Origin of the sequence: Oerskovia gallyi, assembly GCF_014836745.1 — a bacterium.
Taxonomy (GTDB): Bacteria; Actinomycetota; Actinomycetes; order Actinomycetales; family Cellulomonadaceae; genus Oerskovia; species Oerskovia paurometabola.
Window position 1 is genome coordinate 220701 of the sequence record NZ_JACSQE010000007.1, and the last position, 43319, is coordinate 264019.

Here is a 43319-nt window from a genome sequence, read left to right on the forward strand (position 1 = left end):
CGCCCCCCCGGGGCCCGTGTGGGCGGCGCCGTCGCCCGCCCAGGGGCGGGCACGAGCCGCTCACCGGGTGCTCAGGAGCGCATGTCCATGACGACGCGCCCGTCGATCTTGCCCTGCTCCATCTCGCTGAAGATGTCGTTGACGTCGCTCAGCGGCCGGACGGTGTAGGTCGGGGTGACCTTGCCGCGGGCGAAGAAGTCCAGGGCCTCGGCCATGTCCTTGCGGGTCCCGACGATCGAGCCGCGGACCGTGAGACCGAACAGCACGGTCGTGAAGATGTCGAGCGGGAACTTCTCCGGGGGCAGCCCCACGAGGGACACGGTGCCGCCGCGGCGCAGCGCTCCGACGGCCTGGGGGAACGCGTGCGCGTTGACAGCCGTCACGAGCGCCCCGTGCACGCCGCCCCCGGTCTTCTCCTGGATCTCGGCCGCGGCGTCGGCCGACGTGGCGGCGTTGACCGTGACCTCGGCGCCGTGCTTGCGGGCCAGGGCGAGCTTGTCGTCGTCGACGTCGACCGCGGCGACGCGGCGGCCCATCGCGACCGCGTACTGGACGGCGATGTGGCCCAGGCCGCCGATGCCGGAGACCAGGACCCACTCGCCGGGCTGGGTGTCGGTCTGCTTGAGGCCCTTGTAGACCGTGACGCCCGCGCACAGGATGGGGCCCACCGCGGAGTCGTCGACGCCGTCGGGGATGATCGGGGCGTAGCGGGAGTCCACGAGCATGTACTGACCGAACGAGCCGTCGACCGAGTAGCCGCCGTTCTTCTGGTTCGGGCAGAGGGTCTCCCAGCCGGTCTCGCAGTACTCGCACTCGCCGCACGCGCTCCAGAGCCAGGCGTTGCCGACCTTGTCGCCGACCTTCACACGTGTGACCTGGTCGCCGACGGCCACGACCGTGCCGACGCCCTCGTGGCCGGGGACGAACGGCGGGGACGGCTTGACCGGCCAGTCGCCGTGGGCGGCGTGCAGGTCGGTGTGACACACGCCGGTGTAGTCGACCTTGACGAGCGCTTCGAGGGGTCCGGGGGTGGGGACCTCGACGTCGTCGATCGTCAGGGGTGCGGCGAACGTGTGGACGACGGCTGCCTTCATGGTGCTCATGGCTCTCCTCCAGGAGCGGACACCGGGGGGTCGAGCCGTCGACTGGCGCGTCAGGCGCGACGGGACGCGCTGCGCGTCCCATGATGTCCGGCTCCTCGACCGTATCCGAGCGGGTCGGCGGGTGCGCGGTGAGTGCCGGTGAGCACGGACCGGAGGCTTGTGAAGATCATCACAAGCGATGTTCGTGCAGTTCAGGGGCCCCTCCGCGACCGCCCCGACGCCCGGCGACGTTCGACCACGAGCGCCAGCAGCGCACCGACGAGCGCGACCCACTCGGCCACCGCGGCCGTGACCTGCTGGACCCCGCCGACCGTCTCGTTCACGCTGAAGAAGCCGACGGTCGTCGACAGGTAGAACGCGCCCAGCGTCGCGACGGAGAACCCGATCGCCCCCAGCAGCGGCAACCAGTGGCGCCACACCAGGACCGCGAGCCCGAGCGCGAACCCGGCGACCGCGTTGAGCAGGAACAGCGGCCCGACGACCTCGATGTCCTGGTAGCCCTGGACGTACAGGAACAGGTGGACGTCGGCCGACAGCAGCAGCCCCGCGGCCGTCACGCCGCGCAGCAGCCACGCGCCGCGCGGCAGCGGCGGGGGAGTGGGAGGCGTGCCCGACGCCGGGGAGCGCCCGGGCGTCGAGCCGTCGGTGGGAGGTGGGCCGGACGCGTCCATGGGGTGCTCCGAGTGCTCTGGTGCAGGTGCGCTGAGCGCTCCGGCGCGCGCAGGATGCGCGCCCCGGGCGGGCCGCTCCGCGCTCGCGCGCGGCACGGGACCCGATGCTTCAATTGAAGGACCGATCGACCCGCGACGCACGGCGGAGGGTGACCATGAGGACCTCGACCACGCAGGTGACCTCGGCGCAGCCGATGCCCCACGGACAGGCGGTGGCGCCCGTGCAGGAGCCTGCGCACTCGCACGACCTCCTCACCCGACGCTCGCTCCTCGTGTCCGCAGGTACGGGCGCGGGGGCGCTGGTCCTCGCTGCCTGCTCGGGCGGCGGTGGCGGGAGCAGTGCCACCGGGACCACGGGCGAGGGCGGGGGGACGAGCGGGACTGCCGCGGCGCCGTCGGGCACCGTGGTCACCGCCACGGGCGACGTGCCCGTGGGCGGCGCGGTGTCCGTCCAGGTCGACGGCGCGCCCTACCTCGTGACCCAGCCCGAGGAGGGGACGTTCGAGGCCTTCAGCGCGATCTGCACGCACCAGGGCTGCACGGTCGCGCCGGGCGACGGCGAGCTCGACTGCCCGTGCCACGGGTCCCGCTTCGACCTGAGCACGGGCGACGTGCTCGCCGGCCCGGCGCCCTCGCCGCTCCCACGGCTCGCCGTCACGGTCAGCGGGACGGACGTCGTCACGACCTGACGCACGGCCGACGGGACGCGCGTCGCACACAGGCTCACCGACCGCCTGCCGGACGTCCACCGCTCCCGCACGAACGGCTTCGTAGACTGTCCTGGTGACCACTCCACTCCTCGAGTCCCCGGACGGCGCACCCCAGGCGGGTGCCTCCCTCTCGCAGCCCCGCGCGCACGCCGCGTCCGAGGTGCACCTGCCGGTGCGGACCGAGCACGCGGGGATCGAGCCGTACGGGGCGCCGCAGCTCGACGTCCCCGTCCTGCTCAACGTCAACGAGAACCCCTACGCGCCCTCGGCCGAGGTCGTCGCGACCATCGCCGCCGACGTCGCCGCTGCCGCCGCGACCCTCAACCGCTACCCGGACCGCGACTTCCTGGGACTGCGCCAGGACCTCGCGGACTACCTCGCGGGGGAGTCGGGCGTGCGCGTGGCCCCCGAGCAGGTGTGGGCGGCCAACGGGTCGAACGAGATCATGCTGCACCTGCTCCAGGCCTTCGGCGGCCCGGGGCGCACCGCGCTGTCCTTCGCGCCCACCTACTCGATGTACCCCGAGTACGCGCGCGACACCTCCACGGCCTGGGTCACCGGCCGCCGCGAGGAGGACTTCACGCTCGACGCCGACGCCGCTCGTGCGGCGATCGCCGAGCACGCGCCGTCCGTGATCCTCCTGGCGAGCCCCAACAACCCGACGGGCACGGCCCTGTCGCGCGAGGTCGTCGAGGCCGTGTGCGAGGCGGCGCTCGCGGTCACGCCGCGCGGCGCCGAGCCGGGCACGTCCGCGGTCGTCGTGGTCGACGAGGCGTACGGCGAGTTCCGTCGCGCCGGGGTCCCCTCGGCCCTCGAGCTCCTCGAGCGCTACCCGAACCTCGCGGTCACCCGCACCATGTCCAAGGCGTTCGCGCTGGCCGGGGCCCGTGTGGGCTACCTCGCTGCGGCGCGCCCGCTCGTGGACGCGCTGCGCGTGGTCCGCCTGCCGTACCACCTGTCGGCCGTGACGCAGGCCGTCGCCCGCGCGGCGCTCAAGCACTCGGCGTCCCTCCTGGCCCAGGTCGACGACCTGCGGGCCGAGCGCGACGCCACCGTCGCCTGGCTGCGCGCGCAGCGTCCGGCCGTCCTGGACGGCGAGCCCTTGCAGGTCGCGGACTCCGACGCGAACTTCGTCCTGTTCGGCACGTTCCCGGACCGCCACGCGATCTGGCAGGGCCTGTTGGATCGAGGCGTCCTCATCCGGGAGACTGGACCGGACGGATGGCTGCGGGTGTCGATCGGCACGCCGCAGGAGATGACGGCGTTCAAGGACGCCCTGGTGGAGGTGGCAGGACTGTGAAGCGCACCGCGCGCATCGAGCGGGCGACGTCGGAGTCGAGCGTGCTCGTCGAGCTGGACCTCGACGGGACCGGGAAGACGGACATCTCGACGACCGTCCCGTTCTACGACCACATGCTGACGGCCCTCGGCAAGCACTCGCTCATCGACCTCACGGTCAAGGCCACGGGTGACACGCACATCGACGCGCACCACACGGTCGAGGACGTCGCGATCACGATCGGCGAGGCGCTGCGGATCGCGCTGGGCGACAAGGCCGGGATCTCACGGTTCGGCGACGCCATGGTCCCGCTCGACGAGGCGCTCGCGCTCGCGGTCGTGGACGTGTCGGGTCGCCCGTACCTCGTGCACGAGGGTGAGCCCGCGGGGCAGGAGTACCACCTGATCGGTGGCCACTTCACGGGGTCGCTCACCCGCCACGTGCTTGAGTCGATCGCGCACCACGCGGCCATCTGCATCCACGTGCGCGTGCTCTCGGGCCGCGACCCCCACCACATCGTGGAGGCGCAGTTCAAGGCGCTCGCCCGCGCGCTGCGGTTCGCCGTGGCGCCCGACGCCCGGGTCGACGGCATCCCGTCGACCAAGGGCGCCCTGTGACCTCCGAGCCGACCACCCCCGCTCAGCCCGACGGGCCTGAGCACGGCGATCACCCCCGCGACCCGCGGACGACCGAGACGGACGACATGACCACCCCGCAGAACCCCGCCGACGAGCCCGAGCTGGACCTGGAGATCCCGGACGACATCTCGAGCCTGCTCACCCCGTCCGCCGACCCCGACGTCGCTGTCCTCGTGACGCAGATCGCGGGCGCCGAGCCGCTCGCGGCGGCGTGCTCCATCGCGCAGATCGAGGTCGACGCCGTGCCCACCGGCATCGGTGCGCTCGCCGTCCTGCGCGACCTGTCGGGCGACGCCCCGCAGCGGGCGGCGGCCGCGATCTCGACGCTCGTCAAGGGCGTGCCCCTGATCCTCCTCACGCGTCGTGGCGAGCAGCTCACGGCGACCCGCTGGGAGGACGGGGTCGAGGGCGACACCCTCGCCCCCGGCCTCGTGCTCGGCGGCGCCCCCGAGGAGCTCGAGGACCTCGTGACGGGGCACGCGACCGTCACGGACCTCCCGGGCGTCGTCCCCAGCTCGGGCATCTCACGCTGGAAGGCCATGCGTCTGCTCACCGCCTCCGCCCGCAAGGCGCGCAAGAAGTGAGCGAGGGCCCCTCGGTCGTCGTCCTCGACTACGGTTTCGGCAACGTCCGCTCCGCGGTCCGCGCGCTCGAGCGGGTCGGCGCGCGCGTCGAGCTGACCGCGGACCGGGCGCGCGCGTCGGAGGCAGAGGGCCTGGTCGTGCCCGGCGTCGGCGCGTTCGCCGCGGTCATGGCGGGGCTCAAGGCCGTGCGCGGCGACCAGATCGTCGAGCGCCGCCTCGCGGGCGGTCGTCCCGTGCTCGGGATCTGCGTCGGCATGCAGGTCATGTTCGACGAGGGCGACGAGCACGGCACCCTCACCGAGGGGCTCGGCGAGTGGCCCGGCATCGTCGACCGCCTCGAGGCGCCCGTCGTCCCGCACATGGGCTGGGACACCGTCGAGGTGCCCGAGGGCTCGGTGCTGTTCGACGGGATCGCCGACGAGCGGTTCTACTTCGTGCACTCCTACGCGGCGCGCCACTTCTCGCTGGGCGTCGACGAGCCCGTGGGTGCGGCGTTCCGCGCCCCGCTCGTCACGTGGTCCGACCACGGCGGCCGGTTCGTCGCGGCCGTCGAGAACGGTCCGCTCTCCGCGACGCAGTTCCACCCGGAGAAGTCCGGCGACGCCGGTGCCCGGCTCCTGGAGAACTGGGTCCGTTCGCTCTGATACCCGTCCGGGAGGGGCTCAGGCCCCGCCCCTCGCTCGACCGTTCATCGTGTCACCCGGCGCCTGCGCCCCGCGCTCGCGCCCACCCCCTCGTGAATCCTCGGAAGGACCACCTCATGACCGATCGTCTCGTCCTGCTGCCCGCCGTCGACGTCGCCGCCGGGCAGGCGGTGCGCCTCGTCCAGGGGGAGGCGGGCTCGGAGACCTCGTACGGCGACCCGCTGTCGGCGGCCCTCGACTGGCAGGCCGGCGGCGCCGAGTGGGTGCACCTCGTCGACCTCGACGCGGCCTTCGGTCGCGGCTCCAACGCCGAGCTCCTGGCCGACGTCGTCGCGCGCCTCGACGTCAAGGTCGAGCTCTCCGGTGGCATCCGGGACGACGAGTCCCTGGCCCGTGCGCTCGCGACGGGCTGCTCGCGGGTCAACCTCGGCACCGCGGCCCTCGAGAACCCCGAGTGGACGGCCAAGGTCATCGCCGAGCACGGCGACGCGATCGCGGTCGGGCTCGACGTGCGTGGCACGACCCTCGCGGCCCGCGGCTGGACGCAGGAGGGCGGGGACCTGTGGGAGGTCCTCGAGCGCCTCGACGCGGCAGGCTGCTCGCGCTACGTCGTGACCGACGTGACCAAGGACGGGACGCTGCGCGGCCCCAACATCGACCTGCTGCGCGAGGTCGCCTCGCGCACCGACGCCCCGGTCGTCGCGTCGGGCGGCATCTCGAGCCTCGCGGACCTCGAGGCGCTGCGCGCGCTCGTGGGCGAGGGCGTCGAGGGGGCCATCGTCGGCAAGGCCCTGTACGCGGGCGCCTTCACGCTGCCCCAGGCCCTCGACGTGGCAGGCCGTCCGTGACCTCGCCCTTCTCCGACCGCTCCGCCGGTTCCGACCCTTCGGCCGCCTCGGCTCCTCCGGTCATCGGTGATCCGCACGCGGGGCACGCGCACGGCGCGTCGCCGTTCTCGAAGGGCCCGGCGGGCGAGGGGACGGGCAAGGCGCTGCCTCCGTCCTCGGGCTTCGCGGACGACGACGGCTCGGCCGACCCGGCGCTCACGAGCGTCCTCGCGGACTTCTCGGCGGGGACGGCGAGCCTCACGGAGGTCGTCGCGCAGCTCGGCCGCACGCGACTGCTGATCCCCATCCTGGCCGAGCTCGAGAAGTCGGGCGTCGGGGAGCACGGGCAGAAGGTCGACAAGGAGGCCTCGGCGGGCGTCGTCGCGCTCGAGGCGCCCGACGGACGCCGTGCGCTCCCGGTGTTCTCGAGCGTCGCGAGCATGGCCGCCTGGCGTCCCGACGCGCGCCCGGTCCCGGTCGACGCCCCGCGCGCCGCCCTGTCCGCCGTGAGCGAGGACTGGTCGCTCCTGGTCCTCGACCCCTCAGGACCGGTCACGGTCCTGGTCCCGCGCCCTGCGGTGTGGGCGCTCGCGCAGGGCAAGCAGTGGGCGCCCGCGGTCGCGGACGGCGTGGTCGCGGCAGACGTCTCTGCGGAGATCGCGGGCGCGGTCTCGGGGATCGAGCACGTCGCGGCGGTCCGCGCCGAGACCGGTCGGAGCGCCGAGGTCGCGGTCGTGCTCTCGATCGACTCGGGGCTCGACCGGCGCGGCCTGGACGCGGTGCTGGCGCAGGTCAACGCGGCCCTCGCGGGCAGCGACGTGGTCTCGGAGCGGGTCGACTCGCTCGAGCTGCGCATCGGGCGCGCCGACTGACCTGCGGACGCGACGTCGTCGGGCGCCTGGCGGGGACCGTGCGGTGCCCGGAGGATGCCCGACGACGCCACCCGGCTCGCGCTGCGCGGTAGGCGAACGCAGGGGTTCAGCGGCGACGGCGCCCCAGGACCCAGCCGCCCACGAGCGCGACCACCATGGCCACGACCTGGCCTCCCAGGATGACCCGGTTGAGGTCGAGGGCGGGGTGCCACCGGGTGCCGTCGGGGCCCACGGCGTAGACGCCGACGGGACGCACGTGCACGCCGAAACCCCCGCCGCCCCCGGCTCCCTCGCCCGGACCCTCGCCCTGCCCGGTGTCGTCCGCCGAGGAGGCCGTCGACCCGTCGAGCGCGCCGACGCCGTACCCGTAGCCCGTCCCGCTGCCGCCCCACACCTTGGCGACGGGAATCACCAGGGTCCCGTCGCGCTCGTAGGCCTCGCCGAAGACCTTGCGCACCGAGAAGGCGTCGCTCGCGGCGCGTGTGATGAAGGAGGGGTCCGGTCGGCCCGTCGCGTCCTTGCTGCTGTCGCTGCTCATGCTTGGCAGCCTACGAGCAGGGCGGCAGGGTCGCGAAGGCTGACGAGTCGTCGAGCATCGCGCGCAGCGTCGAGACGGGCACGAGGAGCGACGCGTCGGTCGACTTCGCGTAGACCACGCCGATCACCTCGCCGGCCTCGTTGAGCGCGGCCGACCCCGAGCTGCCGGGTTCGACCTGCGCGTCGGTCACGAGCACCTGGCCCAGGTTCTCGTGCAGGGGGTCCGTGGCGGTGCCCACGACCTTGCCCTGCGTGACCGTGAGCTGGCCGCCCTCGGGGTAGCCGACGACCGTCACGGTGTCGCCCTGGGCCGGGTCGGCGGCCGCGAGCGTCGGGGCCGAGGGGAGGTCGTCGCTCGTGCGCACGATCGCGAGGTCCGCGAGCCCCGCCGCGCTCGCTGTCTCGACCTGGATGTCGCGGCCGTCGTAGGTCAGGACCTGGAGGGACTTCGACCCCTCGACCACGTGCTTGTTGGTGATGAGCGTGCGGTCGTCGAGCGCGAAGCCCGAGCCCGTCGAGAGCGACGAGCACCCGACGTTGCGGATGCGGACCGCCATGCGCTTGACCGCGTCGAAGCCGTCCGGGGAGAGGTTCTCCGAGCCGACGGGATCGGCCTGGGGCGCCACGCTGGGCACGACCGAGGTGGGCATGGGCTCGGGGAGCCCGGGCAGGACCCCGCACCCCGCGGCCAGGGCCGCGAGGAGCGTCGCGGTGACGGCGGCGGTCACCGGGCGGGCGGGCGACCGGGGACCGGAGCGCCGTGCCCGACTCACTTCTCGAGCTCCTTCTGGAGCTCGGTGTTGGCGGCCGTCGCGGCGTTGCACAGGTCGTCGACCTGGGTCGCGAAGCGCGCGAGGTCGTCGGGGTTGTAGGCGTCGCGGTTGTTGAGGTAGCCGATGAGCTCGTCCTGGGCGGTGGTGCACTGGCCGAGGGCCGCGGCGACGGTGCCGGCGGCCTCGGAGATGCGGGCCTGGTAGTCGAGGTACTGCTGCGAGGCCACGTTCTCGTCGCCGAGCTGGGCCTTCTCGTTCGCGAGCGCGGTGATGCGCTCCTGGGCCGTCGTGAGCTGGGAGCGCGCGGACTCGAGCTCGGCGTTCGCGCCGTCGAGGTCGGCGTCGAGCTGGGCGACCTGGCGACCGAGCTCGCGGGACTCCTTCTCCCACTGCGCGCTGCGGTCCTGCCAGCTCAGCGTCGTGACCAGGAGGTACGCCGCGAGCCCCAGCGCGACGACGAGCGCTGCGGAGAGCACGAGGATCGCGACGGTCTTCCCGCGCCCCGACCCGCCACGCGCGGGTCCGGTCTCCGGTCCCGTCCGGTCCGCGGCGGACAGGTAGGCCTGGGTCTGCGGGGCGGCCCCCGGGAGCGGGGTCGAGCTGCCCGGGACGAACGCCGGGGGAGCGGGCGGCGGACCAGGGGTCCCACCGGGCGGGGGCACGACGCCGTCGCCCCCGTGCGCGCTGGACGGCGGGGGAGGCGTCGGCTGCCCGCCCGGCGGGGTGCTCAACTGACCGCGCCCGTGTACTTCTCGCCGGGGCCCTCGCCCAGGGCGTCGGGGTAGACCGAGGCCTCGCGGAACGCGAGCTGGAGCGAGCGCAGGCCGTCGCGGAGCGACCGGGCGTGCTGGTTGCCGATGTCGGGGGCCGAGGCCGTCACGAGCGCGGCGAGGGCGTTGATGAGCTTGCGCGCCTCGTCGAGGTCCAGGTGCTCCTTCTCGGCGGCGTCCTCGGCGAGGCCGCACTTGACGGCGGCGGCGCTCATGAGGTGGACGGCGGCGGAGGTGATGACCTCGACGGCTGCGACGTCGGCGATGTCCCGGGTGGCGTCCTGGGCGATGGGGTCGTTCTCGGTAGTCATGTGCTCATCCTTCCAGAGGGAACGAGCGCTCGGGACCCGTCCGGGGTGCCCGAGCGGGCCCGACCGCGGGGCGCGGTGGACGGCAGAGGTGCGCGGCGCCGTCGGGCACCTCGCTCGGCCCAAATAGTGTGCCAAGCGACCGAGTCCGGCTCCGCCTCGCCCGGCAGCCGCGCGGAGGCGGCGAAGAGCCCGGAGGCCGGGCCCGCGGGGAGCGGACCCGGCCTCCGGGCGTGACGTACGCCCTGCCCGACGACGGTGCGTCGGGCAGCGGCGCGGCGTCAGGAGTGCGCGGGCTCCGACGTGACGCCGGGCTCGTCGGCCGCGAGCGGGGCGACCTCGAGAGCGCTGCGCAGGGCGGCGCCCAGGGCTGCGTCCACGTTCGTCCAGTACTGGATCGCGCGCTCGCGGATCGCGATGCTCTGCACCCCGCCGACGGCGTTCGTGATGGTCTCGAGGAAGCGCGCCTTGGCCGCGTCGTCGAAGACCTCGCGGTAGAGCGTGCCGGCCTGGCCGAAGTCGTCGTCCTGCGCGTGCAGCGTCGCCGCGGAACGCGTCAGCTCACCGTCCGACTCCCAGGACCCGACGCCCGCACGTGCCTCGTCGGCCACGGGGCCGCCCAGGCTGTTGGGGGCGTAGACCGGCGTCGTGGGCGCGTTGAACCCGTGACGCTGGGCGCCGTCCTGCGAGTAGTTGTGCACCGGCGCGGCGTGCGGCGCGTTGACCGGGATCTGGTTGTAGTTGGTGCCCACGCGGTAGCGCTGCGCGTCCGGGTAGGAGAACACGCGGGCCATGAGCATCTTGTCGGGGCTGATGTCGATGCCCGGGACCGTGTTCGCGGGGGAGAACGCCGCCTGCTCGATCTCCGCGAAGAAGTTCTGCGGGTTGCGGTTGAGCGTGTGCGTCCCGACCTTGATGAGCGGGTAGTCCGCGTGCGGCCAGACCTTCGTCAGGTCGAACGGGTTGAAGCGGTACGTCTTGGCGTCCTCGTACGGCATGACCTGGACGTGCACGTCCCAGGAGGGGAAGTTGCCGGCCTCGATCGCCTCGTACAGGTCGCGGCGGTAGTAGTCCGCGTCGGCGCCTGCGATGAGCTCGGCCTCCGAGCCCTCCATCTCGACGTTGCCCTGGTTCGAGGTGAAGTGGTACTTGACCCAGAAGCGCTCGCCGGCGGCGTTGATCCACTGGTAGGTGTGCGAGCCGAAGCCCGGCATCTCGCGCCACGAGCGCGGCAGGCCGCGGTCGCCCATGAGGTACGTGACCTGGTGCGCCGACTCGGGGGACAGGGTCCAGAAGTCCCACTGCATGTCGGCGTCGCGCAGGCCCGAGCCCGGCAGGCGCTTCTGCGAGTGGATGAAGTCGGGGAACTTGATGCCGTCGCGGATGAAGAAGACCGGGGTGTTGTTGCCGACGATGTCGTAGTTGCCCTCGGTCGTGTAGAACTTCACCGAGAACCCGCGCACGTCGCGCCAGGTGTCGGGGGAGCCCTGCTCGCCCGCGACGCTCGAGAAGCGCTGCAGCGTCTCGGTGCGCGCGCCCGGCTGGAAGACTGCCGCGCGGGTGTACGCCGAGACGTCCTCCGTGACGACGAACTCGCCGAACGCGCCACCGCCCTTGGCGTGCACGATGCGCTCCGGGATGCGCTCGCGGTTGAACTGCGCGAGCTTCTCGACCAGGTAGCGGTCGTGCAGCGCCGTCGCGCCGTCAGCGCCCGCGGTCAGCGAGTGGGCGTCGCTCGGGACGGGGGTGCCCGTCTGGGTCGTGGTGAAGGGGGTGTTCGTCATCGTCTTCTCCTTCAGGTGAGGCCGTCATGGGCCCAGGACCTGTGCGTGGGTAGGGGGCGGTAGGGACAGGTGCTCCGGGGGAGCGGTGAGGGGTCGTGGCTGTGCCCCGCAGGTAGGGGGCCGGTCAGGGGGTCGTGTGGTGGTGCCGGCGGGCGGTCAGTCGGCGCAGTCCGGACACAGACCCCAGTACGTGACCTCGGCGGTGTCGATCGTGAAGCCGTTGTTCCCGCTCGGGGTGAGGCACGGTGCATGACCGACGGCGCAGTCGATGTCCGCCACGGCCCCGCACGAGCGGCACACCACGTGGTGGTGGTTGTCGCCCAGGCGCCGCTCGTAGCGGGCCGGGTGGCCCGCAGGTTCGATGCGACGCAGGAGGCCGTGCTCGGTGAGCGCGTTCAGGACGTCGTAGACGGCCTGGACGGACACCGACCCGAGCACCTCGCGCGTCGCCCGCAGGACGTCGTCCGCGTCGGCGTGCTGCTGCCGGGTGACCACGTCGAGGACCGCGAGACGGGCAGCGGTCACCCGGAGCCCGCTGTCGCGGAGCTCGGTCTCGTGGTCCGCTGGGCGGATCGTCTTGTCGGTGGGCACGCCGCCACTCTACCCCCATTTTCTGGAAGAGTTCCATTGATGGAGGATGTCCAGTGCGTGGCGCGTCGGTGGACGAGGCGGCCCGGCGGGGTGCTTCGCCACGTCCGCCGGTGGGCGGCGTGCCGGGTCGAGCGGGGGCGGGGTGGGGTCCCCGGACATGCGTGCTAGTCTTGGTGGCTGACCGACCCGTACGTTCTCGTCGAGGCTCCAGCTGGTGCTTCGAAGAGTCGAGTACGGGTGCGCAAAGTGGATTCCATCCCACCTGAGCTTCAACTGCTGACGATCGTCACGACAGAGGCCGGGTCTCGGTCCGGAGCGTCGCCGTTCTTCACGGTGGCGCGACGGTGTGTTCGTCGCACCCGCGACGACCCGATCGATGGCCTCCTCCTGCGCTCTGGGACGGGGGCCTTTCCCGTTCCTGGTGGTCTACCGACGACTTCCTAGGAGCATCACATCAGCGAGCCTCGCATCAACGATCGGATCCGTGTCCCCGAGGTCCGACTCGTCGGCCCAGGTGGGGAGCAGGTCGGCGTCGTCCGCATTGAGGTCGCCCTGAGCCTTGCCCAGGACGCTGACCTCGACCTGGTGGAGGTCGCCCCCGACGCACGCCCGCCGGTGTGCAAGCTCATGGACTACGGCAAGTTCAAGTACGAGTCGGACATGAAGGCCCGTGAGGCTCGCCGGAACCAGGCGAACACGGTCCTCAAGGAGATCCGTTTCCGTCTGAAGATCGACCCGCACGACTACGGCACCAAGAAGGGCCACGTCGAGCGCTTCCTCGCTGCGGGCGACAAGGTCAAGGTCATGATCATGTTCCGTGGCCGTGAGCAGTCGCGCCCGGAGATGGGTGTCCGCCTCCTGCAGCGCCTCGCCGACGACGTCGCCGAGCTCGGTTTCATCGAGAGCATGCCCAAGCAGGACGGGCGCAACATGGTCATGGTGCTCGGCCCGGTCAAGAAGAAGGCCGAGGCCAAGAGCGAGCAGCGCAAGCGTGCTCAGGAGGCCGAGCCCCGCCCGACGAAGTCGGCCGCCAAGCCCGCTCCGGTCGAGGTCTCCGAGGAGCCCGCGGACGGCGACGACGTACCCTTCGAGGTGCAGGTCGCCGAGGCCGCCGAGCTCGTCGCGTCGGCCGAGGCCGCTGCCGCGGCCAAGGCTGCTGCCGCTCCTGAGCCGGCTCCCGCACCTGCCGCCGCGCCGGTGGCCGCACCCAAGGCTGCCCCCCGTGCAGCAGCGCCCAAGGCCGCAGCGCCCAAGGCCGCCGCGCCCAAGGCCGCCGCCCCGGCCGCCACGCCCAAGCCTGCGACGGCGCCCAAGCCCGTCGCGGTGCCGAAGCCGGCTGCCATGCCGAAGCCTCCGGCCCCGCGCCCGGCGCCCAAGCCGAGCTCGGCCTCCAAGCCGAAGCCCGGCGGCAAGCCCAGCTGACCAACTGACACCGAGCCAGGCCCACCGGCCACGGCCCGAACACGTCGGGTCCCTCCCGGGATCTCGACCAGACAAAGGAGAAACGGCAGCCATGCCGAAGAACAAGACGCACTCCGGCGCCAAGAAGCGGTTCCGCATCACCGGCAGCGGCAAGGTCATGCGCGAGCAGGCCAACAAGCGCCACCTGCTCGAGCACAAGTCGAGCACCCGCACGCGTCGCCTGTCTGCTGACCAGGTCGTCGCCCCCGCTGACGTCAAGAAGATCAAGAAGCTGCTCGGTAAGTGATCTGCCTGGTGGTCGCGCCCCTGGTGCTGACCACCGCTGAGTCCCTACCTGAGCCCCGAACTGCAAGGAGCATCACGTGGCACGCGTGAAGCGGGCGGTCAACGCCCAGAAGAAGCGCCGTACAACTCTCGAGCGCGCTGCGGGTTACCGCGGCCAGCGTTCGCGTCTCTACCGGAAGGCGAAGGAGCAGGTCACCCACTCCCTCGTCTACTCCTACCGCGACCGCAAGGCGCGCAAGGGCGACTTCCGTCGCCTGTGGATCCAGCGCATCAACGCTGCGTCCCGCGCGCAGGGCCTGACGTACAACCGCCTCATCCAGGGCCTCAAGGCCGCTGGCATCGAGGTCGACCGTCGCGTCCTCGCTGACCTCGCGGTCAACGACGTCACGGTCTTCAACGCGCTCGTCCAGGCTGCGAAGGACGCTCTGCCTGCCGACGTGAACGCCCCGAAGGCTGCTGCCTGATCATCGAGCAGCGACTCTTCTCACCGGACGCCCGCACAGTGAACGATCTGTCCTCAGGTCGCCCCGTACCGTTCTTCCGTCGCGTTCCCGAGGTCTCGAACCCTCGGAGCGACCGGGTCAAGGCGGTCCGGGCACTGTCCGGGCGTTCGGCGCGTTCGCGCCACCAGCAGTTCCTCGTCGAGGGACCGCAGGGGGTGCGTGAGGCCGTCCGGCACGGCGCGCGCCTCGTCCGCGACGTGTACGTGACGTCGTCGGCCGCAGACCGCTACGCGGAGATCGTCGACGACGCGCTCGCCGAGGGCCTGCACGTGCACCTCACGACGCCCGACGCGTTCGAGGCCATGAGCTCCGACGCCCAGGGCATCCTCGCGGTCGTCCGGACCCAGGACCTCACGCTCGACGACGCGGTCTCCGCCTCGCCGCGGCTCGTCGCGGTCCTCGCGACCGTCCGCGACCCCGGCAACGCGGGCACGGTGATCCGTGCCGCTGATGCTGCCGGCGCCGACCTGGTCGTCCTCGCGGGCGAGAGCGTCGACGTGCACAACCCCAAGGTCGTGCGCTCCACGGCGGGCTCGCTGTTCCACGTCCCCGTCGTGACGGGCGTGAGCCTCGCCGAGACGGTCGACGCGCTGCGCTCCGCCGGGCTGGTGGTCCTCGCCGCCGACGGCGCCGGGGACCACGACCTCGACGACCTGCTCGACGTCGCCGGTAGCGCCCCTGGCGAGACTCCCGACCTCTCGCGGCCGACCGCGTGGGTCTTCGGCAACGAGGCCTGGGGCCTGCCACCCGAGGATCGTGAGCTCGCCGACGCCGTCGTGAGCGTCCCGATCCGCGGGCAGGCCGAGTCGCTCAACCTCGCGACGGCCGCCACGGTGTGCCTGTACGCGTCGAGCCGGGCGCACCGCCCCCGTCGCGCAGGCGTGTCGGCCCCGGCCACCGCCCCTGCCGACGGCGCGGACGGAGCCGTGTGAGGGGAGGGTCGGCGCGACTGTTCGCGGCCCTGTATCCCTCGGACGAGGCCCTCGACCACCTGGGGCTCGCGCTCGCCGCTCTCGGTGCGGTCGCCCTCGACGACGGACGTCCCTCGCTGCGCTGGACCCCGCGCGACCTCATGCACCTCACGGTCGCGTTCTTCGGCGAGGTCGCCGAGGGCGCCGCGGACGACCTGGCCGGAGCCCTCGACGAGGTCGCACGCGACACGGAACCCTTGTCGTTGCACCTGCGCGGCGGCGGCACCTTCGAGGACCGCATCCTGTTCGCGGGAGTGGGCGGCGACGCGGAGGCCCTGCGACGGCTGAGCGCCGCGTCCGCGGAGGCGGCATCCGACGTCGGGCTGCGGCTCGATCGCAGGCCACGCCAGCGCGCACACCTGACGGTGGCGCGGGCCTCCGGGCCCCGCAGGACGTCCCGCCGGAAGACGGACCCCCGGCCCACGGGACCCGGGCCGGCCGAGCTCGCGCACGCCCTGGCCGTCTACGAGGGGCCGCAGTTCACCGCGGCCGAGCTCTGCCTCGTCGAGTCGACCCCGGGGGCGGGGCGCAGCGGGGGCCCGCTCTACGAGGTCGTGCGGTCGTTCGGTCTCGGCGAGCGTCGCTGACCGACGGCTCGACCCTCGGTGCGACCACGCGTCCCGCCGCCGGACCGGGCGGTCCGCCCCGGCACCTCCCACGCCCGCGAGGCAGCGATGTGGGACCATGAGGGCATGCAGCGCGATGATCGCCGATTTACGTGGCCCGCTCGAGGGCCGCGCGGCTGACGCTGCGCACGCCGACCACAGGACACCGTGCGGTGGCCTCGGATCGGCCGGTCGTGCCCCGGCGGGCGCTCTAGAATCTTCAGTTGGACGCGCGAGGTGACCTCTGCGCGTCCGATCCCGATCCCGCCAGGAAGGCACGCATGTCCACCCCTGATCCGGTCCAGCCCGCCGCGCCGTCGCCGCTCGACGGCCCCGCGCTCGAGGCCGTCCTCTTCGAGGCCCTCGCCGCCGTCGAGGCCGCCCGCGACCTCGACGAGCTCAAGACGGTGCGCCTCGAGCACACCGGCGACCGCAGCGCCCTCGCGCTCGCGAACCGCCAGATCGGCCAGCTCGCGCCCGCCGACAAGGCTGCCGCGGGCAAGCTCCTCGGCCCGATCCGCGGCCGCCTCAACCAGGCGCTCGCCGCACGTACCCAGGTCCTCGAGGCCGAGCGCGACGAGCGTGTCCTGGTCGAGGAGTCCGTCGACGTGACGCTCCCCGTCGACCGGGCTCCCGCCGGTGCCCGCCACCCGCTCGAGACGCTCCAGGAGCGCGCCGCCGACTTCTTCACGGCCATGGGCTGGGAGATCGCGGAGGGCCCGGAGATCGAGGCCGAGTGGTTCAACTTCGACGCCCTCAACTTCGGACCGGACCACCCGGCCCGTCAGATGCAGGACACGTTCTTCCTCCAGGCCCCCACGGGACCCGACGGCGAGCCCGGCGAGCCGTCGAACCTCGTGCTGCGCACGCACACGTCGCCCGTGCAGGCCCGCACGCTCCTCGAGCGCGAGCTGCCCGTGTACATCGCGTGCCCCGGCAAGGTGTTCCGCACCGACGAGCTCGACGCGACGCACACTCCCGTCTTCCACCAGGTCGAGGGTCTCGCGGTCGACAAGGGCCTGACCATGGCGCACCTGCTCGGCACGCTCGACCACTTCGCCAAGGCGATGTTCGGTCCCGAGGCTCGCACGCGCCTGCGCCCGTCGTTCTTCCCCTTCACCGAGCCCAGCGCCGAGATGGACCTGTGGTTCCCCCAGAAGAAGGGCGGAGCAGGCTGGATCGAGTGGGGAGGCTGCGGCATGGTCAACCCGAACGTCCTGCGCTCCGCGGGGATCGACCCCGAGGTGTACTCGGGCTTCGCGTTCGGCATGGGCATCGAGCGCACGCTCATGCTGCGCCACGCAATTGCTGACATGCACGACATGGTGGAGGGCGACGTCCGCTTCTCGACCCAGTTCGGAATGGGGATCTGATGCCGAACATCGTCATCGACTGGCTCGGCGAGCACGTCGAGCTGCCGACCGACCTGACGGCCGAGACGCTGGCCGCCGCGCTCGTGAAGGTCGGCCTGGAGGAGGAGGCGATCCACGGGTCGTCCGTCACCGGTCCGCTCGTCGTGGGCCAGGTCGTCTCGGTCCAGCCCGAGGAGCAGAAGAACGGCAAGGTCATCAACTGGTGCCAGGTCGACGTCGGGGCGCACAACGTCGACGGCGTCCCCGTCGCCGAGGGCGGGACCCCGCGCGGCATCATCTGCGGCGCGCACAACTTCGGCCCGGGCGACCGGGTCGTCGTCGCGCTGCCCGGCGCCGTGCTGCCCGGACCGTTCCCCATCGCGAGCCGCAAGACGTACGGCCACGTCTCGGACGGCATGATCTGCTCGGCCAAGGAGCTGGGGCTGGGGCAGGACCACGACGGCATCATCGTGCTGGACCGCTACGGGTACTCCCCGGAGACGGGCTACGACACGACGCCCGGCACGGACGCGCTCGAGCTCCTGGGCCTGGGCGACGAGGTCCTCGAGATCAACGTGACCCCGGACCGCGGGTACTGCTTCTCCTACCGCGGCGTGGCCCGCGAGTTCTCGCACTCGACGGGCGCGGCCTTCACGGACCGCGGGCTCCCGACGGGCGACCTGCCCCGCGTGACGCCCGACGGCTTCCCCGTCGAGGTCGCGGACGACGCCCCGATCCACGGCGTGACCGGTTGTGACCGCTTCGTCACGCGGATCGTGCGTGGCATCGACCCGCAGGCGCCGACCCCGGCATGGATGCAGCGCCGTCTGACCCAGGCGGGCATGCGCCCCATCTCGCTCGCGGTCGACATCACGAACTACGTCATGCTCGACCTCGGTCAGCCCCTGCACGCCTACGACCTCGCCAAGGTCGCAGGGCCGATCGTCGTGCGCCGCGCGGCGCCGGGGGAGCGGCTCACGACGCTCGACGCCGTCGAACGCCGCCTCGACGTCGAGGACCTGCTCATCACCGACTCGCCCGAGGGGGCGCGCGGCTCGCGCGTGCTCGGGATCGCGGGCGTCATGGGCGGGGCGTCGAGCGAGGTCGGCGAGACCACGACCGACGTCCTGGTCGAGGCAGCACACTTCGACCCGATCACCGTGGCCCGCTCCGCACGCCGTCACAAGCTGCCCTCCGAGGCGGCCAAGCGCTTCGAGCGCGGTGCGGACCCGGCACTGCCGCCCGTCGCCGCCCAGCGCGTCGTCGACCTGCTCGTCGAGCTCGGCGGCGGCACGGTGGACGACGCCGTGAGCGACCTCAACACGGTCCCGCCCGTCGCCCCGATCGTGTTCCCGATCCACGAGGCCGAGCGTCTCGTGGGCGTTCCGTACACCTCGGAGCAGGTGCGTGGCGTGCTCGCGGAGATCGGCTGCACGGTCCGTGACCTCGACGGCGGCACCACCCTCGAGGTCACGCCGCCGACGTGGCGTCCCGACCTGACCGGTGCCGCAGAGCTCGTCGAGGAGATCGCCCGACTCGTCGGCTACGACAAGATCCCGTCGATCCTGCCGCCCGCCCCGGCGGGTCGCGGGCTCACGACCTCGCAGCAGCTGCGTCGTTCGGTCGCGCGCGCCCTCGCGGAGGCCGGGTTCGTCGAGACGCTCAGCTACCCGTTCGTGAACCCGCAGTCGCACGACGACCTGCGCCTGCCCGCGGACGACGACCGTCGCCGAGCGCTGCGGCTCGTCAACCCGCTCGCGGACGACCACCCCGAGATGCGCACGAACCTGCTGACGACGCTGCTCGGCACGCTCAAGCGCAACGTGGGACGCGGCAACACGGACCTCGCGATCTTCGAGATCGGCCTCGTGACGCGCCCCGTGCCCGGTGCACCGGCAGCCCCGCAGCTCCCGGGCGGCGTCCGCCCGAGCGAGCAGGACCTCGAGACGCTGCAGGCCGCTGTGCCGCCGCAGCCTCGCCGGGTCGCGGGCGTCCTGACCGGCCAGCGTGTGGCCTCGGGCTGGTGGGGCGCGGGTCGTGCGGCCGACTGGACCGACGCGCTGGCCGCCGCCCGGCTCGTGGCCGAGCGCGTCGGGGCCCGCGTGAGCGTGGTCGCCGACCACGACCACGCGCCCTGGCACCCGGGCCGGACCGCGAGGCTCGAGCTGTCGGACGGGGCCGTCGTCGGGCACGCGGGCGAGCTGCACCCCAAGGTGCTCGAGACGCTCGGCCTGCCCGCGCGGACCGTGGCGTTCGAGGTCGACCTCGACGCGCTGATCGCCGCCGCCCCGGGCCAGCCCGTCCAGGCGGAGCCCGTCTCGTCGTTCCCGCTCGCCAAGGAGGACCTGGCGCTCGTCGTCGACGCCTCCGTGCCGGCCTCGGCCGTGCGTGCCGCGATCGAGGAAGGCGCGGGGGACCTGCTCGAGGAGCTCGCGCTGTTCGACGTCTACACCGGCCCCCAGGTCGGCGAGGGCAAGAAGTCGCTCGCGTTCTCGCTGCGCCTGCGCGGCACCGACCGCACGCTCACCGCGGAGGACTCCGCGGCCGTGCGTGCCGCGGCGGTCGCTGCGGCGCACGAGAAGGTCGGGGCCGAGCTCCGTGGCTGACGTCACCACCGTGGCCCCCGCGCGCACCGCCCTCGTCACGGGTGGTGCGCGCGGGATCGGCCGCGCGGTCGTGCTGGGTCTCGCCCGTGCGGGCCTCGACGTCGCGGTCCTGGGCCGGGACGCGTCCCGCGTGGACGACGTCGCCGCCCAGGTCCGCGCCCTGGGTCGCCGCTCCGTGGGTCTGGTCGCGGACGTGGGCGACCCCACCGCCGTGGACGCGGCCGTCGCGCGGGCCGAGGCGGAGCTGGGCGGGATCGACCTCCTGGTCAACAACGCCGGGCGCATCGACGCCGAGGTGCCGCTGTGGGAGGCCGACCCGGACGAGTGGTGGTCCGTCATGGAGACCAACGTGCGCGGGCCCTTCCTGCTCGCACGGGCGCTCGTCCCCGGGATGCTCGCGCGGGGTGGGGGACGCGTCGTCGACCTCAGCTCTGGTGCCGGCTCGCACGACATGGACGGCGCGACCGCCTACAACGCGAGCAAGACGGCGCTGCTGCGCATCGGGTCGAACCTGCACCTGTCGGGCCATGCCCGCGGGCTGCGGACGTTCGAGGTCTCGCCAGGCGTGGTGCAGACCGACCTGACCGCGTCGATGGACATGCACGTGGGGCGCACCGAGTGGACGCCCGTGGAGCGCACGGTCGAGATGATCGTCGCGATCGCGGCCGGCGAGCTCGACGCGTGGTCGGGGACCTTCGTGCGGGTCACGCACGACTCGCCCGCGTCGCTGCGAGCGGCTGCCGCTGCCGGCTCTCGCGGCGTGGAGGCCGTGCCCGGACCCGAGGCGCGTCGGTTGCGCGTGACGCGCTTCGGCGACGACGACCCCATGCCGGGAGCGCTTCCCGCGCGCTGATCTCGCGCCGTCCGACGGTCAGTGGTGGTGACCGTGCCGGCCGAGGGTCTCCACGGCGGTGGCCCCCGGCCGGGTCCACTGCGGCACGGGACGCGTGGTCTCGCTCCAGCCGGCGACGCCGTCCGCGTCCGAGCGCCAGAACCAGCCCGGGTCGCGCCCCTCGGGCCACCCGTCCGGCTGCGCCTCCCAGGCCTCGCTACGGCCGTGGGGCGTCATGTCGAGCAGGGCGAACGCCGGGTTGGTCGGCTCGGTGCCGCGACCTGTCGTCCGGTAGGTGAGGAACACGTCGTCGCCGTCGCGCAGGAAGCACGAGAGGTACCCCATCTCGCCGCCCACGGGCGCGTCCAGGTCGCGCACCGAGAACCAGGGCTGGGTGTAGCCCATGAACTCGACGAACGGGGCGACCTCGTCCCACGCCCCGGTCGTGACGATGGCGAACGAGACGCCGCGCGCGTTGAGGTAGACGGCGTCCTTCAGGTTCCAGGCCGTCCAGGTGCAGCCCTCGCACTGGCCCTGGTGCGGTGCGCCGTCGTGCCACATGTGCTGGTAGATCACGAGCTCGTCGCGCCCCTGGAACAGCTCCACGAACGGGACCGGCCCGTCGGGGCCGACGACCTTCACGGTGCCGTCGATCCTCGCCATGGGCAGTCGCCGTCGGGCAGCCGCGATGGCGTCTCCCTCGTGCGTGTGGGCCTTCTCGCGGTCCAGGAGCTCGTCCCGAGCGGCCTCCCAGGTAGCCAGGTCGACGACGGGCGGTCGGGCGGACCTCGGTGTGGTCGAGTCGTCGGGCGGGGTCGTCATGGTGTCCTCCGTGCGGGCTCGGGCAGGGGCGCACGGCGCGCTCCTGCGGTCACGAGGGCAGACTCGGGACCGGGCCGGAACTCATCGTCAGTGGTTGCGGCGACCCCGCGAGGCGCCGAACGGCCCGCCCACGAACAGCCCCAGCCCGAGCACGAAGCCGAAGTCGTACCAGTTGCCGTTGTTGTGGACCTCGTAGATGTTCACCGTGTCGGTGAACAGCGAGACCACGAACGTGACGGGGACGATGACGCCCTGCCACAGGCCGAGCCAGAACCCGGCCGGGCTGCCGTCCGCGGTGGGCGTGCCGACGTCGGGGTTGGGACCGGGAGCGCAGGCCGCGAGCGCGAGCGCCCCGACGACCAGCGCGGCGGCGAGGGCGATGCGCCGGGCTCGTGGTGACGTGAGCGTGGGGCGGGCGGTACGTGCGCTCTCGTGGGGCGAGACGTCGTGCGTCGGGTGCATGGCCGACCTCCTCGTGGCTGGACCGGACGGTCGCCCCCAGCATCCGCCGCCGCGCGCTCCGGCTCAACCGGAGGCTCGCGTCGAATGCTCGGTCACTCGGACGCGGGCAGCCGCCGGGTCCCGCCGATGACGAGCGTGACGTCGACGTCGACGTCCGCGAGCCCGGCCTCGTCGAGGGCCGTGCGCAGGGTGGCGGGGTCGGCCTCGGGGGCCGGGCCGATCGCCTCGATCCTCAGGACGGACCCGCTGAAGGAGATCCCGGTGACCGTCCACTGCTCCTGCTCGGCCCACTCGGCGGCGACGGGGGCGGCGGCGATCTTGTCGGCGTTCTGCCGCAGGACGTGCTGGCTGATCGCACTGAGGGGCACCGCCACGACGAGCAGCGCCGCCGCGACCGTGACGAGGCTCGCGCCGCGCAGCGGCCCCACGAACCTCTCGGCCTCGCCCGCGGCCGTGCGGACCTGGAACAGCAGGAAGACGAGCGTGCCGGTCGCGATGATCGCGGCGACGTTGGTCGCGAACAGCAGGAGAGCCCCCAGGGCCTGGTCCGGGGCGCCCGACTCGAGCGTGAGGCCGACGACCGCGAGCGGCGGGACGAGCGAGATCGCGATCGCGACGCCGGGCAGCGCGTCCGACACGTCGGCCCGCACCAGGGCGAAGGCCCCGACGGCTCCGGTCGCGAGCGCCGCGAGCAGGTCGATGAGCTGGGGCGTCACGCGGCCCGCGACCTGGCTGTTGGTCGCCGCGACGATCTCGATCGGGACGAACAGGCCGACGAGGTAGCCGGTCGCGACCACCCCGGCGGCGCCCGCGACGACCAGGAGCGCCGACGAGGTCAGGTTCCGGTGGTCGTTGAGGACGATCGCGAGCGCCGTCCCGACGATGGGCGTCATGAGGGGAGCGACGATCATGGCGCCGATCACGGTGGCCGTGCTGTCGGCCGCGACACCCGCCGACGCGATGACGGCCGCGAGGATCAGCAGGGTCCAGAAGGTGGCCTGCCGGGACCTCGCCGTCGGCCCCTCGGAGATGAACAACGCCGTGGTCATCCGCTGGATGTCGGCCGTCGTGACGCGCATGCTGCCTCCCACGGGTGCTGATCGTGCCCTCAGCATCACAGGGGGTCGTCGTGTGCGCTCGGTGTGCCCGCGCGGACGCGGCGCACGCGCTGTCAGGTCTTGAGGGCCTTGCGGGCCGCGCTCGCGACCGTGCTGCGGTTCGCGATGGCCGCCGTCTCCTCCGTGGGGTCTGCGGCCACCAGGAGCAGCCGCTCGTGGGCGAGGTCGCTCCCGGTGCTCCCGAGGGCACGGACCGCCCAGTACCGGGCGTCGACGTCCGGTACGGACGCGTGGGCGAGGAGCCAGACCGTCTGGTCGGGCTCGATCGTCCCCAGGGCGCTCGCGACGTACCCGAGGAGCGGGAACCGGTGCTCGACGAGCTCGCGCCGCAACGCGTCGACGGCGTCCGGGCCTCCGATGCCGGCCAGTGCGCGGGCCGCGGCCTCCCGCACGACGTGCTCCGGGTCGCCGAGCCGGGCGATGAGGTGCGGTACTGCCTCGTGCGCGTCCAGGTCACCGAGCACCTCGCAGCCGACACTCCGCTCGTAGGTGGCGGGGGAGCCGAGCAGGGTGAGGGCGTAGGGGACGGCTCCCCGGAATCCCGCCCGAGCGCACGCTGCCGTGAGGTACCAGGTGGCCGACACCCCGGACTCGAGAGCGCGCATCATCGCCGGTTCGAGCGATGGGTCCGCGAAGGCGTAGAGGCGGTTGAGAGTCCGCTCGAACGTGCCGATCGGGAACCGCTCGAAGTGCAGCACGACGTCACGCAGGGCCTCGACGGCGCCCTGGTCGTCGTCCATGGCCCGCGCGGCGGCGTCGTCGACCGCGTCCTCGTGGACCTCGGGGTCCGGGTCGAGAAGCCGGGGGACCAGGTCGGCGGTCATCGCGCGGCCGAGCCGAGCGACCGACGCGCGGGGGAGTGGGAGCAGCGGACCATGCGGCGAGCATAGGGGTGCTCGCCGCGCGGCCTCTTCTCGGCAGGTCCGCTACGGTGGTGGCCCCACCTGCCTGACCTGACCCACCTGCCCCCTCTGTCGACGACGACCACCGAGGTGACCGCCATGTCCCGCCGTACGGCACTGCTCGTCGGAGTCCTGGCCGTGTCGTGCGGCTCGCTCGCGCTCGGGGCCGCGCTCGGCGCGGCCGGCCCTGTGGCCGCACCCGCCGAGGGGCCGTGGGTCGTCCAGGTCGAGGGTCCGTCGGAGGGCGACGGGGAGTGCGCGGCGGATCCGGCCGTCGACTACGCCCTGACCCCGGCGATCATGCCGCCGGTCGGGACGTCGTTCGGACTGGTCCCCGACGCCACCCGCGCCGACCTGGAGCGTGTCGTGTCGTGCCTCGAGAAGTACGTGTCGACGTCGCGGATCACTGTCGTCGCGACCGGTACCCCGACGTCCCCCTGACCGGGGCGACGGACGAGCCGACCGTGCTGGTGCCACCTGGCGAGCTCCTGCCCGCGGGCGGGCCGTCCGCCCGCTAGAGTTCCCTGCGAAGACACGGGGTGCCCGCTCCCACGAGCCGGGCTGAGATCACACCCGTCGAACCTGATCTAGCTAGCACTAGCGAAGGGATGTCGGCAATGTCGCTTGCTGCCACTACACCTGTCCTGCCCGCACCTGCCCGCACGCCTGCGGCGGACGCCGTGGTCGCGGACGAGCACGGCGCGTCGCGGGGGCCCGAGCCTTCCCGCCCCCGCGTCCTGTCGATCGCGGGCACCGACCCGACGGGGGGCGCCGGGATCCAGGCCGACCTCAAGGCGTTCGCGGCCCACGGCGCGTACGGCATGGCCGTCACGACGGCCCTGGTCGCCCAGAACACGCACGGCGTCCGCACGGTCCACGTCCCTGGCGCGGAGTTCCTCGCCGAACAGCTCGACGCGGTCTCGGACGACGTGGTGATCGACGCCGTGAAGATCGGCATGGTCGCCGACGAGCCCAACGCGCGCGCCATCGCCGCGTGGCTCGGGCGCGTGCAGCCGCCGTTCGTGGTGCTCGACCCCGTCATGGTCGCCACGAGCGGCCACCGGCTCCTCGACGAGGGGGCCGAGCAGGCCGTGTGCGAGCTGGTCGCTCTCGCGGACCTCGTGACCCCCAACCTCCCCGAGCTCGCCGTCCTCGTCGGCGAGCAGGTTGCGACCACCTGGCCCGACGCCCTCGCCCAGGCGAGGCGGCTGCACGTGGCGAGCGGCGCCGTCGTGCTCCTGAAGGGTGGTCATCTCACCGGGGAGGAGTCGCCCGACGCCCTGGTGGGCGCTCGCGGGCCCGACGACGTCACGACCTTCTCGGCGCCCCGCGTCGACACCGTGCACACCCACGGGACCGGGTGCTCGCTCTCGGCGGCGGTCGCCGCGCTGCGTCCCCGGCGGGACGGCTGGGAGAGCGCGACGCGCGACGCCAAGGCCTGGCTGAGCGGCGCGCTGCGGGCCGGGGGAGCGCTGGCCGTGGGCACGGGGCGCGGACCCGTCGACCACCTGGCGCACCTGCCCACGCTCGGGCAGCGGACGTTCTCCGAGGAGGCCTGGGAGCGCATCGCGGGGTGGCGCGAGGCCGTCGAGCGCATGGGCTTCGTGCGGGCGCTCGCGGACGGGAGCCTCTCAGCGGGGGACTTCGGGTTCTACCTCGCGCAGGATGCCGCGTACCTCGCCGAGTACTCGCGCGTGCTGTCGCGGGCGAGCCGGCTCGCGCCCACGCCCGAGGCGCGGCAGTTCTTCGCGGGGGCCGCGGTCGAGTCGCTCGAGGTCGAGCAGGCGCTGCACCGCGACTGGTTGGGCGAGCACGCCGGGATGGACCGTGGGGCGGTCGAGAGCGTCGACCCGTCTCCCGTGACGGCCGCCTACACGAACCACCTCCACGCGGCCTCGAACGGGTCCTACGCGGAGACGGTCGCGGCCCTGCTGCCGTGCTACTGGCTGTACTCGCACATCGGCGACGTCCTGGTGCGCCGGGCGGGGGACCTCGACGGGCATCCTTACGCACGGTGGATCGCACTCTACGGCGACCCGGCCTTCGCCGAGGCGACGCGCGCCGCGTGCTCGTTCGCCGACGAGGCCGCGCGCTGGGCCTCGCCCGCCGAGCGCGAGCGGATGCTGCGCGCGTTCGAGCTGTCCTCGATGCACGAGTACCTGTTCTTCGAGCAGGGGCTGACGCGACCGACCTGGCCGGCGCCGCCCCGCGCTGCGCACTGAGCTCCCGCCGAGAAGTGAGCAGATGCCCCGGATCGGGCTCGAACCGGGGCATCTGCCCACTTCTCGGCGCGGGAAGCGCTACGCGCTCTGCGCGCCGTCCGCCGGGTACCCGCAGTCGTACCCCGGCGGCCACCAGCGCCACGTCGTGGTGACCTCGCTGGTCGAGACGCCCGCGGGGCGGTCGGCCAGGCACTGCGTGCGCATCTGGTCGAGCCCGACGGTCAGGTAGTACACCGCGAGCACGCCCGTGAAGACGACCAGGAGGACCGTCAGCGCCAGGCGCAGGCGCCGGTCGGAGCGGCGGGTGGGTTCGTCCTCGCCGGGTCGTGGCGGGACCCAGTCCCAGCTCACGAGGCGGGGTCCGTGGCCGGCCCGGGCGTCGTGCCGGTGCCGGCGTCGAGGCCGGGGACGAGCAGCACCTTGCCGGTCGTCGCGCGCCCCTCCAGGGCGCGGTGCGCGTCGGCCGCGCGTGCCAGCGGGAACGTCGCCCCCACGCGGACGTCGAGGTCACCCGAGGCGACGAGCGCGATGACCTCGCTCGCCCGGTCGAGGAGCTCGGCGCGCGTCGCGGTGTAGTCGTCGAGCTTGGGGCGCGTCGTGAACAGCGAACCGCCCTTGTTGAGACGCTGCAGGTCGAACGGCGGCACCTGGCCCGAGGACCCGCCGAACAGCACGAGCATGCCGCGGCGGCGCAGCGAGGCGAGGGACGCCTCGAACGTGTCCTTGCCGACCGAGTCGTAGACGACGGCGACGCCGCGCCCGCCCGTGAGGTCGCGCACGATCGCGGGCAGCTCGGTCGTCAGGTCGTCGAGCTCGGCGTAGTTCACGACGTCGGACGCACCGGCCGCGCGCGACAGCTCGGCCTTGGCGTCGGTCGAGACGGTCGTGATGACGCGCGCACCGCGGCGCACCGCGAGCTGGGTCGCGAGCAGCCCGACGCCGCCGGCCCCTGCGTGCAGCAGCACGTCGTCGCCGGGCTGGACCGGGTACGTCGACGTCACGAGGTAGTGGGCCGTGAGCCCCTGCAGGCCGACGGCTGCCGCGACGCGCAGGTCGACCGACGCAGGTACCGGGATCGCGACGTCCGCGGGGACGACCACCTGCTCGGCGTACGACCCGTGCGCGTTGGTCCACGCGACGTGGTCGCCGGGCCCGAAGTCGGCGACCCCCGGGCCGACGGCCGCGACGACGCCCGCGCCTTCGGTGCCGACCACGTGCGGGTACTCCATCGCGTACACCCCCGCCCGACGGTACGTGTCGATGAAGTTGACCCCGGCCGCCGCGACGTCGACGAGGAGCTCGCCGGGGCCCGGGACGGGGGTCGGGAGCTCGACGAGCTCGAGGACGTCGGGGCCACCTGCCTGGAGTGCCTGGATCGCGCGCATGGGGTCAGCCTAGGTGGCGGGGGTGGTCCTGGGCGCCCCAGGGTTCCTCCCGGCTCTCACACTCGACGACCCCGCGCATCGAGGGGCTCACGGGCGACCTTCGCGTGGACGGCGTCGAGGTGCCGGCGGCTCGACGCGGCGGCTCGGTCGGCGTCACGGTCCCGGACGGCGTCGAGGATCGCCTCGTGGGCGTCCTGGTCGTGCCGGTGGCGCTCGCCCGCGCCGTCGAGCTCGATCATGTCGACCATCGCCCGACGCAGGCGGGGGACGAACGTGGCGAACAGGTCGGTCAGGACCGCGTTGTGCGCGGCGTCGACGACCGCGCGGTGGAAGGCCAGGTCGGCGTCGACGTACTCCTGGGCGCTCGCGGTCGCCGGTACCTCGCCGCGACCCGCGAGCGCCGTGGCGAGGGCGCGGAGGTCGGCCGGGGTGCGGCGGGTCGCGGCGAGCCGGGCGGCCTCGGTCTCCAGGGCGCCGCGGACCTCGAGCACGTCGACGACCTCGCCGCGCCGCAGGACCTCCTCCCAGTCCTCGCTCGCCTCGGCCCGGACGACGTAGACGCCCGAGCCCTGGCGGCTCTCGAGCACGCCCTTGCCCGCGAGCTGACGGATGGCCTCGCGCACGGTCGAGCGCCCGACGCCGAGCTCGGCTGCGAGCGCCTGCTCGCCGGGGAGCCGGTGGTCCAGCGGCCACGTGCCGGTGCGGACACGGTCGAGCATGAGCTCGGCCGCCTGGTCGGCGAGGGGGAGCCGGCGGAGCGTGGGCATGGGGGCCAACCTCTCAGGTTGTCTGAGGACTTGATGGCGGCTAGCGTACCCCTCATGTCGTGGAGCGCACTCCTTCTTGGTCGCCGCGGCGGGGCCTGAGCCGACCGGCTCCCCGCCGTGGGGGTCTGCCGTGCGCCGGTCGGACCCGCCTGCCGTGCACCGCGCGGCCCGCCCCCCGGAGCCAGACGACCATGACCATCAGCCCCTTCCCCACGCTGCGCACCCCTGACGGTGCGCGGGCGCCAGGCCAGCCCGCGTGGAACCGCCAGCGCGCCTCGCGCATGCCCTCGCACCGCTACCAGGACGTGTTCTCGCGCGTCGACGTCCCGCTCACGGACCGCCGGTGGCCCACCCGTCGCCTCACCGCGGCGCCGCTGTGGGTGCCCGTCGACCTGCGCGACGGCAACCAGGCCCTGACCGAGCCCATGGACCCCGCCCGCAAGCGGCGGTTCTTCGAGCTGCTCGTCGCGATGGGATACACCGAGATCGAGGTCGGCTACCCGTCCGCCTCGCAGACCGACTTCGACTTCGTCCGCCTGCTCGCCGAGACGGACCTGGCCCCCGAGCACGTCACGATCGTGGTCTTCACGGCCGCCCGGGCGGACCTGATCGCCCGGACGTTCGAGTCGGTCCGTGGCCTGCGCAACCCCGTCGTGGTGCACCTGTACACCGCGACCGCGCCGACCTGGCGCGACGTCGTGCTGGGCAAGGGACGTGCCGAGCTCTCGGACCTGATCGCCGCCGCGGGCACCGAGGTCCTGCAGCACGCGGGGGACGACCCCCGCGTCCGCTTCGAGTTCTCGCCCGAGGTCTTCAACCTCACCGAGCCCGACTACGTGCTCGAGGTCTGCGCGCGTATGACGACCCTGTGGGACGCCACCACGGAGCGGCCCGTGATCCTCAACCTCCCGGCGACGGTCGAGGTCGCGACCCCCAACGTGTACGCCGACCAGATCGAGTACATGCACCGGCACCTCGACCGGCGCGACGCGGTGATCCTGTCCGTCCACCCCCACAACGACCGCGGCACGGGCGTGGCGTGTGCCGAGCTCGCGGTCCTCGCGGGCGCGCAGCGAGTCGAGGGCTGCCTGTTCGGCAACGGCGAGCGCACGGGCAACGTTGACCTGGTGACCCTGGGCCTCAACCTGCACGCGCAGGGCGTGGACCCCATGATCGACTTCTCCGACATCGACGAGATCCGCCGCACGGTCGTGGACTGCAACGGCATCGGTGTGCACGAGCGCCACCCGTACGCGGGCGACCTCGTGCACACGGCCTACTCCGGGACGCACCAGGACGCGATCCGCAAGGGGTTCGCGCGTCACCGCGCGGACGCGCGAGCCGCGGGCGTCGACCCCGCGGACGCTCCCTGGACGGTGCCGTACCTGCCTGTCGACCCTGCCGACGTCGGGCGCTCGTACGACGCGGTGGTGCGCGTCAACAGCCAGTCCGGCAAGGGCGGCATCGCGTACCTGCTCGAGTCCGCGTACGGCCTGGAGCTGCCGCGGCGGCTCCAGATCGACTTCGCCCGCCGGGTCCAGGCGCACGCGGACCGCAGCGGGGGAGAGGTCACGGCCGAGGGGCTGTGGCGCCTCTTCGAGGCGGCGTACGTCCTGCCCGACGACGGAGCACGCCAGGTCCTGCCGCTCGCCTGGTCGGTGGCGCAGCCCGAGGCGGACGGCGACCGCGAGCGCCTCGACGTCGTGCTGTCCCTGGACGGTGAGCGGGTCGAGCGGTCCGCCACCGGGGCCGGGCCGGTCGACGCGCTCACCCGGGTCCTCGCCGGGCTGGGCGTGCCGGTCGAGGTGCTGGGGCTCACGCAGCAGTCGGTCACCTCGGGCGCCGACGCGGGGGCCGTGACCTACCTGGAGCACCGTGCCGCAGACGGCTCGGTCGCGTGGGCGGTGGGGCGGGACGAGTCGGTGCTGGGGGCGAGCGTGCGCGCTGTGCTCCGGGCGGCAGCGAGCCGGCCCCGCGCGACGGCCGCGGCGCGCCACGACCCGGCGCTCGCTGCGGCGGACGGTGCCTGACCGACGAGCGAGACCCGTGGCGGTGGGGCGACAAGGCCACACCGCCGTCCCGTCACCCCCAGCGTGAGAGCGACGTCTCGCCGACTCGCAGCAGCGCCCCGCCGAACGCGAGGACCGTCTCGGACACCGGCACGTCGTCCAGGACCCACAGCCTCTCGCCCGTCGTCGACGACTGCCGTCGCCCGGTCCGCTCCGACGGGCCGTCGGACCAGCAGGCCTGACCGGCGTCGGTGCGGCCGCCGGCCTCGTGTCGGTGCCTCCTGTCGGTGCCGCGTGGCACGCTGCCGGGCATGGCTACCCACGCGCACGGCATCCACCACTCGATCGACTACCTCGAGCTCTCCGTCACGGACATGGCGGCCGCACAGTCGTTCTACGCGGAGGCTTTCGGGTGGGAGTTCGTCCCCTACGGGCCGGGGTACGCGGGCTTCCGGACCTCCGCGGAGGAGGGCGAGGCGGAGGCCGGTGGGCTGGCGCTCGCGGACTCGGTGACGCGCGGCGGCCCGCTCGTCCTCCTCTTCTCGGACGACCTCGACGAGTCCCTGCTGCTGGTCCAGGACGCGGGCGGGGAGATCGTCGAGGGGCCGTACGACTTCCCGGGCGGCCGGCGCTTCCACTTCCTGGACCCGAGCGGCAACGAGCTGGGCGTCTGGGGCGCATAGGACCGCACCGGGACGCACCGGGACGAAGAGGTTCCACATCGACTGCATAACTATGTATAGTTCTGCATATGACGATCACAGTGGCAGTCGCCGGTGCGTCCGGCTACGCGGGCGGGGAGATGCTCCGGCTGCTCGCCGGGCACCCCGAGGTCGAGATCGGCGCGCTCACGGCGCACTCCAACGCAGGATCGCTCCTCGGGCTGCACCAGCCGCACCTGCGCTCGCTCGCGGACCGCGTGCTGCTGCCCACGACCGTCGAGCACCTGGTGGGCCACGACGTCGTCGTGCTCGCGCTGCCCCACGGTGCGTCCGGTGAGATCGCCGCGCAGCTGCCCGACGACGTCCTGGTCCTCGACCTCGGCGCGGACCACCGGCTCGCGTCCGCCGCGGACTGGACCGCGTTCTACGGCTCCGAGCACGCCGGCACCTGGCCCTACGGCCTGCCCGAGCTCCTGATCACCGAGCAGACCGGCGCGGGCGTCGAGTACACCAAGCAGCGCGAGGTCCTCGCGGGCGCACGGCGCATCGCGGTCCCCGGGTGCAACGTCACGGCCGTGACCCTGGGCCTGCAGCCCGGCATCGCCGCAGGCCTGCTCAGCCCGGTGGACGTCGTCGCGGTCCTCGCGAACGGGTACTCGGGCGCGGGCAAGTCGCTCAAGACGCACCTGCTCGCCTCCGAGGCGCTCGGTTCCGCGCAGCCCTACGCCGTGGGCGGCTCTCACCGCCACATCCCGGAGATCGCGCAGAACCTGCGCTCGGCCGGCGCCGACGAGGTCACGATCTCCTTCACGCCCACGCTCGTGCCCATGGCGCGCGGCATCCTTGCGACCGCGACGGCCCGCCTGGCCCCGGGCCACGAGGACCTGAGCGTCGCCGACCTGCGTCAGGCCTACGAGCAGGCGTACGTCGGCGAGCCCTTCGTCGAGCTCCTGCCCGAGGGGCAGTGGCCTACCACGGCCATGACTCTGGGCGCCAACACGGCCCTGGTCCAGGTCGCGATCGACCGCGCCGCGGGCCGCGTCGTGACCGTGACCGCGATCGACAACCTCGTCAAGGGGACCGCCGGCGGCGCCGTGCAGTCCATGAACATCGCCCTGGGACTGCCGCAGACCCTGGGCCTGACCACCGAAGGGGTCGCACCGTGACCGTCACCGGACCGCTCGGCTTCCGGGCCGCAGGAGTCGCCGCCGGGCTCAAGTCCACCGGGAAGAAGGACGTCGCGCTCGTCGTCAACGAGGGCCCGCTCGACGTCGCCGCGGCCGTCTTCACGTCGAACCGCGTGTTCGCGGCCCCCGTCGCGTGGTCGCGCCAGGCCGTCGCCGACGGCATCGCGCGCGCCGTCGTCCTCAACTCGGGTGGCGCGAACGCGTGCACGGGCCCCGAGGGCTTCGCCGACACCCACCGCACGGCCGAGTACGTCGCGGACCTCCTCGAGGTCTCGGCGGGCGACGTCCTGGTCTGCTCGACGGGCCTCATCGGCGAGCGCCTGCCCATGGAGAAGCTGCTCCCGGGCTGTGACGCTGCGGTCGGCGCGGCCGACGCCGAGGGCGGCCCCGACGCGGCCCTCGCGATCATGACCACGGACACCGTGCCCAAGACCGTCCTCGTCACGCGCGACGTGGCCGACGAGCACAGCGTCGACGGCGCCACGAGCTGGTCCGTGGGCGGCATGGCCAAGGGAGCCGGGATGCTCGCACCGGGCCTCGCGACCATGCTCTGCGTCCTGACCACGGACGCCGTCGTCGACGCCGCGACCGCGGACGCCGCGCTGCGGGCCGCGACCGCCACCACGTTCGACCGGGTCGACTCCGACGGCTGCATGTCGACGAACGACACGGTGATCCTCCTGGCCTCCGGTGCGTCCCAGGTGCCGGTGACCCTCGAGGAGCTCACGGCGGCCGTGACCGAGGCGTGCGCGGACCTCGCGCGGGCCCTGGTCGCGGACGCCGAGGGCGCCAGCCACGACATCGCGGTGACCGTCACGAACGCGAGCGACGAGACCGCGGCGCTCGCGGTCGCCCGCGCCGTGACCCGGTCCAACCTCTTCAAGGCCGCGGTGTTCGGCAACGACCCCAACTGGGGCCGGGTGCTCTCGGCCGTCGGGACCGTCCCCGAGGACGTCGCACCCTTCGACGCGCTCGCGCTCGACGTGTCGATCAACGGCGTCCAGGTCTGCCGCGCCGGGGGAGTGGGCGAGCCCCGCGAGCTCGTCGACCTCGCCTCGGCCCGCGAGGTGCACGTCGAGGTCGACCTGCACGCGGGCGACGCCCAGGTCACGGTCTGGACCAACGACCTCACGCACGACTACGTCCACGAGAACAGCGCGTACTCGTCGTGAGCGCCCAGACGTCAGAGGTCGCCGCCCAGTCGGCGGCGTTCGACACGCGGACGGACCTGACCCCCGGCCAGAAGGCCGAGGTCCTGCTCGAGGCCATGCCCTGGCTGCAGGAGTTCCGCGACGCGCTCGTGGTCGTCAAGTACGGCGGCAACGCCATGATCGACGACGAGCTCAAGGCGGCGTTCGCGCGCGACATGGTGTTCCTGCGCCAGGTCGGCCTGCACCCCGTCGTGGTGCACGGCGGCGGCCCCCAGATCTCCGCGATGCTCGCGCGCCTCGGCATCGAGAGCGAGTTCCGCGGCGGCCTGCGCGTGACCACGCCCGAGGCGATGGACGTCGTGCGCATGGTCCTCACGGGCCAGGTCTCGCGCGAGCTCGTCGGGCTCATCAACGCGCACGGCCCGTACGCGGTCGGGCTGTCGGGCGAGGACGGCGGCCTGCTCCAGGCGCAGCGGCGCCACGCCGTGGTCGACGGAGAGCCCGTGGACGTCGGGCTCGTGGGAGACGTCGTCGAGGTGCACCCCTCCGCGGTCCAGGACCTGCTCGACGCCGGGCGCATCCCCGTCGTCTCGACCATCGCACCCGACATCGACGACCCGACCCAGGTCCTCAACGTCAACGCCGACACGGCCGCGGCCGCGCTCGCCGTCGCGCTCGGTGCCAAGAAGCTCATCGTCCTGACCGACGTCGAGGGCCTGTACACGTCGTGGCCGGACAAGAGCTCGCTCGTCGCCGAGATCACGCGCTCCGAGCTCGCCGACCTGCTGCCCTCGCTCGAGGCCGGCATGGTTCCCAAGATGGAGGCGTGCCTGCGGGCCGTGTCCGGGGGCGTCCCGCGAGCGACCGTGATCGACGGCCGGGTCGCGCACTCGGTCCTCCTGGAGGTCTTCACGACGCGTGGCAACGGGACCATGGTCGTCCCGGACGCGCTCGCCTCCACCCCCGCCGCCCTTCCCGTCCCGCAGGAGCAGTCATGAACGGCACGACCGGCGAGGTCTCGTCGACGCACCCCGCCGAGGTCGCCCCGGCGACCACCGAGACGCAGGCCACCGACGCGGCCCGGAGCGTCGAGGGGGCCGCGGACACGACCCTGGCCGGCCCGGGCAGCGTCGCGCAGTGGACCGAGCGCTACACGCACGCGGTCATGGACACGTTCGGCGCACCGCAGAAGGTCCTGGTCCGCGGCGAGGGCGCGTACGTGTGGGACGCGGACGGCAAGCGCTACCTCGACCTGCTCGCGGGCATCGCGGTCAACGCGCTGGGCCACGCGCACCCCACGCTCACGGCCGCGGTCAGCGCGCAGCTCGGGACGCTCGGGCACGTGTCGAACTTCTTCGGCTCGCCCACGCAGATCGCGCTCGCCGAGCGGCTCCTGAACCTCGCGCAGGCCCCCGAGGGGTCGCGCGTCTTCTTCACCAACTCGGGCACCGAGGCCAACGAGGCCGCGTTCAAGATGGCCCGGCGCAACCGTGACGGCGTCGGTGGTCCCGGGACGCGCACCCGTGTCCTCGCGCTCGAGGGAGGATTCCACGGCCGCAGCATGGGCGCGCTCGCGCTCACGTCGAAGGCCGCGTACCGCGAGCCCTTCGAGCCCCTGCCGGGCGGTGTCGAGTTCGTCCCGTTCGGTGACGTGGCCGCGCTCGAGGAGGCCTTCTCGCCCGACGCCGTCGCCGCGCGCGGCGAGGTCGCGGCACTGGTCGTCGAGCCGGTCCAGGGCGAGGCGGGCGTGCGCCCGCTGCCGCCCGGCTACCTGGTGGCCGCGCGCGAGCTGACCGCGGCGTCGGGCGCCCTGCTGGTCCTCGACGAGGTCCAGACGGGCGTGGGACGCACGGGGTCGTGGTTCGCGTTCCAGCAGCAGGAGATCGGCGGGGGCATCACGCCCGACGTCGTCACGCTCGCCAAGGGGCTCGGCGGCGGCTTTCCCGTGGGCGCCGTCGTGGCGTTCGGTGAGCGCGCCGCGACCCTCCTGGGCCGCGGTCAGCACGGCACGACGTTCGGGGGCAACCCGGTCGCGGCGGCCGCCGCGCTCGCGACGCTCGGCGTGATCGAGCGCGACGGCCTGCTGGCCAACGTGCGCGCGGTCGGCGAGGCGCTGCGCGACGGGATCGCCGCGTGCGGCAACCCCGTGGTCGCGGGAACCCGTGGCCTGGGCCTGCTGATCGCGGTCCAGCTCTCGGCACCGGTCTCCGCGGAGGTCGCGCGCAGGGCGCTCGACGCCGGGTTCATCGTCAACGCGGTGCAGCCCGACGCGATCCGCCTCGCCCCGCCGCTGATCCTGACGCGCGACCAGGCGAGCGAGGTCGTCGCCTTCTTCGCGAGCCTGCCCGCGGACCTCGTGGCCGCCTCCGCGTCCGGTACGGCCGCCCCCACCACCCCGTCCATCACCCCAGCCACCCCACAGAAGGGCTGACCGTGACCTCGACCGCTTCCGTCCGGCACTTCCTGCGCGACGACGACCTGACCCCCGCCGAGCAGCGCGAGGTGCTCGAGCTGGGCCTCGGCTTCCGCGAGGACCGCTTCATCCGCACGCCGCTGCGCGGGCCGCAGGCCGTCGCGGTGATCTTCGACAAGCCGTCGACCCGCACACGCGTGTCGTTCTCGGTGGGCATCGCCGAGCTCGGTGGCTACCCGCTCGTGATCGACGCGGCGTCGAGCCAGCTCGGGCGCGGCGAGCCCATCGCGGACACGGCCCGCGTCCTGGACCGTCAGACGTCGGCGATCGTGTGGCGGACGTTCGGCCAGGAGCGCGTCGAGGAGATGGCGCGGGCCGCGACCGTCCCGGTCGTCAACGCCCTGACCGACGAGTTCCACCCCTGCCAGATCCTCGCGGACCTGCTGACGGTCGCCCAGCTGCGCGGCGGCGTCGACTCGCTCGCCGGCACGTCGCTCGTCTACCTGGGCGACGGTGCCAACAACATGGCGCACTCCTACCTCCTGGGCGGCGTGACCGCGGGCATGCACGTGCGCATCGGGGCCCCGGCCGGCTTCCTGCCGGACCCGGCGGTCGTCGCCGACGCCGAGCGCATCGCCCGGGACACGGGCGGTTCGGTGCTCGTGACCACGGACGCGGCCGAGGCCACGCGTGGCGCGGACGTCGTCGCGACCGACACCTGGGTCTCGATGGGCGACGAGGCGAGCGCGGCCGAGCGCGAGCTGCCGTTCGTCCCGTACCAGGTGAACGCCGAGCTCATGGCGGTCGCTGCCGACGACGCGCTCGTGCTGCACTGCCTGCCGGCCTACCGCGGCAAGGAGATCACGGCCGAGGTCATCGACGGCCCGCAGTCGGCCGTCTGGGACGAGGCCGAGAACCGCCTGCACGCCCAGAAGGCGCTGCTGACCTGGTTGCTGGAACGCTCGTGACGACCGCCCTCGGCCCGGGGAGCGTGCCCACCACCAAGGCGGCACGCCACGCGCGCATCGCGCAGCTCGTCGCCCGGCACGAGATCCACTCCCAGGCCGAGCTCGCCAAGGCGCTCGCCGAGGACGGCGTGAGCGTCACGCAGGCGACGCTCTCGCGCGACCTCATCGAGCTGCGGGCCGAGAAGGTCCGCAGCGCGTCGGGCGCGCTGGTCTACGCGGTGCCCGGCGAGGGCGGCGACCGCTCGGTCCAGGTCGCGAACGACGCCGAGTACGTCGCGGCCAGGCTCGCGCGGCTGTGCGCCGAGCTGCTGGTCTCGGCCGAGGCGTCGGGCAACCTCGTCGTGCTGCGCACGCCGCCCGGCGCCGCGCAGTACCTGGCGTCGGCGATCGACCACTCGGTGTTCGTCGGCGTCCTGGGCACGATCGCGGGCGACGACACCGTCCTGGTGATCTCGCGCGACGTCGACGGCGGCGAGGACCTGGCCGCGCGGTTCCTGGCCCTGACCAACCCCGTGACCCCCGCCACCCCCACGATCTCAGCACCTCCTGGCTAGCGACGGCCCGCACGGGCCGCGCAGCGACCACGGCGACCGCCGAGCCTCGGCGGCTGCCACACTTGGACCCATCACCCCACGCAAGGAAGAGAACAAGTCATGACTGAACGCGTCGTGCTCGCCTACTCGGGCGGCCTGGACACCTCCGTTGCCATCGGCTGGATCGGCGAGGCCACCGGGGCCGAGGTCGTCGCCGTGGCCGTCGACGTCGGCCAGGGCGGCGAGGACCTCGAGGTCATCCGCCAGCGCGCCCTCGACTGCGGTGCCGTCGAGGCCTACGTCGCGGACGCCCGCGACGAGTTCGCCGAGGAGTACTGCATGCCCGCGCTGCGCGCGAACGGCCTGTACCTCGACCGCTACCCGCTGGTCTCCGCGATCTCGCGCCCCGTGATCGTCAAGCACCTGGTGCGCGCGGCTCGCCAGTTCGGCGCGACGACCGTCGCGCACGGCTGCACGGGCAAGGGCAACGACCAGGTCCGCTTCGAGGTCGCGACGACGTCGCTCGCGCCCGAGCTCAAGACGATCGCGCCGGTCCGCGACCTCGCGCTGACGCGCGAGAAGGCCATCGCGTACGCCGAGAAGCACTCGCTGCCGATCGCCACGACGAAGCACAACCCGTTCTCGGTCGACCAGAACGTGTGGGGACGCGCCGTCGAGACGGGCTTCCTCGAGGACATCTGGAACGCCCCGACGAAGGACGTCTACAACTACACCGACGACCCGACGTTCCCGCCGGTCGCGGACGAGGTCGTCATCACGTTCGAGCAGGGCGTGCCGGTCGCGCTCGACGGCGTCCCCGTGACCCCGCTGCAGGCCATCCAGGAGATGAACCGTCGCGCCGGCGCCCAGGGCGTGGGCCGCATCGACATCGTCGAGGACCGCCTGGTCGGCATCAAGTCCCGCGAGATCTACGAGGCCCCGGGCGCGATCGCTCTCATCGCGGCGCACCAGGAGCTCGAGAACGTGACCCTCGAGCGCGAGCAGGCCCGCTTCAAGCGTGGCGTCGAGCAGCGCTGGACCGAGCTGGTCTACGACGGCATGTGGTTCAGCCCGCTCAAGAAGTCGCTCGACGTCTTCATCGACGACACCCAGCGCTACGTCTCGGGCGACATCCGCCTCGTCCTGCACGGCGGACGCGCGACCGTCACGGGCCGCCGCAGCGAGTCGAGCCTGTACGACTTCAACCTCGCGACCTACGACGAGGGCGACTCGTTCGACCAGTCGCAGGCCAAGGGCTTCATCGAGATCTTCGGCCTCACTGCCAAGCTCTCCGCGGCCCGTGACGAGAAGTTCGGCAACGGCGTGGACTTCGGCACCGGGAGCCTGTGAACCATGAGTGACGAGATCACGTCCGGCGCCGCTGCGGGCGACGCGGCCGAGGTGGAGCGCGCGTCGGAGGCTCCCGTGAGCCTGTGGGGTGGCCGGTTCGCCGGCGGTCCCGCGCAGGCCCTGGCCGCTCTCTCGCAGTCGACGCACTTCGACTGGCGCCTCGCGCAGCACGACATCGCGGGATCCCGGGCCCACGCCAAGGTGCTCGCGGCCGCGGGGCTGCTCGACGACGACGAGCTGACCGCGATGCTCGAGGCGCTGGACGTGCTCTCGGCCGACGTCGGGTCGGGGGCGTTCCTCCCTGTCCTGGCCGACGAGGACGTGCACACGGCCCTCGAGCGCGGGCTCATCGAGCGCGCGGGTCCGGAGCTCGGCGGCAAGCTGCGCGCGGGGCGTTCGCGCAACGACCAGATCGCGACGCTCGTGCGGTCGTACCTGCGCGAGGAGGCCCGCGCGATCGGGCTCCTGGTGCTCGACGTCGTCGACGCCCTGATCGAGCAGGCCGAGGCGCACCCCGGCGCCCCGATGCCGGGCCGCACGCACCTGCAGCACGCGCAGCCGGTGCTGCTCGCGCACCACCTGCTGGCGCACGCGTGGCCGCTGCTGCGCGACGTCGACCGCTTCATCGACTGGGACGTGCGGGCGGGGCGCTCACCCTACGGCTCGGGCGCGCTCGCCGGCTCGTCGCTGGGCCTGGACCCCGCTGCGGTCGCGGCGGACCTGGGTTTCGACGGCCCGGTCGAGAACTCGATCGACGGCACGGCCTCGCGGGACGTCGTGGCGGAGTTCGCGTTCGTCTCGGCCATGCTGGGTGTCGACCTCTCGCGCTTCGCGGAGGAGATCATCATCTGGAACACCAAGGAGTTCGGCTTCGTCCGCCTGGACGACGCCTACTCCACGGGCTCCAGCATCATGCCGCAGAAGAAGAACCCGGACATCGCGGAGCTCGCGCGCGGCAAGGCCGGGCGTCTCATCGGCGACCTGACGGGTCTGCTGGCCACGCTCAAGGGCCTGCCGCTCGCGTACAACCGCGACCTGCAGGAGGACAAGGAGCCGGTGTTCGACCAGGTCGACACCCTCAAGGTCCTGCTCCCGGCGTACGCGGGCATGGTCCGCACCCTGACGTTCGACACCGAGCGCATGGCCTCGCTCGCCCCGCAGGGCTTCTCTCTCGCGACCGACATCGCGGAGTGGCTCGTCCGTCAGGGCGTGCCGTTCCGGGTGGCCCACGAGGTCGCGGGAGCGTGCGTGCGCGTGTGCGAGGAGCGTGGCATCGAGCTGTGGGACCTGACGGACGAGGACCTCGCGGAGATCTCCGAGCACCTCACCCCGGGAGTGCGGGACGTGCTCACGGTCGAGGGTTCGCTCGCCTCGCGCGACGCGGTGGGCGGTACGGCTCCTGCGCGTGTCGCGGAGCAGCTCGAGGAGGCCAAGGTGCGTTCGGCCGAGTACCGCTTCTGGGTGCAGGGCTGAGGTCACCATGAGCGTGAGCGCTGCGGTCCTCGATGACCTCGTGGCCCGCGTGCACGACGGCGCAGCGCGCCTCGGTCAGGGACGTCCGGCTGGTCCGGGCGTCCCTCGCGGGGGCGCGTGCCGCCTGGTCGTCGTCGACGGGCCGGCAGGGTCCGGGAAGACGACGCTGGCCGCGCAGCTCGGCGTGGCGCTGCCTGCCCAGGTGATCCACATGGACGACCTGTACGAGGGCTGGACGGGGATGACGGCGGGCGCGGGGCGGCTCGTGGAGCAGGTCCTCGACCCGCTCGCCGCCGGTCGGCCCGGGCGCTATCAACGCTACGACTGGACGCTCGAGGACTTCGCCGAGTGGCACGACGTCCCGCTCGCCCCGTTCCTCGTGGTCGAGGGCTGCGGCGCGGGTGCCCGGCGGATCGCCGAGATGACGACGCTGCTCGTCTGGGTCGAGGCCGACGACGAGCTCCGCCTGGCGCGCGGCCTCGCGCGCGACGGTCAGGAGGCCCGTGTGCACTGGCTCGAGTGGATGGCCTCGGAGCGAGCGGTCTACGCGACCGAGGGGACGGCCGAGCGGGCCGACGTCGTGCTCGACGGGTTCGGCGAGCCGGTCACGGCGCGCCCTCGTGCGCACGAGCGCGCGGGCGAAGCCTGACCGTCCACGATCGCAGGTGAGACGTCGAGACGTGCTCGGCGTAGATTGCGGGGGAGACGCCCGCCCAGCCAGGAGGCCTATGTGACCGAGTCCCGTTCCACCACGGACCTCGACGCCCCCGCGCCGGACGTTCCCGCGCGCGGATGGTTCTCCCGCCCGAGCCTCGAGGTCGCACGCGACCTCCTGGGGGCCTCCATCACCCACCGCACCCCGGAGGGCAGCGTCACCGTCCGCCTCACGGAGGTCGAGGCCTACGACGGCGAGCAGGACCCGGGGTCGCACGCCTTCCGCGGTCGGACCGAGCGCAACCGGGCCATGTACGGCGAGCCGGGTCACCTGTACGTCTACCGTCACCTGGGCCTGCACCACTGCGTCAACGTGGTCTGCGGCCCGGTGGGCTCCGCGTCGGCGGTCCTCCTGCGGGCGGGCGAGGTGACCGACGGCGTCGCGCTGGCACGGGCGCGCCGGCTCGCTGCCGGCGTCTGCGACTCGGACCGCCAGATCGCGCGCGGACCGGCACGTCTCGCGGTGGCGCTCGGCCTGGACCTGGCCCACTACGGGCTGGACGTGACGGACGAGGCGGGCGACGTCGTCGTGCACCGGGACGTGCGGACCCTGCGGCCCGCGATCGCGACCGGACCTCGCGTCGGCGTGAGCGGCGACGGCGGAGACGCGAGCGTCTACCCGTGGCGCCTGTGGCTGACGGGCGACCCGACCGTCTCGGCCTACCGGCCCGCGACGCGCCGCAGCCGCTGACGAGCCCGGTCCCCGGCGGAGTCGGTGCTGGAGGGCGGGACACGGCAGACTAGGACCTCGGGCGCGCGGAACGATGGCGCGCCCGTCCCACGCCCTGCGCCGCACCGCGCGCGGGCACGACGAAGGAGATGCAGTGAACGACGTTCTCGACGAGTTGCAATGGCGAGGCCTGGTGGCGCAGTCCACCGACGAGGCCGCGCTGCGTGCTGCGCTGGCCGAGGGACCCGTCACGTATTACTGCGGCTTCGACCCGACCGCGCCGAGCCTGCACCACGGCCACCTGGTGCAGCTCATCCTGCTGCGCCACCTGCAGCTCGCCGGGCACCGTGCCATCGCGCTCGTCGGCGGAGCAACGGGCATGATCGGCGACCCGCGTCAGTCGGGGGAGCGGATCCTCAACACCAAGGACACGGTCGCCGAGTGGACCGAGCGCCTCAAGGCGCAGGTCTCGCGCTTCCTCGACTTCGAGGGCGACAACCCGGCGCGCATCGCGAACAACCTCGACTGGACGGCGAACCTCACGGCGATCGACTTCCTGCGGGAGATCGGCAAGCACTACCGTCTGGGCACCATGCTGGCCAAGGACACCGTGGCGCGTCGCCTGAGGTCGGACGAGGGGATCAGCTTCACCGAGTTCAGCTACCAGATCCTGCAGGGCAACGACTACCTCGAGCTCTTCCGGCGTGAGGGCGTCACGCTCCAGACGGGCGGCAACGACCAGTGGGGCAACCTGCTCTCCGGCGTCGAGCTGATCCGCAAGGCCGAGGGGGCGTCGGTGCACGTCCTGACGACGCCACTCATCACCAAGGCCGACGGGACCAAGTTCGGCAAGACCGAGGGCGGGGCCGTGTGGCTCGACCCCGACATGATGAGCCCGTACGCGTTCTACCAGTACTGGGTCAACGCGGACGACGCCGACGTGGTGGGCTGGCTCAAGATCTTCACGTTCCGCACCGCGGAGGAGATCGCTGAGCTCGAGCGTGCGGTCGCCGAGCGTCCCGCGGCGCGCGAGGCGCAGAAGGCGCTCGCAGCCGACGTCACCACGCTGGTCCACGGCGCCGCCGCGACCGAGGCGGTCATCGCCGCGAGCCAGGCGCTCTTCGGCCGGGGGGACCTGGGTGCCCTGGACGCCGGCACGCTCGCCGCGGCCGTGGCGGAGCTCCCGCGCACGACGGCGGCGCCCGGCGACCTCGTCGTCGACCTTCTCGTGGGGTCGGGGCTCGTGGGTTCGAAGGGCGCGGCGCGGCGCGCGATCGCCGAGGGCGGCGCCTACGTCAACAACGTGAAGGTGACGTCCGAGGATGCTGCCCTCGGGGCGGACGACCTCCTGCACGGGCGCTTCGCCGTCCTGCGCCGGGGCAAGCGGACGCTCGCGGTGGCCGAGGTCGCGTGACGGACCCGCGTGCACGACGGCGGGGCCAAGGGGTTCGTCCCCCTGGCCCCGCCGTCGTTGCAAGGGGCCCACGGCGCCGTCGACCGTACCGGCTGGCGGCGCGGTGACCGGGGTCACCGCGCCCGGGTTTGACCTCGCCCGTCACCTCGACGTAATCTTCTGGATGTCAGCCCGACAGGGAGGAACAGACACCACTGCGAAGCTCCTCGGAGCCGCCGCGAAGTGGCTGGTCCCACGGGCAGGCCACCCACACGAACTTCAGGTCCTGGATCTGTCGACTCGTGAGGGGACCGGGGAAGCCACCGTCTCCGCTTCGGCGGTAGACACGGTGATCCAGACCTGGTAAGGTAGAGAAGTTGCCCCGAGTGAAGGCCCCTGGTGGGTTGGAGTCGGTGCGTGTCGGTTGCTTGAGAACTCAACAGTGTGCTTG

46 protein-coding genes and 1 riboswitch are annotated in these 43319 nt (G+C 73.2%); of the genes, 30 read left to right on the forward strand and 16 right to left on the reverse strand.

The genetic code is table 11. The features are described from left to right. Nucleotides 1-71: 71 nt before the first annotated feature. Together adhP and H9640_RS10720 are read right to left on the reverse strand one after the other, a co-directional pair. Nucleotides 72-1103 (reverse strand): alcohol dehydrogenase AdhP, encoded by a 1032-nt coding sequence (gene adhP / locus H9640_RS10715; RefSeq protein WP_191790682.1) that lies wholly within the window; start codon nucleotides 1101-1103, stop codon nucleotides 72-74. A 191-nt stretch (nucleotides 1104-1294) separates the two neighbouring features. Then, complete coding sequence (locus tag H9640_RS10720) at nucleotides 1295-1774, reverse strand: hypothetical protein (RefSeq protein WP_204808615.1); 480 nt, start codon at nucleotides 1772-1774, stop codon at nucleotides 1295-1297. A gap of 155 nt (nucleotides 1775-1929) precedes the next feature. Between H9640_RS10720 and H9640_RS10725 the strand changes: the two genes are divergently transcribed. From H9640_RS10725 to H9640_RS10755, 7 genes are all read left to right on the forward strand, one after another. Next, nucleotides 1930-2463, forward strand: a complete 534-nt coding sequence (locus tag H9640_RS10725; protein ID WP_225227005.1) for a Rieske (2Fe-2S) protein — start codon at nucleotides 1930-1932, stop codon at nucleotides 2461-2463. A gap of 181 nt (nucleotides 2464-2644) precedes the next feature. Next, entirely contained in the window at nucleotides 2645-3784 is a 1140-nt protein-coding gene (locus tag H9640_RS10730) for a histidinol-phosphate transaminase (protein ID WP_191790744.1), read from the forward strand. Continuing rightward, on the forward strand, nucleotides 3781-4380 hold the full coding sequence (gene hisB, locus H9640_RS10735) for an imidazoleglycerol-phosphate dehydratase HisB (protein WP_191790683.1): 600 nt from the start codon (nucleotides 3781-3783) through the stop codon (nucleotides 4378-4380). The genes H9640_RS10730 and hisB overlap by 4 nt, the downstream gene beginning before the upstream one ends. Before the next feature lie 86 nt (nucleotides 4381-4466). Next, the gene (locus H9640_RS10740; RefSeq protein ID WP_191790684.1) at nucleotides 4467-4985 is read left to right on the forward strand and encodes a hypothetical protein; all 519 of its coding nucleotides are present in this window, start codon (nucleotides 4467-4469) and stop codon (nucleotides 4983-4985) included. Continuing rightward, nucleotides 4982-5629 (forward strand): imidazole glycerol phosphate synthase subunit HisH, encoded by a 648-nt coding sequence (gene hisH / locus H9640_RS10745; protein WP_191790685.1) that lies wholly within the window; start codon nucleotides 4982-4984, stop codon nucleotides 5627-5629. The genes H9640_RS10740 and hisH overlap by 4 nt, the downstream gene beginning before the upstream one ends. A 116-nt stretch (nucleotides 5630-5745) precedes the next feature. Continuing rightward, nucleotides 5746-6477, forward strand: a complete 732-nt coding sequence (gene priA, locus H9640_RS10750) for a bifunctional 1-(5-phosphoribosyl)-5-((5-phosphoribosylamino)methylideneamino)imidazole-4-carboxamide isomerase/phosphoribosylanthranilate isomerase PriA (protein ID WP_191790686.1) — start codon at nucleotides 5746-5748, stop codon at nucleotides 6475-6477. Next, nucleotides 6474-7328 carry an SseB family protein gene (locus H9640_RS10755; RefSeq protein WP_307824058.1) on the forward strand — a complete coding sequence of 285 codons (855 nt, stop codon included), beginning with the start codon at nucleotides 6474-6476 and terminating at the stop codon, nucleotides 7326-7328. Before priA ends, H9640_RS10755 begins: the two co-directional genes overlap by 4 nt. Nucleotides 7329-7434: 106 nt before the next feature. Here H9640_RS10755 and H9640_RS10760 read toward each other — a convergent pair whose 3' ends face one another. From H9640_RS10760 to H9640_RS10785, 6 genes are all read right to left on the reverse strand, one after another. Then, nucleotides 7435-7866, reverse strand: a complete 432-nt coding sequence (locus tag H9640_RS10760) for a spore germination protein GerW family protein (RefSeq protein WP_191790687.1) — start codon at nucleotides 7864-7866, stop codon at nucleotides 7435-7437. A gap of 10 nt (nucleotides 7867-7876) precedes the next feature. Continuing rightward, entirely contained in the window at nucleotides 7877-8638 is a 762-nt protein-coding gene (locus tag H9640_RS10765) for a S1C family serine protease (RefSeq protein WP_307824059.1), read from the reverse strand. Continuing rightward, nucleotides 8635-9369, reverse strand: coding sequence for an efflux RND transporter periplasmic adaptor subunit (locus tag H9640_RS10770; RefSeq protein WP_225227067.1), 735 nt, complete (start codon nucleotides 9367-9369; stop codon nucleotides 8635-8637). The genes H9640_RS10765 and H9640_RS10770 overlap by 4 nt, the downstream gene beginning before the upstream one ends. Continuing rightward, nucleotides 9366-9719 (reverse strand): DUF1844 domain-containing protein, encoded by a 354-nt coding sequence (locus H9640_RS10775; protein WP_191790688.1) that lies wholly within the window; start codon nucleotides 9717-9719, stop codon nucleotides 9366-9368. Before H9640_RS10775 ends, H9640_RS10770 begins: the two co-directional genes overlap by 4 nt. Before the next feature lie 278 nt (nucleotides 9720-9997). After that, nucleotides 9998-11500, reverse strand: a complete 1503-nt coding sequence (locus tag H9640_RS10780) for a catalase (protein ID WP_191790689.1) — start codon at nucleotides 11498-11500, stop codon at nucleotides 9998-10000. Between the two features lie 156 nt (nucleotides 11501-11656). Beyond that, nucleotides 11657-12091 carry a Fur family transcriptional regulator gene (locus tag H9640_RS10785; protein ID WP_318243738.1) on the reverse strand — a complete coding sequence of 145 codons (435 nt, stop codon included), beginning with the start codon at nucleotides 12089-12091 and terminating at the stop codon, nucleotides 11657-11659. Nucleotides 12092-12571: 480 nt separating this feature from the next. Here H9640_RS10785 and infC point away from each other — a divergent pair, with 480 nt between their 5' ends. The 8 genes from infC (at nucleotide 12572) to H9640_RS10825 (ending at nucleotide 20688) form a co-directional block, all read left to right on the forward strand. Then, nucleotides 12572-13513 (forward strand): translation initiation factor IF-3, encoded by a 942-nt coding sequence (infC, locus tag H9640_RS10790; protein ID WP_318243742.1) that lies wholly within the window; start codon nucleotides 12572-12574, stop codon nucleotides 13511-13513. Between the two features lie 91 nt (nucleotides 13514-13604). Next, nucleotides 13605-13799, forward strand: coding sequence for a 50S ribosomal protein L35 (gene rpmI, locus H9640_RS10795; RefSeq protein ID WP_030150472.1), 195 nt, complete (start codon nucleotides 13605-13607; stop codon nucleotides 13797-13799). Nucleotides 13800-13875: 76 nt separating this feature from the next. Further along, nucleotides 13876-14262, forward strand: coding sequence for a 50S ribosomal protein L20 (gene rplT, locus H9640_RS10800; protein WP_030150471.1), 387 nt, complete (start codon nucleotides 13876-13878; stop codon nucleotides 14260-14262). A gap of 38 nt (nucleotides 14263-14300) precedes the next feature. After that, the gene (locus H9640_RS10805) at nucleotides 14301-15233 is read left to right on the forward strand and encodes a TrmH family RNA methyltransferase (RefSeq protein WP_318243739.1); all 933 of its coding nucleotides are present in this window, start codon (nucleotides 14301-14303) and stop codon (nucleotides 15231-15233) included. Then, a complete protein-coding gene (gene thpR, locus H9640_RS10810; RefSeq protein WP_191790690.1) occupies nucleotides 15230-15859 on the forward strand; it encodes an RNA 2',3'-cyclic phosphodiesterase in 630 nt (209 codons plus the stop codon). Before H9640_RS10805 ends, thpR begins: the two co-directional genes overlap by 4 nt. Nucleotides 15860-16158: 299 nt before the next feature. Continuing rightward, the gene (gene pheS / locus H9640_RS10815) at nucleotides 16159-17250 is read left to right on the forward strand and encodes a phenylalanine--tRNA ligase subunit alpha (RefSeq protein WP_191790691.1); all 1092 of its coding nucleotides are present in this window, start codon (nucleotides 16159-16161) and stop codon (nucleotides 17248-17250) included. After that, a complete protein-coding gene (pheT, locus tag H9640_RS10820; RefSeq protein WP_191790692.1) occupies nucleotides 17250-19835 on the forward strand; it encodes a phenylalanine--tRNA ligase subunit beta in 2586 nt (861 codons plus the stop codon). The genes pheS and pheT overlap by 1 nt, the downstream gene beginning before the upstream one ends. After that, the gene (locus tag H9640_RS10825; protein ID WP_191790693.1) at nucleotides 19828-20688 is read left to right on the forward strand and encodes an SDR family NAD(P)-dependent oxidoreductase; all 861 of its coding nucleotides are present in this window, start codon (nucleotides 19828-19830) and stop codon (nucleotides 20686-20688) included. The genes pheT and H9640_RS10825 overlap by 8 nt, the downstream gene beginning before the upstream one ends. A gap of 18 nt (nucleotides 20689-20706) precedes the next feature. On the opposite strand, the gene H9640_RS10830 is transcribed toward H9640_RS10825, so the two are convergent. The 4 genes from H9640_RS10830 to H9640_RS10845 all read right to left on the reverse strand — a co-directional run bounded on the left by H9640_RS10830 (nucleotide 20707) and on the right by H9640_RS10845 (nucleotide 23893). Then, nucleotides 20707-21489 carry a DUF899 family protein gene (locus H9640_RS10830; protein ID WP_191790694.1) on the reverse strand — a complete coding sequence of 261 codons (783 nt, stop codon included), beginning with the start codon at nucleotides 21487-21489 and terminating at the stop codon, nucleotides 20707-20709. An 87-nt stretch (nucleotides 21490-21576) separates the two neighbouring features. After that, on the reverse strand, nucleotides 21577-21951 hold the full coding sequence (locus H9640_RS10835) for a hypothetical protein (protein ID WP_225227006.1): 375 nt from the start codon (nucleotides 21949-21951) through the stop codon (nucleotides 21577-21579). 92 nt (nucleotides 21952-22043) lie between these two features. Next, complete coding sequence (locus H9640_RS10840; protein WP_191790695.1) at nucleotides 22044-23030, reverse strand: DUF389 domain-containing protein; 987 nt, start codon at nucleotides 23028-23030, stop codon at nucleotides 22044-22046. Nucleotides 23031-23122: 92 nt separating this feature from the next. Beyond that, complete coding sequence (locus H9640_RS10845; RefSeq protein WP_191790696.1) at nucleotides 23123-23893, reverse strand: HEAT repeat domain-containing protein; 771 nt, start codon at nucleotides 23891-23893, stop codon at nucleotides 23123-23125. A 177-nt stretch (nucleotides 23894-24070) separates the two neighbouring features. On the opposite strand from H9640_RS10845, the gene H9640_RS10850 reads away from it, so the two are divergent. Together H9640_RS10850 and thiD are read left to right on the forward strand one after the other, a co-directional pair. Further along, nucleotides 24071-24412, forward strand: a complete 342-nt coding sequence (locus tag H9640_RS10850) for a hypothetical protein (protein ID WP_191790697.1) — start codon at nucleotides 24071-24073, stop codon at nucleotides 24410-24412. 84 nt (nucleotides 24413-24496) lie between these two features. Further along, a riboswitch (TPP riboswitch) is annotated at nucleotides 24497-24597 on the forward strand. Beyond that, nucleotides 24589-26193 carry a bifunctional hydroxymethylpyrimidine kinase/phosphomethylpyrimidine kinase gene (gene thiD, locus H9640_RS10855; RefSeq protein ID WP_191790698.1) on the forward strand — a complete coding sequence of 535 codons (1605 nt, stop codon included), beginning with the start codon at nucleotides 24589-24591 and terminating at the stop codon, nucleotides 26191-26193. It overlaps the preceding riboswitch by 9 nt. Before the next feature lie 78 nt (nucleotides 26194-26271). On the opposite strand, the gene H9640_RS10860 is transcribed toward thiD, so the two are convergent. From H9640_RS10860 to H9640_RS10870, 3 genes are read right to left on the reverse strand one after another with little or no spacing between them, the layout of a single operon-like run. Further along, nucleotides 26272-26544, reverse strand: coding sequence for a hypothetical protein (locus H9640_RS10860; RefSeq protein WP_191790699.1), 273 nt, complete (start codon nucleotides 26542-26544; stop codon nucleotides 26272-26274). Then, on the reverse strand, nucleotides 26541-27578 hold the full coding sequence (locus H9640_RS10865; protein WP_191790700.1) for a quinone oxidoreductase family protein: 1038 nt from the start codon (nucleotides 27576-27578) through the stop codon (nucleotides 26541-26543). Before H9640_RS10865 ends, H9640_RS10860 begins: the two co-directional genes overlap by 4 nt. A 56-nt stretch (nucleotides 27579-27634) precedes the next feature. Next, nucleotides 27635-28345, reverse strand: a complete 711-nt coding sequence (locus tag H9640_RS10870) for a FadR/GntR family transcriptional regulator (RefSeq protein WP_191790701.1) — start codon at nucleotides 28343-28345, stop codon at nucleotides 27635-27637. A 191-nt stretch (nucleotides 28346-28536) separates the two neighbouring features. Here H9640_RS10870 and H9640_RS10875 point away from each other — a divergent pair, with 191 nt between their 5' ends. Then, nucleotides 28537-30375, forward strand: coding sequence for a 2-isopropylmalate synthase (locus tag H9640_RS10875; protein WP_191790702.1), 1839 nt, complete (start codon nucleotides 28537-28539; stop codon nucleotides 30373-30375). Nucleotides 30376-30427: 52 nt separating this feature from the next. Here H9640_RS10875 and H9640_RS10880 read toward each other — a convergent pair whose 3' ends face one another. Further along, nucleotides 30428-30655 carry a hypothetical protein gene (locus H9640_RS10880; RefSeq protein WP_191790703.1) on the reverse strand — a complete coding sequence of 76 codons (228 nt, stop codon included), beginning with the start codon at nucleotides 30653-30655 and terminating at the stop codon, nucleotides 30428-30430. Between the two features lie 10 nt (nucleotides 30656-30665). Between H9640_RS10880 and H9640_RS10885 the strand changes: the two genes are divergently transcribed. The 12 genes from H9640_RS10885 (at nucleotide 30666) to tyrS (ending at nucleotide 42889) form a co-directional block, all read left to right on the forward strand. Next, nucleotides 30666-31037, forward strand: a complete 372-nt coding sequence (locus H9640_RS10885) for a VOC family protein (protein WP_191790704.1) — start codon at nucleotides 30666-30668, stop codon at nucleotides 31035-31037. A 68-nt stretch (nucleotides 31038-31105) separates the two neighbouring features. Further along, a complete protein-coding gene (gene argC / locus H9640_RS10890; RefSeq protein ID WP_191790705.1) occupies nucleotides 31106-32182 on the forward strand; it encodes an N-acetyl-gamma-glutamyl-phosphate reductase in 1077 nt (358 codons plus the stop codon). Next, the gene (argJ, locus tag H9640_RS10895) at nucleotides 32179-33375 is read left to right on the forward strand and encodes a bifunctional glutamate N-acetyltransferase/amino-acid acetyltransferase ArgJ (protein ID WP_191790706.1); all 1197 of its coding nucleotides are present in this window, start codon (nucleotides 32179-32181) and stop codon (nucleotides 33373-33375) included. The genes argC and argJ overlap by 4 nt, the downstream gene beginning before the upstream one ends. Further along, entirely contained in the window at nucleotides 33372-34352 is a 981-nt protein-coding gene (gene argB / locus H9640_RS10900; RefSeq protein WP_318243740.1) for an acetylglutamate kinase, read from the forward strand. Before argJ ends, argB begins: the two co-directional genes overlap by 4 nt. Further along, nucleotides 34349-35785 (forward strand): acetylornithine transaminase, encoded by a 1437-nt coding sequence (locus tag H9640_RS10905; RefSeq protein WP_191790707.1) that lies wholly within the window; start codon nucleotides 34349-34351, stop codon nucleotides 35783-35785. Before argB ends, H9640_RS10905 begins: the two co-directional genes overlap by 4 nt. 2 nt (nucleotides 35786-35787) lie before the next feature. After that, entirely contained in the window at nucleotides 35788-36735 is a 948-nt protein-coding gene (argF, locus tag H9640_RS10910) for an ornithine carbamoyltransferase (RefSeq protein WP_191790708.1), read from the forward strand. Beyond that, complete coding sequence (locus tag H9640_RS10915; RefSeq protein WP_191790709.1) at nucleotides 36732-37289, forward strand: arginine repressor; 558 nt, start codon at nucleotides 36732-36734, stop codon at nucleotides 37287-37289. Before argF ends, H9640_RS10915 begins: the two co-directional genes overlap by 4 nt. Before the next feature lie 99 nt (nucleotides 37290-37388). Then, nucleotides 37389-38618: an argininosuccinate synthase gene (locus tag H9640_RS10920; RefSeq protein ID WP_191790710.1), complete on the forward strand. Its 1230-nt coding sequence runs from the start codon at nucleotides 37389-37391 to the stop codon at nucleotides 38616-38618. A gap of 3 nt (nucleotides 38619-38621) precedes the next feature. Beyond that, nucleotides 38622-40091, forward strand: coding sequence for an argininosuccinate lyase (gene argH, locus H9640_RS10925; protein ID WP_191790711.1), 1470 nt, complete (start codon nucleotides 38622-38624; stop codon nucleotides 40089-40091). 7 nt (nucleotides 40092-40098) lie between these two features. Then, nucleotides 40099-40740: a uridine kinase family protein gene (locus H9640_RS10930; protein WP_191790712.1), complete on the forward strand. Its 642-nt coding sequence runs from the start codon at nucleotides 40099-40101 to the stop codon at nucleotides 40738-40740. Between the two features lie 81 nt (nucleotides 40741-40821). Next, complete coding sequence (locus tag H9640_RS10935; protein WP_191790713.1) at nucleotides 40822-41496, forward strand: DNA-3-methyladenine glycosylase; 675 nt, start codon at nucleotides 40822-40824, stop codon at nucleotides 41494-41496. Nucleotides 41497-41629: 133 nt separating this feature from the next. Next, nucleotides 41630-42889 carry a tyrosine--tRNA ligase gene (gene tyrS, locus H9640_RS10940; protein ID WP_307824062.1) on the forward strand — a complete coding sequence of 420 codons (1260 nt, stop codon included), beginning with the start codon at nucleotides 41630-41632 and terminating at the stop codon, nucleotides 42887-42889. The last annotated feature ends 430 nt before the right edge of the window (nucleotides 42890-43319 follow it).

What these genes read in the sequence shown, in the direction of transcription:
- H9640_RS10870 (WP_191790701.1), bottom strand. Translation starts at nt 28,345, where the DNA reads ATGCCCACGCTCCGCCGGCTCCCCCTCGCCGACCAGGCGGCCGAGCTC.
- H9640_RS10905 (WP_191790707.1), top strand. Translation starts at nt 34,349, where the DNA reads ATGAACGGCACGACCGGCGAGGTCTCGTCGACGCACCCCGCCGAGGTC.
- thiD (WP_191790698.1), top strand. Translation starts at nt 24,589, where the DNA reads ATGTCGCTTGCTGCCACTACACCTGTCCTGCCCGCACCTGCCCGCACG.
- priA (WP_191790686.1), top strand. Translation starts at nt 5,746, where the DNA reads ATGACCGATCGTCTCGTCCTGCTGCCCGCCGTCGACGTCGCCGCCGGG.
- H9640_RS10780 (WP_191790689.1), bottom strand. Translation starts at nt 11,500, where the DNA reads ATGACGAACACCCCCTTCACCACGACCCAGACGGGCACCCCCGTCCCG.
- H9640_RS10865 (WP_191790700.1), bottom strand. Translation starts at nt 27,578, where the DNA reads ATGCGCGCGATCCAGGCACTCCAGGCAGGTGGCCCCGACGTCCTCGAG.
- H9640_RS10875 (WP_191790702.1), top strand. Translation starts at nt 28,537, where the DNA reads ATGACCATCAGCCCCTTCCCCACGCTGCGCACCCCTGACGGTGCGCGG.
- H9640_RS10930 (WP_191790712.1), top strand. Translation starts at nt 40,099, where the DNA reads ATGAGCGTGAGCGCTGCGGTCCTCGATGACCTCGTGGCCCGCGTGCAC.
- rpmI (WP_030150472.1), top strand. Translation starts at nt 13,605, where the DNA reads ATGCCGAAGAACAAGACGCACTCCGGCGCCAAGAAGCGGTTCCGCATC.
- H9640_RS10830 (WP_191790694.1), bottom strand. Translation starts at nt 21,489, where the DNA reads ATGACGACCCCGCCCGACGACTCGACCACACCGAGGTCCGCCCGACCG.
- H9640_RS10720 (WP_204808615.1), bottom strand. Translation starts at nt 1,774, where the DNA reads ATGGACGCGTCCGGCCCACCTCCCACCGACGGCTCGACGCCCGGGCGC.
- H9640_RS10835 (WP_225227006.1), bottom strand. Translation starts at nt 21,951, where the DNA reads ATGCACCCGACGCACGACGTCTCGCCCCACGAGAGCGCACGTACCGCC.
- H9640_RS10885 (WP_191790704.1), top strand. Translation starts at nt 30,666, where the DNA reads ATGGCTACCCACGCGCACGGCATCCACCACTCGATCGACTACCTCGAG.
- H9640_RS10845 (WP_191790696.1), bottom strand. Translation starts at nt 23,893, where the DNA reads ATGACCGCCGACCTGGTCCCCCGGCTTCTCGACCCGGACCCCGAGGTC.
- H9640_RS10760 (WP_191790687.1), bottom strand. Translation starts at nt 7,866, where the DNA reads ATGAGCAGCGACAGCAGCAAGGACGCGACGGGCCGACCGGACCCCTCC.
- argC (WP_191790705.1), top strand. Translation starts at nt 31,106, where the DNA reads ATGACGATCACAGTGGCAGTCGCCGGTGCGTCCGGCTACGCGGGCGGG.
- H9640_RS10840 (WP_191790695.1), bottom strand. Translation starts at nt 23,030, where the DNA reads ATGCGCGTCACGACGGCCGACATCCAGCGGATGACCACGGCGTTGTTC.
- pheT (WP_191790692.1), top strand. Translation starts at nt 17,250, where the DNA reads ATGCCGAACATCGTCATCGACTGGCTCGGCGAGCACGTCGAGCTGCCG.
- argH (WP_191790711.1), top strand. Translation starts at nt 38,622, where the DNA reads ATGAGTGACGAGATCACGTCCGGCGCCGCTGCGGGCGACGCGGCCGAG.
- H9640_RS10920 (WP_191790710.1), top strand. Translation starts at nt 37,389, where the DNA reads ATGACTGAACGCGTCGTGCTCGCCTACTCGGGCGGCCTGGACACCTCC.
- H9640_RS10725 (WP_225227005.1), top strand. Translation starts at nt 1,930, where the DNA reads ATGAGGACCTCGACCACGCAGGTGACCTCGGCGCAGCCGATGCCCCAC.
- H9640_RS10775 (WP_191790688.1), bottom strand. Translation starts at nt 9,719, where the DNA reads ATGACTACCGAGAACGACCCCATCGCCCAGGACGCCACCCGGGACATC.
- pheS (WP_191790691.1), top strand. Translation starts at nt 16,159, where the DNA reads ATGTCCACCCCTGATCCGGTCCAGCCCGCCGCGCCGTCGCCGCTCGAC.
- H9640_RS10850 (WP_191790697.1), top strand. Translation starts at nt 24,071, where the DNA reads ATGTCCCGCCGTACGGCACTGCTCGTCGGAGTCCTGGCCGTGTCGTGC.
- adhP (WP_191790682.1), bottom strand. Translation starts at nt 1,103, where the DNA reads ATGAGCACCATGAAGGCAGCCGTCGTCCACACGTTCGCCGCACCCCTG.
- H9640_RS10740 (WP_191790684.1), top strand. Translation starts at nt 4,467, where the DNA reads ATGACCACCCCGCAGAACCCCGCCGACGAGCCCGAGCTGGACCTGGAG.